Origin of the sequence: Nocardia rhamnosiphila NBRC 108938, assembly GCF_000720425.1 — a bacterium.
Lineage (GTDB): Bacteria > Actinomycetota > Actinomycetes > Mycobacteriales > Mycobacteriaceae > Nocardia > Nocardia rhamnosiphila.
Genome location: NZ_JOAJ01000008.1, coordinates 1 through 57,671, shown reverse-complemented (window position 1 = coordinate 57,671; position 57,671 = coordinate 1). Strand labels below are relative to the sequence as shown.

Here is a 57,671-nt window from a genome sequence, read left to right as displayed (position 1 = left end):
AACGTGCCGAGCAGGCACATCGGGATGACATCCTTGCCGCGGGCCTGGATGCGGTAGCTGCCGTCGCTGATGGACTGCCCGGACAGCAGGCCCATCCCGAGATCACAGAGGGCCATGTTCCCCGATACGCACGCCGGACAGCGGCCGCAGGCGGGGATGAACGACAGCACCACGTGATCGCCGACGGCCAGGTCGGACGGGGTGCCGGGACCCAGTTTGGTGATGACGCCCGCGCCTTCGTGGCCGCCCATGGCCGGGAACGACGGCATCGGGGTGGCACCGGTGACCATATGGTGGTCCGAATGGCACATTCCGGCGGTTTCCAGCTGGATCTGCACCTCACCGGCGCGGGGGTCACCGAGTTCGATTTCCTCGACCGACCACGGTTCGTCGATCCCCCACAGGATCGCGCCCTTCGTCTTCATTCGTGTCCGACCTCTCGCATGCGCGGGCTTTCATGTGACGGCCTCCACACTACGATACGAACTGGAACACGTTCTAGTGGTTTGGCGAAGATTTTCCCGGCAGAACTGGTCGACCGACCATTGCACGGCGGCCGGCGGTGGAAACCCACCGCCGGCCGCCGGCCGAGCAACTCCCGAATCGTCCGCTTCCACCACCGATACCCGCGGGGCGCCGCCTACGGACAGTCCCGCCGCGATACCGCCCGGCGCGGGCCGGGTCAAGCACCGGCGCACGCCGGACGCATCGAATTAATGAAACCTGTTCTCACTCCATGAGTCCGCGCGCCCGCGCGAAGAGTTCGAGCGTGTTCGCATGCAGGAACTCACCGACCTGCTTCGGCGCCTTACCCGCGAAGGACCGCGCGTACGTGCCCTCGAGCACGATGCCGAGTTTGAAGCAGGCCAGCACCGTGTACCAGGTGACCGCGCTCAGGTCCCGATCGGAGAACTTGCCGTAGTGCTCGACCATCTCCGCGCCCGTCGGCAGTGAACCGGCCTCGCCGAGCTTGCCGATCAGCGCCGCCCCGGAGGTGCCCGGTTCGGGCCGGGTCGCGATCTGCCAGCCGAGATCCAGCAGCGGATCGCCGATGGTCGACATCTCCCAGTCGACCAGGGCCGCGACCTCGGGCCGCTCGTAGGAGAACATGATATTCGCGAGATGGCAGTCACCGTGCAGGATGCCGGGGGTCCATTCGGCCGGACGGTGGCGTTCCAGCCAGTCCGCCACCGCGTCCAGACCCGGGATCTGCGGGCCGGGGTATCCCTCGTTCGCCGAGTACGACTCCAGTTCGTGGGTCCAGCGGCCGACCTGCCGCTCCAGGAACCCTTCGGGTTTGCCGTAATCGTCCAGGCCCAGCGCCCGGTAGTCCAGCGCGCCCAGCCGGGCGATGGCCTCCACCGCGGACAGGCCCATCTGCCGGCGGGCCTCCGGATCCTCGGCGAAGGGGGCGGGTAGCTCGGTCTGCGGGTTGAAACCCTCGATCGGCTCCATCAGATAGAACACCGCACCCAGCACCGATTCGTCGGGTTCGGCGGCGATCACCCGCGGGGCGCGGACATCGGTGTCGGCCAGCGCGCCCAGCAGTCGCGCCTCCCGCCGGATGACCTCGTTGCTCTTCGGGCGCAGATGCGCCGGGCCACGGCGCAGCACGTAATCGCGCCCGCCCCGGATGAAACGCAGCATGATGTTCTGCGTGCCGCCGCCGAGCGCCTTCACCTCCTGGAACTCACCGCCGGTGAGCCCCCGCTCGTCCATCCAGTTCCCGACCACGGTGAAGTCGACGTGCTTACGATCCACGCCTACCGGCTGCGCAACAGACATGCCTGACATTGTGCCCCACCCGGCCGAATGAACTGCAGGCAACCGACAACAGTTTGACACCCGCCCGCGGCGTAGGGTTCGGTCCACGATGTCTTTCTCCGTGACCCTCCAGCACCGCGTACTCGAGCGGGCCGTCGACACCGAGGCCGCCTTCCTGCGGTTGTACGGCGCCTCGCCCGCCGCCTTCTGGCTCGACAGCGAACACGTGGAACCGGGGATGGACCGCTTCTCGTTCCTCGGCGACGCCTCCGGCCCACTGGCCGAGGTGATCGGCTACCGGGTCGGCAGCGGTACGGTCACCGTCCGAACCGCCGACGGCGTCCGCGAGGTCCGGGGCACCATCCTGGATCATCTGGCCGAAGCATTGCGGACCAGGCCGGTCCCGCTACCGGAAGACTTCCCGTTCGATTTCGCGGGGGGCTACGTGGGGTACCTGGGTTACGAGGTCAAGGCCGATTGCGGCGGGTCCGCGGCGCACCGCGCCCCGGCGCCCGACGCCCAATGGATCTTCGCCGACCGGGTGGTGGTCGTCGACCATCTCGCCGGCCGCACATATCTGCTCGCACTGGCCGACGATTCCGGCCGCGCCGCGGCCCGGACCTGGCTGCGCACCACCGCGGCGATCCTGGAGACACTGCCGACCTGGTCGAACCCGCCCCCGATCACCACGGCGGGCGATACCGCCGGTCTGGAGGAACACCTGGTCCGCGGCCGGGCGCGCTACCTGCGCGATATCGCCGACTGCCGGGCCGCGCTGCGGGCCGGTGAATCGTACGAAATCACGCTGACCGACCAGCTCGTCTTTCCCGCCACGTCCGGCGGACTCGACGTCTACCGCACGCTGCGCCGGGCCAATCCCGCTCCCTACTCGGCCTACCTGCGGTTCGGCGAGCTGGAGATCGCCTGCTCGTCCCCCGAACGCTTTCTGAAGATCGCCCGTGATCGGACGGTCGAGACGAAACCGATCAAGGGCACCGCCCGCCGCGACCCCGATCCGATCGTGGACGAACGACTGCGCCGCGCGCTGACCGAGGACCCGAAGACCCGGGCCGAGAACGTGATGATCGTGGACCTGCTGCGCAACGATCTGGGCCGGGTCTGCGAGATCGGCAGTGTGCGGGTGCGCGAACTGCTGGTCACCGAAACCTATTCGACCCTGCACCAGCTGGTTTCGACCGTACGCGGCATCCTGCGCGCCGATACCGGGGTCGTCGACTGCCTGCGCGCCTGCTTCCCCGGGGGTTCCATGACGGGGGCGCCCAAGATCCGCACCATGCAGATCATCGACACCCTCGAAACCCGGGCGCGCGGGGTGTATTCGGGGACGATCGGTTTCCTGGGACTCGGGGGTACGGCCGACCTCAATATCGTCATCCGCACCGCGGTGCGCTACGGCGGAACCTGGCAGATCGGTGCCGGTGGAGCCATCGTGCTGGACTCGGTGGCCGACGCGGAATACGACGAGATGCTGCTCAAGGCCGCGGCGGTGTACCGGGCCCTGGCCACCGGGCCGGTCGGCGCCGCCGCACCGGCCACCGAGGTCACCACGGCCGGATGAGCGCCGCGGGCGGCCGAGAAGTATTGCGGGCCATCGGAAACGAGCGGCCCGATCCGGCGAACAGCGCGACAATGGAGCGATGGCACAGCTCTGGGTGAGAACACATGGTGGGGACTGGCTTCGGGCCGACCAGATCATCGAGATCGGCACGGAATCGGTGCGTGAACGCGGCCCACACGACGGTCCGGGCGGCGTCGACGTCGTGGCCCGGCTGGCGGTGGCGACCGGCAACGGGCAATGGGACTACGACCGGGGCAGCGGCACCGTCGGACCGAGTGTCCGGGTCCTGGGACGGTACCCCAGCGGGGAGGCCGCCGAACGGATCGCCGACCAACTGGTACTTATCCTGCTCAGTGCGAACAAGAACGCGCAGATCACCTTCGACGACGCCGAGGTGCAGGTACGGCCCGTCCACGATCGCACCGCCCACGACACCCCCTACAACGGCCGGGCGTTCGACTCGGCCTGAGCGCTCAGGGCCGGCGCCGGGACCGTTTCTTCGGTTCGGGTTCCGGTTCCGGAGGTTCGGCCGCGGTGAATCCGGCCATCCGGCCGAGCCGGCCGACACCGGGCAACCGGGCCAGCGCGCCGAACAGATCCTCCCCCAGTGCGATCATCGCCTCCAGCCGCGGCAGCAACCGATCGTAGGCGGCGAACGCGGGGTCGGCGAGGGCCAGGGTGCGGTCGAGCCGGTCGATCGTGGCATTGAGCCGGTCGATGGCACTGGACAGGTTCTCCAGCACATCGGGCAGTTGCGCGGCGAGCTGCGCGGACGCCGGGGGAAGCCGTACCGCGGCGTCGAAGGCCTGGCCGGCGGTCAGCTGGGCGGCCTCCAGGGCCTGGCCGGCCGCGGACTGCGCGGCGTCCACCGCGGTCTGCGCGGCGGCGAGCACATCGGCGGGTGTGGGGACTCGTCGCGCGCCCGGCCGCTTGTCCCCCGGCTGCCCCGGATCGGTCATGCGACAACTCTGCCGCATCGATGACGAAAACCGCTACGACCTGCACACCTGCGGGCGTGTCGGCGGCACATGGCATAGTTCGACGACGATGGAACTGAGCAAGGGCGCCAATACGCCGATACCGACATCGCTTCTGGCCGTGGTGATTTCCTGGCGGTCGGACCATACGGTGGACGCGCACGCCCTGCTGCTGGGCAGCGACGGGTCGGTGCGCGGCGACCGGGATCTGGTCTTCTACAACGCACCCCGCCATATCTCCCAGGCCGTCACCCTCGACCAGGACCCCGATCCGGGCACGGCGCGGTTGAGCGTTTCGCTGCCGCGCACGGAGGCCGAGGTGGACCGCATCGTGGTGTCGGGCTCGCTCGAGGAGGCGACCTTCACCGATCTCGGCGAGGTCACGCTCACGGTCTTCGCGGTGGACGGCCCGGTCGCGGTATTCACCCTCGACGATTCGGAATCGGTCTCGGCCATGATGTTCGGCGAGTTCTACCGCCGGGACGGCGGCTGGCGGTTCCGGGCCGTCGGCCAGGGCTGGGCCGCCGGAATGGCGGGCTTGATCACCGAGTTCGGCATTCAGGTCGACGAAGGTCCCGCGGCGCGACAGGCCACCCCGCCGGCGCGCCGCGACGAGAGCCCGGCCCGGCCGGCGGCCGAGGACGCCACGGAACTCCTGCGACCGGCCGCGTCCCCGGCCGGGGACCGGAATACCGCGGTCCTCGACCGCCCCGCCGAGCCCGGGCATCACCGCACCGGTGTCGCGGCCGACGACCCGGCCGGTGACCGGGCGGCCTCCCGTGGGCCCGGCCGGACCACCGGCGCCGGGAACGGCGCCCGCACCACATCCCCCGGAACACATCCGGGCAACGTCCACTACCGCCTCGACGAGAACCCGCCCGCCGCGGCTCCCGCCGCGCCCTGGGACCGTTTCGCCGAGCCGCAGCCCACCCGGCAGTTCCCCGGCACGGTCACGCTGCGCCGGCTCGCCACCACCGAGCCGGTACGCCTGCCCCCGCCTCCCGGCTCCGACCGCGCCGACTGGTACCGCGACCCCGAGGATCCGGCTCGTCTGCGCTGGTGGGACGGGGAACGCTGGACCGCCGACCGGCGTCCGGCCGCGCGACCGCACGCCCACGACTGCGACCGCTGCGGCGCGCGCCGGCGGCGCCGCGTCCTGGGCGGTCATCACCCGTGCTCGTCCTGCGCGGCGGAGACCGAGGAATTCCTCATCCACTGGCACACCCGGGCGGCCCGGTTGCTCACCTCGTCCGGGCCGCGCGGCCCGGAATGGGAGGCACTGTGGGCTTCCCTGCGCTACCAGCGCATCGACGCGGCCGCGGCCCGCGCCGCACTGCAACCCGCGGCGTTGCAGTACGTGGAGCGCCGGGTCGCCTTCGCGTTCGCCGACGGGCAGATCACCGCCGAGGAATTCGACGAGGTCGAATACGCCGTCACCGAACTCGGCCTGAGTGGCCCCCTGATCGATGAACTGCGGTCGCGGATGGCACGCGGACGCGCGCTCTCGCGGTTACGGGAGGGCGATCTGCCCGCGATCGCCACCCCCGGCCTGCACCTGGACGCCGAGGAGCTGGTCTACCTCGATATCGACGCGACCCATATCAGGGAGCTGGCCCGCGGACCCAAGCACACCGACGGCCGGTTGATCGTGAGCACCAAGAAGCTGCGTTTCGTGGGCGCGGGGGCGGGTGTCGAGCTGCCGTGGTCGCGGATCGTCTCGGTGGCCGCCGAATACGACGCCGTGGTGGTCGCGGCCACGTCGGCACGCGGTGGTGCCACCTTCGCCGTCACCGACCCGGAATACCTCGCGGCCGCACTGGAGGGCGCGCTGCGGATTGCGAAACGACTGGTCCTGGCCCCGGGCCAACGGGACTCCCGCAGTATCCCGCAGGAGGTGAAAGCGGAGGTGTGGCAGCGCGACGGCGGCCGCTGCGTGGAATGCGGGGACAGCCACTATCTGGAATTCGACCACGTGATCCCGCTCAGCCGCGGCGGCGCCACCAGCGCGGCCAATCTGCAGATCCTGTGCCGCGGCTGTAATCGCACCAAAGGGGCCAATATCTGATCGCGGCGGGGCCGGACGTCTAGGACACCAGCGGCGGCGGCGACCAGTTGCCGTCCAGCACCCGGGGTTCCGGCTCGTACAGCCGCATGATCAGGGAGAACTGGCCCTGCTCGGGAATCGGCAGCCAGTTGGATCGCGGAAAGCCGGGGCCGGGATCGGCGGCCTGCACCGCGAACTCCAGCGCACCGTCGGGCCCGAACCGCGGCGCCACCGGATGCCCGATGGTGTGCAGGTCCGCCGGGTTCGGCACCAGGTAGGCGTCGGCCCCGTAGGCGGTGATCGACCAGAACGCTTTCACCGGGGGCGCCTGGCCGGGTTCGAATCGCAGGGTGAACTCCCGCGGGTCACCGTTCTCGTCGGCCTCGTCGAACAGTGCGGGATAGAGCATGGCCTCGGCGATATTCGCGCCGACACCCCTTCTGGCGGTCGTGGCGCGCAGCAGATAATTGGTGCCGTACCGGCCGACGTTCAGCGCCACCAGCCACCCGTCGCGCATCCGGGACGCCGGATCGACGTAGGCGGCTATCTTCTTCTTCGCCGCGTCGACACCCGCGTCGAGTTCGCCGGTGCTCACGCCTTCCGGGGACCCGCCCGGGCGAATGCCGATGGTGGCGAAGCGCCACATCGCCGGTTCGTCCTCCGGGGCCGGCGGGTTGTCCTGCATCAGCTCGCACAGGCGGTCGAAGTATTCGCGCGACGACATCGCGGCGACCGAATCACGGCCCACCGGTTCCGACCAGTCCTGGTTACCCGGTATCGACTCGGATTCCGTGGCGGCTCGCGTGTTCCACGCGCTGAGTGGCGCCAGCCGGAGCTGGGCCTGCAACGCGCGCACGGCGGGAACGTCCGCGCTACCACGCACTTCGATCCGCCCGTAGAGCCAGGCATCCGCGGTCGGCACCGGGAGGTGCACGACACCGGCCGGGAGTTCCCCGGCCCAGCCCGGTCCCGTGACCGCGTAGGTATAGGGCGCTACCGCGCCGGGCTCGGCCTCCGGACGCACACTGCTCGGCGTGGACACCGTATTGGACCAGGCGTCGAGGACCTGCATCACCCAGTACCGGTCCGGGATCTCCGGTACCTCGAACAGCACCGGTTCCTTGCGCAGATCCAGCCAGGCCACCGAATACAGGTTGTCCAGGTCGATCCGGACCACTGTGCGCTGGCTCGCGGGCGGCAGGGAGGAGGTGTGCTGAAACCGATTCGTGGATACGTAGTCCAGTGCGCGTCGGCGGAACGTATCGATCAGGATCATCGGGTAGCCGAAGATATAGGCGTCGGCCGCCACCTCGCGCCGGGCGGCCGGGGTGCCCGACGGCGGAACCTCGGTACCGGAGTCCTCACCCCCGCAGGCTGCCAGACCGGTGACGGCGACGAGACCCAGCATCGACCGCCGGGTCATGCGGAACCGGTCTCCCACCGGCTGCGTCATGTCTCCGGCTGCCGCGGCGGGCACTTCGCGCATTCGCACTCTCCCTGCTCATCGCTGTCGACGGACTGCGAGCAGGATACGCGGAGATAGCTGGAACGTAGCGGATGCGGTCGGCGCGGCCGCTCTCAGATGGCGAGAACCGTATTCATGATGGTGCCCGCACTGGTGGCGACGACGCCGCCGATCATGGCTCCGGCCACCATCTTCGGCGACTCCATACCGCTACCCGACCACTTCTCCCAAGCGAACTTGGCCCCCGCGAAGATGATGCTGACCGTGCCCGACAGAATGGCCAGCCAGGTGCCGTACCGGACGAACTGATCGATCTTGTCCGCCAGCGGCGGCGGCTCCGGGGTAGGGTCGCTGACCTGTGCGTATACCGTTACTGCGTCCACAACCGACGCCGCGATGCTGCTCACCGTCTGCTCCCTCGCCGAGACCGTCCGGGGCGCACGGCCCCGCCTCCATCATCCAGACCGATACCGGTACGACGCAAGTTCTTGCCGCGCAGCGACTTTCACGCTATAACCGCTGGTGACCCGAACACCTGCCCGGACCTGGGATTACTGCACACCACCCGGCGAGCGGTTACGATGCGTTAGCGTTCCCGCCCACCCCGAAACCAGAGTGAGCTGCGAGATGATACTGGCCGCCGTGACCGATACGCTGGCGCAAATCGGTAACCCCACACCCGAAGCACCCCCCATCTCGGACAAATTCCTGCAGCTGGTCAGGTATCTCACCTGGTTCGTGCTGCTCGCCGGGATCTGCGCGATCATCTACGCCGGCGGCAAGTTCGCCTGGGAGAAATGGTCCGGCGGCGGTCTGGAGTCCCCGAAGATGGTGGCCGGAGCCATGATCGGTGGTGTCATCGCGACCAGTGCGGGCACGATCATGAACGCCGTGATCGGCTGACGTCAGCCCAGCAGGGCCTCGATCAGATCGGCGGCCCGCACCGTGCCGCCTTCGTTCCGCGCCTCGGCACGCAGTCGCGCCGACCGGTCGGCCACCCCGGCGTCCCCGACGAGGTCGATCAGCGCCGCGCGCAGGCTCTCGGGAGTGGCTTCGTCGGTGTCGATTCGGCGGGCCACGCCCAATTCCACCAGGCGGTCGGCATTGAGGAACTGTTCGGCGGCCTGCGGTACGGCGATCATCGGGACACCGGCCAGCAGCCCTTCGCCGCAACCACCCATACCGGCATGGGTGAGAAACGCGTCCGCCCGGTCCAGGATCACCCGCTGCGGGACCCAGGAGTGCACTTCGACATCGGCCGGGATCTCACCGAGTTCTCCGGGGTCGGTGTGCTTTCCGATCTGCAGCACGATATGCCAGCCGGGCAGGTCGCCGAAGGCACGCAGACAACGACGATAGAACTCGGGCCGGTAGGTGTAGGCCGAACCCAGCGAGATCAGCAGGACCTTGTCCGCCGCGGCCGGACGCACCCAGCCGCCGTCGGACCCGTCCGGGCCGAAACAGGGCCCGACGAAGGTCACCTTTCCGGTATCCACCCGGTCGGCATGCGGTTGCATTGCCCGGGGTATCAGCGCCAGGGCCCGGTCGGGCAGACCGGAGAAGGCGTCCACCTCGGTGGTCACCGCACCGCACTCGGCGAGCCACCGCGCGAATCGGGTCCGGTGGGCGTCGGCACCCGGCAGTTGCCGCAGGTGTGCCGCGACGTCCTGCTCGTACCCGTCCCAGCCCACGAATGTCGGGGACAACTGCAGGACGGGACGGCCCTGCGCTTCGGCGAGCGCGCGGGCGGCGTACGCGCCGATGTCGTACATGTACAGGTCGGCGGGCTCGTCCCCGTAGGCCGCCGACAACTGCGGAAGGGCCGCGACGGCATCGTCGAGGAAAAGGTCCATCGCGGCGATCGGGTCGTCGGGCCAGTTGTCGTCGGCGACCGGAAGCCCGGACGTGCACGGGACGAATTCGGCGCCGGTGGCGGTGATCAGATCGGCCACCACCGGGTCGTTGGCGTAGGTGACGCGATGACCCCGGGCCACCAGTTCACCGATGATCGCGAGGCTCGGTAGCACGTGACTGACGATCGGGATACCGACCATCGCGATATGGGCGGGACGAGAAGGCACAGTGGTTCCACTCATTTCGGTTCCGTGCCGGCGGCTTCGAGATCGGCGATACTGCCCGCCATGATCGCGCGCACATGCCGGGTGATGTGTTCGACGGGCCAGTCCCACCAGGCCACCTCCAGCAGCCGGGCGATATCGGGCGCCGCGTAGCGGGTGCGGATGAGGCGGGCCGGATTACCGCCGACGATGCCATAGTCGGGAACATCGCCGGTGACCACCGCGCCGGTGCCGACGATCGCGCCGTGGCCGATCCGCACACCGGGCAGGACCGTCACGCCGTTACCGATCCAGACGTCGTTGCCGAGGACGGTATCGCCCCGGTTCGGCAGCTCGCTCAGCAGATCGATATGGGTCGCCCATCCACCGCCCATGGTCGGAAACGGGAATGTCGACGGACCGTCCATGCGATGGTTGGCGCCGTTCATGATGAACCGCACGCCGGTGGCCAGCGCGCAGAACTTCCCGATGATCAGTTTCTCCGGCCCGTAGTGGTAGAGCACATTGCGGGTTTCGAACGCGGTCGGGTCGTCGGGGTCGTCGTAGTAGGAGAACTCCCCGGCCTCGATCAGCGGTGAGCTGATCAGCGGTTTCAGCAGGACCACACGCGGCTGCCCGGGCATGGGGTGCAGCACGGTGGGGTCGGCGGGAAGCGTTACGGGGTCGGCGGGCACAGCGGAACTCCTTCGATACGTGGGTGTGCCGGTGTCGGCGAGGGTCAGACGGGTACCGTCGCCCGCAATGTGAGCCGGTCACCGTGCCAATGCGCGCGCAGCCGGCGGTCGTGGCTGACGATCACCAGTGCGCCCCGGTAATCGGCCAGCGCGGTTTCCATTTCCTCCACCAGCCCGGGTGACAGGTGATTGGTGGGCTCGTCGAGCAGCAGCACGTCGAACGGTTCCACGACCAGCCGCGCCAGGGCCAAGCGCTGCCGTTGCCCGGTGGACAGCTCCGCGACGCGGGTCGTCAGCTGTGCGCGACCGAACAGGCCCAGGGCCATGAGTCGTTCGGTGTGCCCTTCGAGGTCACCGGCGCGGCCGCGGGCGAAGGCGGCCGTCAGCGTCTCCCCCGGCTCGGCGGGCGGCGGTTCCTGCGCGAGATAGCCGACCCGGCCGCGGCGGACGACGGTGCCGCCGTCCGGTACGAGGGCCCCGGCCAGCACCCGCAGCAGCGTGGACTTGCCCGCGCCGTTCGGGCCGGTGATCAGCAGGCGGTCTCCGGTGGCGAGGGTGAGGCTCGTCGGGTCCAGCCGGCCGGCGACCGTGATTCCGGTGGCGTCGAGCACGGTGCCGGGCGTACCGCCGGACCGCAGCACGGGGGTGAAGCGCAACGGTTGCGGGGGCGGCGGCACCGGGTCGGCCAGCAGGCGACGCAATCGTTCCTCGGCATTGCGGACCCGCCCGGCCAGCGACTGCTGTACCCGGCCGCCCGCCCGGTCGTAGGCCATCTTGTTGTTGTCCTTCATGGCCCGGCCCGGGGCGACCCGGCGGGCCGTGGTGGCGGCGGTTTCGCGCAGCCGCTCGATATCGGTCTGCCATTGTTCGTGGGCCTGGACCCACCGCTGCCGCGCCGCGGCCTTCTCGGCGCGGAAGCCCGCGTAGCCGTTGCCGTACCGGATCACACACCGCCGGTCCGCGTCGACCTCCAGCAGGGAGGTCGCGACCCGCTCGAGGAAGACCCGGTCGTGGGAGACCGTCACCGTGGTGCCGCGACGGGTACGCAGATGGTCCTCCAACCAGGTCAGGGCGTCGTCGTCGAGGTGATTGGTGGGCTCGTCGAGCAGCAGTACCTCCGACCCCGCCGCCAGTACCGCCGCCAGGCGCAGCCGGACCTGTTCGCCGCCGGAGAGCCCGCCGACCCTACGGTCGCGGGCGACCAGACCCAGGCCGAGGCCGTGCAGGGCACGCTCCACCCGGGCATCGGCGTCGTACCCGCCGCGCAGTTCGAACACTGTTGTCAATTCGCCGTATTCGGCGAATCCGGACTCGTCGCCGGCCGCCATGGCGGCCTCCAGGGCACGCATCCGGCCCTCGATCGCGCGCAGCTCGCTCAGGGCCCGGTCGATGACCTGCTGGACGGTCGTCTCCGGCGGCAGCTGCTCGTCCTGGGCGAGATAGCCGACGCCGCCGTCGGCCTGGACGACGATCTCGCCGGCGTCGGGCCGCTCCCGCCCGGCGAACAGGCGCAGCAGGGTGGACTTACCGGATCCGTTCTCACCGATGATGCCGGTGCGCTCGCCCGCGGCGAGCGAACACGTCACCTCATCGAGAACGCGCCGGCCGTGGAAGGACTTGATGACCGCGAGCGCGGTGATCTGCGTGGGCATGGACACTCTCCGAAGCATTCGAGTACGACGCGACCCCGGGGGACCGCAGGACGGGGTGAACGCTTCGAATGAGCATCGGCGACCTCACTATTGCGACGACTGTTGCATTAGCATGGTGCCACAGCCCGCCCCCCAGAGCAACCGGATGATCGAAATGACTTCTCCACCCCCCGCGGCCGAAGCCCCGCGCCCGGCGCCGCGACCGGGCGGCCGCACCGCGCGTATCCGCGCTCAGGTCCTGGAAGCCGTGCACGCGGAACTGACCGAGCACGGGTACGACGCACTCACCGTGGACACCGTCGCCGCCCGCGCGGGCGTCCACCGCACCACCGTCTACCGCCGCTGGCGCGACGTCGGCGGCCTGATCACCGACGTCTTCGCCGCGGCCGCCGATATCGATTGGCATCCACGCGATACCGGCTCCCTGCGGGGGGATCTGGCCGCGCTCAACCGGGAGGTCCAGGACTCGCTTCTCGAGGAACCGTCGATCGCGGCGGCGCTGATCGCGGTCTCGTTCCGTTCCGAGGAGGCCGCTCGCGCCCTCCGGCAGTTGTGGGAGAACCGATACGCCCAGTCCGAGATCGTGGTCGAACGAGCCGTGCGCCGTGGCGAACTGGCTCCCGGCGTCGACGCCCGCGCCGTACTGATCGCGGCCACCGCGCCGGTCTATCACCAGCTGACGCTGCTACGCACCCCACCCGACCCGCAACTCCCCGACCGGGCGGCGGCAGCCGCGGCACTGGCCGCACGCGGCGGCGCGTTCACCGGGCCACCGGCTGCGGACCACGACCGAACGGGCGATCGACCCACTCCGACCCGGGGCGGGTGAGCCGACGCGTCCGCCGGGCCGCCGGGTCCGGCGCAGACCCTGCCGCACCCGGAGACCTTCGCTCGCAGGGCGTCCTACGAAGCTCGCCACATCTATCGAAAATATGTTCGAACTCCGGTACGGTTACCCGCATGCCCGACCTCGCCCCCATCCCGTTCGCCCGGCTCAACCTCGAACAGGTACGCGAACGACTCCTCGCCGCGGCGGCTTTCGGCGAGTCCCTCACCCCGGATCAGCTCGAGGCCCTGGCCGGCAAGATCGGCACCGGCCTGAGCATCTACATCGAGGCGACCCAGAACAGCGCACCCCGCGCCCACCGCCCGGCGGTGCCCGGCCGCGCCTGCCTGGACTTCCGGGGGCACCTGCGCTGAACCCGGTCCGCGCGGCGGCGCGGACCGGGCCGGCGCTATCGGGTCACCGGTCGCCCTCCACCACCGGCTCCCCGTCCACGACCTCGATGGGCGAGGTGACGAGTTCGAACTCGCCCTCGTGCTTGGCCACGCCCTGCAGCACCGCGCCCTCCACCAGTTCGACGCCCAGATTCGCCCGCACGATGAGTGGATCGCTGCGGACATCGCGGTAGAGCGAGACGCACATCAGCACCATCACCACCATGAACGGCAGCGATACCACGGTGGTGAGTGCCTGCAAACCGGTCAACGCGCCACCGAGATCGCTCGAATCGGCGATCACCAGCATGATCGCGGCGACCGCACCGGTAGCGGTACCCCAGAAGATCACGGTGAGCCGGGACGGTTCGATACTGCCCCGCTCCGACAGGGTGCCCATGACGATCGAGGCGGCATCCGCGCCGGAGACGAAGAAGATACCCACCAGGATCATCACCAGCACGGTGGTGATCGAGGTCAGCGGATACTCCCCGAGCAGGTGGAAGAGTGCGAAGTCGGGGTTCACGCTGCCGTCGGTCTCGGTGAGGTCGTGGGTATCGGTCTGCTGACGGATGGCCGCGCCGCCGAAGATCGCGAACCAGACCAGGCTCACCATGCTGGGCACCAGCAGGACACCCGCCACGAACTGCCGGATGGTGCGGCCCCGGCTGATCCGCGCGATGAACATCCCGACGAAGGGGGTCCAGGAGATCCACCACGCCCAGTAGAAGATGGTCCAACTGGACAGCCACGTCTCCATTGCCTCGCCGCCGGCTATTCCGGTACGCGAGGCCATGGTCGGTAGCTCGGCGATGTAGTCACCGACCGCGGTGGGCAGGAAGTTCAGCATGAACAGGGTGGGCCCGGCAATGAAGACGAAAGCCGCCAGGATCACCGCGAGCACCATGTTGATATTCGACAACCACTGGATACCGCGGGCGACGCCGGAGACCGCGGACAGGATGAACGCGACGGTGAGTCCGGTGATCACCGCCACCAGGCCGATCTTGCCGACGGCGTCCACCCAGCCGTTGAACTCGAACCCGGCCCCGATCTGCAACGCGCCCAGGCCGAGCGAGGCCGCCGAACCGAAAAGGGTGGCGAAGATGGCCATCACATCGATCGCCTTACCGCCCAGGCCCTCGGCGTGCCGGCCGAGCAGGGGCCGGAACACCGACGAGAACAGCTGCGACCGGCCACGCCGGAACGTGCCGTAGGCGATGGCCAGACCGGCGACGGCGTAGATGGCCCACGGGTGCAGCGTCCAGTGGAACAGCGTGGTCGCCATCGCGACCTCGGCGGCCTGCGGGCTACCCGCCTCGGCGGTACCCGGCGGCGGGGCGGTGAAATGGGTCAGCGGCTCGGCGACACCCCAGAACATGAGGCCGATCCCCATACCGGCGCTGAACATCATGGCGATCCAGGAGACCGTCCGGAACTCCGGTTGTTCGTCGTCGGCGCCGAGCGGGATCTTGCCGTACCGGCTCAGCGCCAGCCAGATCACGTAGACCACGAAAGAGGTGGCCACGAGGACGAACAGCCAGCCGGTATTGGTGATCACCCAGGACTGGGCGTTCGACGCGAAGCCGGCCAAACTGTCCTGGTCGAAGATCCCCCAGAGTACGAAGACCACGGATCCGACCGAGGTGATGCCGAAGACCAGCCAGTCGAGGCCACGGCCCACCGGTCTGTGTCTGCTCGAGCCCGGCACGCCGCTGTTACGCGTCGCGGATTTCCCGCCGGTGTCGATCGCCATGGACGAGTCCTTTCAGATCGCACGTGCGTCCGGCACCGAGGTCGCGGGATCACGCGGACCAGCCGTTACCCGGCCCTTCCGCGCACCGCGACCACGCCGCCGAACCGGATGTTCCGGAAAAAACCGTACTCGCCCCCGATTCGAACGCTGCGTCGAACACGTGAACAGCGGGCACCGCGCCCTCCCCGGCGGCCGCCGGATACGGCCCGGATCAACGATTCGGACAACTGTCCGAACTCAAGTACAGACGTTCGACCGGTTTTCTGTACAGAAATTGCCCGGCCCTGCGACACTCGTACCCGGACCGACGAACCGATCAGGAGGCGCACCGGTATGGCGGACCCGGCGAAACTGGTGGTGGGAGCCTCGGGGTTTCTCGGCTCGCACCTGACCCGCCAACTGGCGGCGACAGGAGCGCCCGTGCGCGTCCTGGTACGCCGTACCAGCGATCTCCGTGCCATCGCGGACCTGCCGGTGGAGATCCACTACGGTGACCTGTTCGACGATCACGCGCTGCGCACCGCCATGCGCGACTGCGACGAGATCTATCACTGCGCGGTGGACACCCGGGCCTGGATACGCGATCCCGAACCCCTCTTCCGGACCAATATCGCCGGACTGCGCCATGTACTCGACGCCGCCTGCGCCACCGGACCGCGGCGGTTCGTCTTCACCAGTTCCGCCGCCACCATCGGACGCCGGCCGGGCGGCGTCGCCGACGAGACCGTCGCGTTCGACTGGCCCCGCCTCGGCGGCCCATACGTGCGCTCCCGGGTCGAGGCGGAAAATCTGGTACTGCGCTACGCGACCGAACGCGGACTGCCCGCGGTGGCGATGTGCGTCGCGAACACCTACGGCCCCGGCGACTGGCAACCGACACCGCACGGCTCCTTCGTGGCCGCCGCCGCGCTCGGCAGACTCCCGTTCCGCTTCGCCGGCACCGGATCGGAATCGGTGGGGATCGAGGACGCGGCCCGGGCCTTGATCCTGGCGGGCACGGCCGGACGGCCCGGCGAACGCTATATCGTCTCCGACCGCTTCCTCACCAATACCGAACTGCTCACCGCCGCCGCCCATGCGGCCGGCCGGGAGCCGCCCCGGGCGGCCGTCCCACTGCCCCTGCTGTACCCCGCCGCCGGTATCGCCTCGGCCGCGGCGCGGCTACGCGGCCGGGACAGCCGGTTCACGGTGACCTCGGTGAACCTGATGCACGTCATGTCCCGGCTCGACCACGGCAAGGCCGAACGGGAACTCGGCTGGAAACCCGAACCGGTGCTGGACTCGGTGGCCCGGGCCGCGCGGTTCTTCCTCGAACGCCGGTTCCGGCGGGCCGTGGCCGGCGACTGACGGCGGCCGGGGCACAGTCCACGGCAATTGCACTCTACATACAATGTGTAGGATGCAAGACACTCCCGGCCGCGTGGTATAACGACTGGCGGGACGCCCGCCGCGCCGCCACGGCATCCGAGTACGAGCAGGACACCCGCCATGGACAAACCCACGCATCTGATCGAATTCGAGACCATGCTCCTGGGCCGGCACAGCCTCAATGCCCATCTGCGCCGCCCGGACCACCTCGAGCGCAGTGCCTATCTGGTGCTGCGCCGGCTGCGGATCGAGGGACCCATGTCCATCGGCGAACTCAGCGAGGCCTTCGGCCTGGACACCTCGACCGTGCACCGGCAGACCGCGGCCATGCTGAAAGCCGGCCTGGTGGAGCGCATTCCCGATCCCGCGGGCGGCCTGGCCCGCAAGTTCCGGATCACCGACGAGGGCGAACGCCGGGTCCTGGCCGATCGCGACTACAACATCAACGCCCTCGACCGGCTCCTGCGCGGCTGGAGCAGCGAGGACGTACAGACCTTCGCCGCCTACCTGGAACGATTCAACACCGATCTCGAGGCCCGGGAAGCGCGACCCTGGCCGCGGCCCTCCCACACCGAGCCCCGGTCCTAGGCGCGGCGGGCCGCCACCGATATCAGTAACGCCGCATATCGACCTGGCGGCGCACATTGGAGAGCGCCGTCACCACGGCCGTCCCCAGCGGGCCGCTCCGGTCGTAGAGGGTGGTGGTGCCGACCGCGACACCCGCATAGGCGACCTGATCCTGCGCCAGCACCCCGATACCCGGGCCGGACGGCACCCGGGCAAGCGTCAGTGTGACGTCGGAGTTGATATAGCCGATCCCCTCGGTGCCCCAATTGCACATGAGGCTCGCGGCGTCCCCGGCCATCCCCGCCCGCTGCAACGGCGTCACCGGCTCCCCGGCGACCACCGGCAGCATGTTCTGCCAGATCGCCTTGCGCTCGGCGTTCTGCGTGGCCGCGAAATCGCGGGTCCAGGCGCCGTCACCACTCTTGAACAGCGGGTGCGCGCCCGCTTCCGAGGCATCGGGGGTCCCGGGCACCGGAAAGTCGTGCGACGGCTGCCACAGGTCACCGCCGGGCACCTCGCCGGTGCGCAGGTACACCACGGTCGCCCGCGACCGCACCTCCCCGCGCTGCACCAGTTCGGCGTCCGCGACGCAGATGCGTTTGCCCTCCCGGACCACCACGCTGCGCAGCGTGGCCGGCTCGTCGACGACCGGGCGGAACAGGTCCACGGTCACCCGGGCGGGGACGAACTCCTCGCCCGGCGATCGCGTCTCCAGCTCGCGCGTCAGCAGCCCGCAGATCGCCGGCCCGCCCACCTGGGTCGGGCTCCAGCTGGACATGGCTATACGGGTGGGCAGGTACTGCTCACCCTCCCTGGTGAAGAACGCGAACACGCCCATCGGCTCCTCTCACGCGGACCCCTGTCCCAGAATTACAACACGTTCTAGTTTTGCGATCGCGTGAAGGGCCCGACCCTGGGCGGTTCACACCCGCAGCTCCCGAGCGAGGACCCCGGCCGCTTCCCGGACGCCGGCCGGATCGCCGTCCCAGCCGAGCACTCGCAGCACCGCGGCGGCGATCGCCTGCCGCACCTCCTCGGGCACCCCGCCGGCGTCCGAGCGGATAGTGATCACCGTCTCCACCAACCGGAACGGGAGGGTCTGCGCTTCGGGCACCCCGTTCGTGTCCAGCCCCGCCACCACCCGCGCGGCCAGCCCTTCGTAGCTCGCGCGCAGAGTGTCGCGGCGGGACCGGAACCCGGCGAACCGATCCCCGCGCAACTCCGGCAGGAAGTACAGCGCACCGATATTCCAGCGCGCGTCGCACAGCTGGCCGATATCGAATCGGGCCAGCGCGTACAGCCGGACCGCGGCCGGCTCCGGTCGCCGCTCCAGGCGCATCGCGAGTTCGGCCGCGCCCGCGATGGTTTCACCGAGCAGCGCGTCGAGGATGTCGTCCTTGGCCGCGAAGTGGTGATACAGCGAAGCCTGGCGGATACCGACCGCCTCGGCGATGGCCCGGGTCGAGGTACTTCCGTACCCGTGGGTGGTGAACAGTTCGGCGGCGGCGTCGAGGATTTCGGCACGCGGAGTCTGCCCCTGGCGGCGGCGCGGCGCGAGACGCGGGCGGCCCGGACCGAGTTGGGTCATGGCTCCATTGTCGCCGACCAGCGGTTCGGCACCGCGGGGAGATTTCTGTCATTCGATAGAAATATGGGCAACGCAGACGTTACGCACGGCCGCGATACGGATACATCGCCGTCACCACCATGTCGCGGGATACGAGGAACCTTTCAACCGATAGATATTCGTGTCGGATGAAGGGCCCCGGCCATGATCATTCTCGGAATCGCGATCAGTGTGCTCGCGGTCATCGGCATCGGCCTACTGGTCGCCCGCAAGGTCGACGGTGACAGCGTCAACTTCCTGGTCGCCGGCCGATCGCTGGGTCTACCGCTGGTCGCGGCGGGCCTGATGGGCCAGGCGGTCGACTCCAACGCCACCCTCGGCAATACGGACCTGGCCGGTTCGGTCGGCTTCTGGGCCGGGGCGTCGCTACCGCTGGGTCTGGGCCTGTGCCTGCTGCTCACCGGGCTCTTCTTCGCCAAGCCGATGAACCGGATGGGCCTGCTGACCCTGCCGGACTTCTACCGGATCAAATACGGCCGCGGTGTGGAATTCAGCGCCTCGATCCTGATGATCTTCAGCTTCTGCATCCTGCTGGCGGGCAACCTCGTCGCCGGCGGCTTCCTCTTCGAACGCTTTCTCGGTATCCCCTACACCGCCGGGGTCCTGCTGATCGTGGCGATCGTGCTGACCTACACCGTCACCGGCGGCATGTTCAGCGACGCCTACACCGCACTCGCCCAGATGGTGATCACCGTGATCGGGTCGCTCGCCCTGCTCATCTGGGTGGGATCGACCTACGGCCTCGACATCCCCGAGGGTATGGGGCCGTTCGACGTCGGACAGCTCGGTAACAGTTCCGAAGGCGCCGTAGTGAACTGGGCGACGCTGATCGCCCTCGGCATCGGCGATATCGTCGCCATCGATTTCATGCAGCGCATCTTCTCGGCCCGCTCCCCCGAGATCGCCCGCCGGGCCTGCTTCGTGGGCGCGGCCGGAACCGCCGTGGTCGGTATCCCCTACGCACTGGTCGCCCTGGCCACCACCGATCTCGTCGGTGACGGATCAGGCCCGCGGTTGCTGACCCTGCTGGACGAACACGCCCCGGCGGGTCTGGCGATCCTGGTGTTGTCGGCGATCGTGGCGGCATCGTGCTCCACCGCCAACGGCGCCATCCTGGGCACCGCCTCGGTGGCGACCCGGAATATCGCCGGGCGCACCGACCGGACCGATGCCGCCGGGCGTGACACCCTGCTGCGGGATGTGCGGCTCACCATGATCCCGGTGGTCGCGGTGGCGATCTTCTTCGCGGTCGAAGTACCGCAAACCGGCATTCTGCTCACCCTGGCATTCGACCTGATGCTGGCCGCTCTGATCGTCCCGTTCGTCGCGGCCCACCTCAGCTCGCGGATCACCACCACCGCCGCGGTCGCGGCCATGGTGGCCGGGCTCGGTGTCCGGCTGGTCCTGTTCGTGCTCACGCCCACCATGTACGGGGTACCGAACACCGTTCTCCATATCGACAATTCACTGATCGGCCCGGGCTTCGACGGCTGGCCCACCTTCTTCGGCTTCCTCGCCTCCCTGCTGGCCTTCCTCGGCACCCTCGCCGTACAGCGGTTGCGTGAGCCGACCGGAAAGTCCGCGGTGCCGGGGGATATTCCGCCACTGCCGACGCCGGAACCCGTTGTCCAGCACGGCTGACCGGCCATCCGCCCCCGAACCGGCCCGGGTCCCGCTGCCCCACTTCCGAATCGGTCACCCGGCACGGCCGGCCCACCCGCCGGACCCGACGAGCAAGGAAAGATCATGACACCCACCACCGCTTCGACGACCGGAGCCCGCGCACACGCCCGCGCCCAGGCATCGGCAAGCGCGGCCACCCCCGTACTCCCCGACGGGGTCCCGCTCGACGCGACCACCTGGACCGTCCGGCTACCACCCGGCGGCTACACCGGCACCGTGCTCGGACGCGGCACCCGGCTGCGACTGGCCGACCCGCACGGGGCGGCCTGCGCGCACCTGTTCCTGCTGCGCGCGGACGCGCCATGGGAACGTCTCAATGTCGCCGACACCGTGAAAGTGCCCTGGCAGGCCTACCTCGGTGCCGGGCACCCACTGCTGTCCGATCAGGGCCGGCTGCTGGCCACCGTGGTCGCCGACACCTCCGGCCACCACGATGCGCTCTGCGGGCCCACTCCCGAAGGCCGGCTGCTCCTAAAACGCGCGGCCGCGAAACACGGGCTGACCCCGCGCGATATCGGCGCCACCCTCTCGTTCTTCCGCGGTGTGCGGGTGGCCGGCGACGGCGCCCTCACTGCCACCGGCTCGGCCGGTGCGGGCGCCTACATCGATCTGATCGTCCACATGCCGGTGATCGTCCTGATAGCTGCCGCCGCGCACCCCCTCGACGACGCCCCGGTCACCGACCTCGATCTGGTCGCCTGGCCGGGCGACCGCGCCGTCGCGGCCGCCGCGAACAGCGACCCGGAATACCTGCGCGCCGTCCGGAACACCGAAGCGGCGTGGTCGGCCGCCCGCACCCGACAGGAGTGGATATGAACATCGCTACCCCGGCAGCGACCGTCGTGCTCGACGACGTGGTCCCGGCCTGCGCACCGTGGTCGGCGGTGGTACGGGCAGGGCACCGTCTCGACATCATCGATCTGCACGGCAACCAGGCCGTCGACTGCCTGCTGTACGCCGCGGCCGACCACACCGACCGCTACAGCGCCCAGGCCACGGTCACCGCGCAGCGCAATATCTTCCTCACCACCGGCAGTGTGCTGCGCACCGACCGGGGCACCGCGCTCATGACCGTGCTCGCCGACGAGGTCGGCAACCACGACACCATCGCCGGAGCCTGTTCCCAGGAGTCCAATACGCTGCGCTACGGCCAGCACACCCGCCACCAGCACGCCTGCGTGGAGAATTTCCTGGCCGAGGCGGCGAAATGGGATATGGGCAAACGGGATCTGGTGTCCAATATCAACTGGTTCATGAACGTTCCGGTGGAGGCGGACGGCACGCTCGGTATCGTCGACGGCCGGTCCGCACCGGGCAAGGCGGTCTCGCTGCGCGCCGAGATCGACACCCTGGTGCTGGTGTCCAACTGTCCCCAGATCAACAACCCCTGCAACGGATTCGAGCCCACCCCCGTACGCATGGTGGTGACCCGGTGACCGCCCCGGTGACGCTCGCCCCGCCGCCCGCCGCGGTGACCACCACCCGGCACGCGGTGGTCGAACGCCCGGGTCTGCTCACCACCGTGCAGGACTGGCCGGGCCGGACCGGCTACTGGCATGTCGGCGTACCGCCGTCGGGTCCCATGGACGATCTGTCGTTCCGGCTCGGCAACCGCGCACTGGGCAATCCCGAGGGCGCGGCCGGGCTCGAATGCACCATGGCCGGTCCGGCATTACGATTCGCCGAGCCCACCTGGGTGTGCGTGACCGGCGCACCTGTCACGGTGACGGTGGGCGGGCAGCCGGTGCCGCTGTGGCGGCCGGTATTCGTCCCCGCCGGGCAGGTTCTCGATATCGGCACGATCCGCGGCCCCGGGATGCGCTGCTATGTGCTGGTTTCCGGCGGACTGGCACTCACCGAGTATCTCGGCAGCAGCGCCACATTCACCCTCGGGCGCTTCGGCGGTGTGGCCGGGCGCGCACTGGCCGCCGCGGATGTTCTCCCGGTCGGCCCCGCGCCGAGTCCGCCGGCCGGCGCGGTACCCGGCGGCGAGCAACCCGTGCTGACCCGCGACTGGGAACTCGCCGTCACCGAGGGTCCGCACGGAGCGCCCGAATTCTTCACCCGCGCGGATATCGAAACGTTGCTCGCCACTGTCTACGAGGTGCATTTCAACTCCGACCGCACCGGGGTCCGGCTCGTCGGCCCCAAACCCCGCTGGGCCCGCCCGGACGGTGGCGAGGCCGGACTGCATCCGTCGAATATCCACGACACCGCCTACAGCGTGGGCGCGCTCGACTTCACCGGCGACACCCCCATCCTGCTCGGACCCGACGGGCCGAGCCTCGGCGGCTTCGTCTGCCCGGTGACGGTGACCGCCGCCGACCTGTGGAAGCTCGGTCAGTTGTGCCCGGGTGACCGGGTACGTTTCGTCCCGGTGCGCGCGGAGCGGGCCGCGTCACCGGCCGAACTGGGCCCCGCGCGCCGGGCGGGCTGGCCGATCGTGCTGTCCACCGGCGGCGACGGCGACGACGGAATCCTGCGGCACGGGGAAACCGCAGACGGCACCCCGGTGACCTACCGTCGCGCGGGTGACGACGGAATCCTCGTCGAATACGGCGCCATGACCCTGGACCTCGAATTACGTGCCCGCGTCCACGCATTGCACGAGCACCTGCGCGACCGCGGTGAACGGGGCATCACCGAACTCACGCCGGGCGTCCGTTCGCTCCAGGTCCGGGTCGAACCGCGCACGCTGCGTATCGGTGCGGCCCTGGATCTGCTGGTCGAGGCGGAGGCCGCCCTACCGGCCGCCGAGGACCTGGTCGTCCCCAGCCGTACGGTGGATCTGCCGCTGTCCTGGGACGATCCGGCGACCCGGGAGGCGATCACCCGCTATATGCACGGTGTGCGCGCCGACGCACCGTGGTGCCCGTGGAATATCGAGTTCATCCGGCGGATGAACGGACTCGATACCGTCGGCGATGTCTTCGATACCGTGTTCGCCGCCGAGTACCTGGTACTGGGGTTGGGGGACGTCTACCTCGGTGCGCCGCTGGCCACCCCGATCGACCCCCGACACCGGCTGGTCACCACCAAATACAACCCGGCCCGGACCTGGACCCCGGAGAACGCGGTCGGTATCGGCGGCGCCTACCTGTGCATCTACGGAATGGAGGGCCCGGGCGGATACCAGTTCGTCGGCCGCACCACGCAGGTGTGGAGCCGGCGCACCGATATCGAAACCCCCTGGCTGCTGCGCTTCTTCGACCGAATCCGCTGGTATCCGGTGAGCGCGGCGGAACTCCTCGACCTCCGGGGCGATATCGCCGCCGGCCGTGGCGAATTGCGCACCGGCCCGGGTGAATTCCGGCTGGCGGAGCACCGGCGGTTCCTCGCCCGGGACGCGGAGTCCATCGAATCGTTCCGTATCCGGCAGTCGGCCGCTTTCGCGGTCGAACGCGAATCCTGGCGCCGGTCCGGAGAACTGGGCGGGACGCACTGAACGCCCGGCCGCCGCCCGGCCACACGGGCCGGGCGGCGCCGGACGCGCCGGCTCGGGTCAGGCCCCCGAAGCCACCACCGAGGGCTGCAACTGGTTCAGCATCTCGTCGGTACCGAGCACCATGCCGCAGCGGCGGGCGGTGTACTTGGAGGCGATCAGATGTTCTTCACGACTGAAATCGGCCACCGCGTCGTGCGCCAGGAACGCGGCGATATCGTTCATGAACGCCTCCGCCGCACTGAGCATGCAGCCCATATGGGCGTACACGCCGGTGACCACGAGCTGGTCCCGGTTACGGTAGCCGAGCAATTGCCGCAGATCCGTGCGCTGGAACGCCGAATAGCGCCATTTGGTGACCTGGATGTCCTGCTCGTGCGGCGTCAGTTCGGCGATGACCTCGGTATCCGGACCGTCCGACATTCCGGTGCCCCAGAAATCGGCGAGCAGGCCGCGCCGGTCGGGATGCTGATCACCCGGCTGCATACTGTAGATCACCGGTATGCCCAGCTCGTGGCACCGATCGCGGAGCCGGACGATATTGTCGATCATCGTCCGGGCGGGGTCGCGATCGAGCTGATAGGCAGTGAGGAAGTAGTTCTGCATGTCGTGGATCAGCAGGGCGGCACGATCGGGATCGAGTCTCCAGGCCACTCTGTTGGTGATCTCGTCGTCCAACGGCGGCATCGCATAGGGTGCGATCGGCTGCATGGCCATGTCCAGAACTCCTCATCTCTTGTGGCCCGCGACCTTCTGGAAGGCCGCGGGCCCGGGCGCAGTGGGGGAAGGTGATAGGTCAGGGCACCGCCGCCGGGCGGCCGGCCACGCCCAGCGGTCCGAGGACCCGCTGCAATTTCCCGGTGGTCTCGGCCAGTTCGTCCTCGGGATCGGATTCCGCGACGATGCCGCCACCGGCGTAGGCCACCAGGGTCCGGTTGTCGGCGGCGAGTTCGGCGCAGCGGATGCTGACCATCCATTCCCCGTTGCCCTCGGCGTCGCACCAGCCGACCGCGCCGGCATAGAAACCGCGCTCACCTTCGAGTTCGGCGATCAGCCGGGCGGCCGCCGCGGTGGGGGTACCGCAGATCGCCGGGGTCGGATGCAGCGCGGCGGCCAGTTCCAGCGCCGACGGTCCGGCCACCGGGACGGTCGCGTCGATGGTGGTGCCGAGATGCCACATGGCCGGTGTCTCGGTCAGATCGGGGCGGGCGGGCGTGCGCACATCGGTGCATCGGTCGCGCAGCACTCCGGCCACATGGTCCACCACGAAGCCGTGCTCATGCTGATCCTTCGCCGAACCGAGCAATGTCTCGGCGGCGATCCGATCGGCCAGCGAGTTTTCCGGCACCCGCCGGGCCGAACCCGCGAGCGGATGGCTGGTGACCTCGGTACCGATCCGCCGCACCAGAATCTCCGGACTGGAACCCACCAGGTGGCGGCCGGTGAACAGACCACCGGCCGCGGACAGGTCCACCAGGTAGCCGTTACCGGCGGGGTCGGTGGAGACCAGCAGATCCAGCAGGTGGGCGGCGCGCACGGTCCGATCGGCCCGGGCCCGCAGCGCCCGGGCGAGGACGACCTTGCGCAGCGGCTGGGCGGGATCGGCCAGCAGCCGCACCGCGGCGCCCACCCGGCGCAGATGTTCCTCCGGCTCCGGAAGGTGTTCGGTGACAGTGATATCGGGTGCGGTGACCGGCCGGGTGGTGCGGGGGCCGTCGGTCACCGAGATGGTGTCGGGTGCCCATAGCGCGGCCGGCGCACCGGGGGTGAACGGCAGCGCGCCGACGATATGGGAGACCCGGCGCGCACGCAGCTGCGCGACGGCCTCGGCGGGGCTGTGGAAGACACGCCCGCCGGCAGACGCGGTCACGGTGCGCTGCGGCCGGGACAGGACAAAGGCGGGATCCGCTGAATGCGCGGGGTTCTCGGCGTTGATGATGATCATCCTCTCGTGTCACATATCCAGCGTTGCGCCGCCGTCGACCCGCAGGTCGTGCATGGTGATGTGGCGCGCGGCATCGGAGACCAGGAAGCGGACGGCGGCGGCGATATCGGCGGGATCGGCGATCCGCCGCAACGGGATGCCCAGCCGGTAGTTCTCGGGATCGCCGTCGAGGAGGCTGCCCCGTCCGGCCTCGCCGAGACCGTTCTCGTCGGAGTCCGCGTACATTCCGCGCAGCATCGGGGTATCGGTGGAACCCGGGGAGACCAGGTTGACCCGCACCCCGTGCGGCGCCACCTGAAGCGCGAGCGAGCGGGTGAACGCCGTGGCCGCGGCCTTCGCGGCGCCGTAGGCGGCGAGGTTCACCCGGGGGACCGTGGCGGAGTTGGAGGAGACGACCACGATGGATCCGGTTCCGGCCGCGACCATTTCGCGGGCGGCGCGCTGGGCCACGTACACGGCGCCGCCCGCGTTGACGGCCACACAGCGCTGCCATTCCTCCGGGGAGGTGTCCAGGGCGGAGCCGCCGATCATCGCGCCGGCGGCGTGGACGACCACCCGGGGTGTGCCGCGTTCGGCGAGCTCTTTGTCGAAGGCTTCGGCGACCGCTGCCGCGTCACTGATATCGACTTCGGCGGAGGTCACGCCGGTGTCCTCGTGCCGGCGCCCGAGCCGGGCCGCGATCTCGTGTACCCGGGAATCCCGGTCCCACAGTGCGATATTCGCGGAATCGCCGGCGAGTTCGGCGGCGATTGCCGCACCGATCCCCCCTGCGGCTCCGGTGACGATGACCCCTTCGCCCCATTGCTTCGTGCCCATTAGGTTAGCCTAACCTGAAGTTACACCGTAAGGCTAGCATTCCGGTGTGACGTGTAACAAGATCGCTGATCGGAAAGAGGTGCTCCATGTCATCGCCCGCCCTCCCCGGTTTCACACCGTGGCCGTCTGACCGGATCGACCATTACCGAGCCGAAAAGCTCTGGACGGGTGAGACATTCGGATCGCTGCTGACAGCTCGTGCCACCGCGAGCCCCGAGGCGATCGCGGTGGTGGACGCGGCGAACCGCTGGACCTACGCGGAACTGGAGCACCGCTCCCGGTCGCTGGCCACCGGATTCGCCCGGCTGGGCATCCAGTCGCGGGACCGCGTTCTCGTCCAGCTGCCCAACCGCGCCGAATTCGTCGAAGTGATCTTCGCGCTGTTCCATCTGGGCGCACTGCCGGTGTTCTGTCTGCCCGCGCACCGGGAGGCCGAACTGATCCCCATCGCCACGGCGAGCGGGGCCGTCGCGATGGTCACCTGCGACCGGCATCAGCGATTCGACCATGCCGCACTGGCCGATACGGTCCGGCGCGAAGTCGCGACCCTGCGGCACATCCTGCTGGTCACCGACGACCCCGCGCACGAATTCGCCGAGAATGCCACGGACCTCGCCGACTACCGGGACGAGCCCGCCGAACTCACCGAGCCGGACGCCGGGGACGTCGCGTTCCTGCAGTTGTCCGGCGGTAGCACCGGAATCCCGAAGCTCATCCCGCGCACCCACGACGACTACCTGTACAGCGTGCGGCGCAGTGCCGAGATCACCGAGCTGGGTCCCGATACCGTCTATATGGCGACGCTGCCGATCGCGCACAATTTCCCGATGAGTTCCCCGGGCATCCTCGGCGCGCTCTACGCCGGCGGCACGGTGGCCATGACACCCGACCCGACCCCGTCGACGGCGTTCGCGGCGATCGAGCGATTCGGTGTCACCATCACCGGCCTGGTTCCGCCGCTGGCGCGGCTCTGGGTCGAACGGGCCGAGAAGGGCGGTGAACTCCCCGATCTGTCCAGCCTGAAGGTGGTCCAGGTGGGCGGCGCCCGCTGCCCGGACGAACTGGCCCGCCGGGTCGGTCCCGCGCTGGGTGTCACCCTGCAGCAGGTGTTCGGCATGGCGGAGGGCCTGGTCTGCTACACGCGGCTCGACGATCCGATCGACGTGGTGGTCGGCACCCAGGGCCGGCCGATGTCGGAGTACGACCGGATCAGGGTCGTCGACGACGCGGACGTGGACGTGGCGCCGGGCGCCGACGGGAATCTGCTGACCGAGGGTCCGTACACGATCCGCGGCTACTACGACAATCCCGAGGCCAACGCCCGCAGCTTCACCGCGGACGGCTGGTACCGCACCGGCGATATCGTCTCGCTGCGGCCGGACGGGAACCTCGTCGTGAAGGGCCGGGCGGGCGACTGGGTGAACCGCGGCGGCGAGAAGGTGTCGGCCGAAGAGCTCGAGGCCCATCTGCTGGAACATCCCGGAATCCGGGACGCGGTGATCGTCGGCACCCCCGATCCCGTACTCGGCCAGCGGATCTGCGCTTTCGTCCAGCCGCTGGACCCGCAGACACCACCGACGCTGACCACGGTGCGCACCTTCGTCCGGGAACGCGGTATCGCGGCCTGGAAGATGCCGGACGCGGTGGTCACCGTCGCCGAATTCCCCGAGACGGGAGTGGGCAAGACCAGCCGCCGTGATCTGCGCCGGCTGCTCGCCGAGGGGCACCGCACCGCGTGACCCCCGGTGCCGCGGACCGCGCCGGGCGCGCGGTCCGCGGTGCCCGGTCACGGGCACAGCACCTCCAGCCAGGACTCCAGAACGGGGTCACCGGCCAGCATCAACGGGTCGACGGTCTCGTGTCCCTCCGACCGCCACTTCTCCACCAGCTGCATGATGCGCACCGAATCCAGTCCGGCGTCGAGCAGATTGGTATCGGTGGACAGTTCCTCCGGCGCCACGCCCAGCAGATCGGCCACATCACGGATGAAATGGTCGCGGTCGGCCACCGCGGTCGGCTCGTTCGTCATCTCTGTCCTCATTCCTCGCGGTCGAAATCCGCGACTCCGTGCTTCCAATAGCCCGCGATCAGGCAGTCCTTCGCCGGCACACCGAGTTCGCCGCGCACCCACTTGCGGATCGGCCGCAGCCGGCCGGCTTCCCCGGCGACCCACGCGTAGACGTTCTGCCCCTCCGGCACGGTGACCGTGCGGATCGCCTTCTCCAGCAGGTCACCGGTCCCCCCGCGCGCGTCGCCGCGGTGCAGCCACCGGACCTCCACTCCGGCCGGGGCAGCCAGTTCGATCTCCTGGCTCTCGTCGACCACTTCGACGAACACCCACCCGGTCTTCTCGCGCGGTAGCCATTCCAGCCAGCGGGCGATGGCGGGCAGCGCGGTGATATCGCCGGCGAACAGGTAGTTGTCGTAACTGGTGGGCACCACCACGCCACCGGGCGGGCCCGCGATGTGAATGCGGGTGCCCGGCCGCACGGCCAGCGCCCACTCCGAGGCGAGACCGCCGGGGTGCAGGGCGAAATCGATTTCGAGTTCGCCGGCCGCCGCGTCGTAACGGCGCACCGTGTACTCCCTGGAGATCGGCCGCGGTGCGGGCCAATCCAGCGACAGGCCGTCGGGTATCGGCAGCCGCAGCGTGCCGTCGGTATCCGGGAACACCAGTCGCACGTGCTCGTCGGGCACATAGCTGTGGAACCCGTCGAGCTCGGGACCGCCGAAAGTGATCCGGATCAGCCCCGAACCCACCGGGGCGGTGCGGATCACCTCCAGTTCCCGCAACCCGATCGGATAACCGACCTTCGCGCCGTGCGTGCCGGCGAGCACCTCGGCGATCCGCTCACGGTAGGCTCCGCGATCCACCATCACACTCCGTCCTTCTTCTCCTCGGCCACGGCCCCGGCGGCCTTCTCTTCGACGATGGTGCCGCCCACCGGAACCTGCGCCGGCGGCGGCGGTTGCGGCGGCCCGCCCGCGGGCGCGGTGAGCCCGTACAGCGGCCACACCAGCACCAGCGCGAAGACGAACAGCACCAGCACCGCCGCCCCGTAGACGACCAGCGCGGTACCGGGTTCCACCAGATTGCCGATCGCCCCGGCCGCCATGGACCCGACCGCGGTACCGGCCACCGACTGCACCATGAGCAACCCCGACATCCGCCCGCGCATATCCTCCGGGGCGTTCTGCTGCAGGACCGCGTAGCGCAGGATGCCGTTGACCGCCCGGGCGACGCCGAACGCGGCCAGTCCGAGGAAACTCCACGCGGCCTGCGGCCAGATACCGGCCATGACCACGCCGAGCGGCATGAGCGCCAGCGAGCCCAGCAGCACCATCCCGTTGCGCCGCGTGCGGCCGAGCCAGCCACTGGTCAGCGATCCCAGGACGGCACCCGCTCCGGGCGCGGCGTAGAGCAGGCCCAGGGTGGCGGGGCCCGCGTCCAGGGCCCGGTCGGCGAATGCCGGGAGCAGGACCAGGGGTCCGCTGACCAGCATGGCGAGCAGGCCGCTCACCAGAACCGCGCGAATAACGTTGTGCCGCACGGCGAATGCGATACCGTGGCCCAATTCCACCAGGGGGTTGCGGATCTCGCGGGCCGGCGGCGGGGCGGAACCGATGGCCCGGATGAGCGATACCGTGCCCACGGTCGCCGCCGCGGCGGCGAAGAACGCGAAGGACACCCCGATCCGGGCGATGAGCACCCCGGCGATCGCCGGCGTGATCATGGTGCCCAGATCGGAGGTCAGCGTCGTCAGCGCGCCGGCGGCCGGGACCTTCTCCCGCGCCACCAGCATGGGCACCAGCGCCATCATGGCCGAACCGCTGATCCCGCCGGCCAGGCCGTCGGTCACCGCCGCGGCGTAGATCACCGCGAGGAACGGATCGGGCAGCAGCGCGTTGATACCCAGCGCGAGGAACGCCAGACCCGCCGCCGACCGGGACAGCGAGATCACGGTGCGCCGGTCGTACCGGTCGGCGATCACCCCGCCGCCGAGACTACCCACGAACAGCGCCACCGCCATGGCCGTGGACACCCCCGCGACGTGCAGACTCGACCCGGTGAGCTCGTAGACCTGCACCGGCAGGGCCACCATCAGCAGACCGATACCGAGCACAGAGACCAGTCGCGCACCGAAGGCAGCGCGGAACCGCCGGCTCTCCCGCAACGGAGAGATATCGATGAGGAGGCCGGCGGGGGCTTTCACCGAGTCTCCGTAGCGTAGAGGCCCCGTCCTTCAGGGCGGGGAGGAAACGCGTCGACTCCGCACTCGACGCGATCAGCGGTTGCCATGCCAACCTTCTTTCTTTATGTGTGTCGGTGCTCCGTGTTAAGAATTCCGCTGTGCGGATGGCGTACAAAGTCCGGGCCTACCCCGATACCGGACAGGCGACCCAGCTGGGTCGCACGTTCGGGTGTGTGCGGCTGGTCTGGAACAAGACCCTCGATGCCCGGCACCGCGCCTACCGTGCGCACGGGGCGAAAACCTCCTACAAGCAGACCGACGCCGCCCTGACGGCGTGGAAAAAGACCGAGGATCTGTCGTTCCTGTCCGAGGTTTCCTCGGTGCCGTTGCAACAAACCCTGCGCCACCAGCACACCGCCTACGCCAACTTCTTCGCCGGACGAGCCCGGTACCCACGGTTCAAGTCCCGCAACGGTCGTCAGTCCGCGCACTACACGCGGTCCGCGTTCCGCCTTCGTGACGGCAAGCTGACCTTGGCCAAGCACACGGCACCGCTGGATTTCGTGTGGTCCTGGGACCCGGAGATCTTGGCGACGCTGAATCCGACGATGGTGGTCGTGTCGCGGGAGCCGGACGGCCGGTGGTTCGTGACGTTCGCGGTGGACACCGACGATCCCGAGCCGCTGCCGGACACCGGCCGGGTGGTCGGGGTGGATCTCGGGGTGAAGGATTTCGCTGTTCTGTCGACCGGGGAGAAGATCGCCAACCCCCGCCGCCTGGACCGCAAGGCCCGCAACCTCGCCCGCTATCAGCGGCGCATGGCCCGCAAACAGCGCGGGTCGGCGAACCGCCGCAAGGCCAAGATCAAGGTCGCGCGGGCGCACCGCAAGATCCGCAATGCCCGTGCCGACTTCCTGCACCGCACCTCGACGCGTCTGGTTCGCGAAAACGATGTGATCGCGATCGAAGACCTCAATGTCGCGGGCATGAGCCGCAGCGCCAAGGGGACCGTGGCCAAGCCCGGCCGGAATGTGCGTGCCAAAGCCGGGCTCAACCGTGCGGTGCGGGACGCGGCACTGGGTGAGTTCCGGCGCCAACTGCAGTACAAGGCCGCACGCGCCGGCAAACGGGTCGTGGTCATCGACCGCTGGTATCCGTCCAGCAAGACCTGCTCGAACTGCGGGCATCTGTCGTCCGGCCTGACATTGTCGGTGCGCCACTGGGCGTGCCCCGACTGCGGCACCCGGCACGACCGGGATATCAATGCCGCGAAGAACATCCTTGCCGCAGGTCGTGCGGTAGCCGGGGAAACCCCCGGCGATGCCTGTGGAGCTGGTGTGAATCCGCAAGGGGCCTCCCCTCGGTCGTCGGCTACGAAGCAGGAACTATCCGGTGTGAGCCGGACGGGAATTCCGGTCCTTTAGGGCCGGGAGGAAGTCAATTGAACTGCTCCGCAATCAGATCGAGGGTGTCCATGACGCCGCGGTAGTCCGGCCGGTAGCTGGTGGCCGGCAGTTCGTAGACCTTCTTGTCCTTGAACGCCGGCAGCTGGGCGTACAGCGGATCCTTGGCGAGATCGGCCGCGCTCTTGGCGCCGCTGAGCGGCACGACGAACACCACGGGCGCGTCCACGACCTTGGTCAGCAGTTCGGGGCTGAAACCGAACCAGTCGGCCGAGGGGTTCAGCTCGGGGTTACCGGCTTTGGCGAGAACCTGGTCATCGGCCTGGAAACCCAGCTCGGCGAGCAGCGTCGGCAGCGCGGCGTTCGGCAGGATCATCTTCGGCTGGCCGTCGGCGGCCGACTGGAAGTAGCCGACCTGCTGCTCGGGGACCTTGATCGCCGCGGAAACCTGCTTCACCTTGTCGTCGTAGGCCGAGATCAGGTCGGCGACCTTGTCGGCGCGGTTCACCACATCGGCGATCTGCTTCAGCTGATCCTGCCAGCCGGTGACATTGCCGGGCAGCAGTACCGTCGGCGCGATGGCACTGAGCTGGTCGTAGGCGTCCACCGACTGTTTGGCCGGGAAACCCTGGCCGCCACCGATGATCAGGTCGGGCTGGAGGGAGGCGACGAACTCCACGTTCACGGCCTGTCCCACCGGCACCATCTGGGTGCCCTGCTCCTTCGCGGCATCGGCCCAGGTCTTAGGGAAATCGGCATTACGGCCGCTGACCCCGAGCACCCGCGGGTCCGCCGCGGCCACCGGAACGTCGAGGTCGTAGAGGTAGCCGGCCAGCGCGCCGTTGAGCACCACCACCCGCTGCGGGTCCGCGGGAACCTCGATGGCGCCCTTCTCGGTCTGGACCGGGCGGGTCCCGGAAGCGGCGGCGGGTTCGGCATCGGAGCTACAGCTCGCGACCGCGACCACCGCGACGAACAGACCGACCACGAGGCGTAGCCAGGCCGCGAAGCGGCTGTGGGATAACAGCGACATAGGTGTTCTACTTTCTTTCTCGAATCGCCGGGGTACCGGATGGTGCCGCGGCGAGGTCTCGGGGACCGGGACGCACGGTCAGGTCCGCAGGGCCGCTTCGGTATCCAGCAGCGCGGCCACCTCCGACCAGCCGTCCTCGGAAACGATCCCGAAATGGGAGTAGGGCAAGCGGCGCGGGGTGATCCGCGCACCGGCGGCGCGCCAGCCCGCCAGCTGGGCGGCGACCCGCGCGGCAGCGTCCTCGTCACCGGGATCGGCCGCGTACAGCGCCATCGGCCCGGCATAGCTCGGTGCCTCGGAGACGGTGACCATGCGCAGCAGTTCGCCGGCCGCGCCCCGGATGAGCGCCGCGAGATCCGGGGCGTCGTCGGGGAGTTCGGGCAGCAGGGCCGCCAGGCGCTCCGGATCCGCCAGTGCCGCGGTGGCCTGGTCCGCCAGATTCGCCAGCGGATGCGAATCGACCAGGCCCACGAACGCGACCTCTACGCCGCACTCGGCGAGGGCCGCGGCGATCGCGTGCACGATATTGCCGCCGAGTGAGTACCCGAGCAGGTGGTAGGGCCCCTCGGGCTGGATCTCCCGGATGGTCGCCAGATACCGCGCGGCGAGTTCGTCGATGGTCGTGGCGCCCGATTCCGCGCCCCGCAGCGCCGGCAACTGCAAGCCGATCAGCGGCCGGTCGGCGCGCAGCCGCCGGGCCAGCGGGGTGAACTGCCAGGCGGTGCCGCCCACCGGATGCACACAGAACAGTGGTTCGGCCGAGCCGCGAGGACGAAGTTCGAGCACATGGTCGAGGCGCCGGCCCAGCATGGCGATCTCCTCGGAGGGCGCGGCGAGATCCGCTTCCCGAGCCGGAACCACCTGCGGCGGCGCCACCGGAGCGGCACCGTCGATCCGGGCCGCCAGCGCCCGGGCGGTGGGCGCCTCGAAGATATCGTCGACCACCACCTCGTGACCCGCCCGGCGCAATCGGCCGACCAGCCGGACCGCGGTGAGCGAATGACCGCCCGCGGCGAAGAAATCGTCGTCCGGTCCGACGGCCGCCACACCGAGTACCGCGGCCATGGCCGCGAGTACCGGCCCGGCGGCGGCGGACAGCGTCGGGTCCGCGACCGCGGTGACGGCGACGACGGGCGCGTCCACGGGATAGTCGGGGACCGGGAGCGCCTTGCGGTCGAGTTTGTCGCTGCTCGTCATCGGGATCTCGTCGAGTTCCACGAAGGCCGCCGGAATCATGTACTCCGGCAGGGCGTCGCGCACCGTGGCGCGCACCGCGTCGACGTCCAGGGTGGCGCCGGTCCGCGTCCGCAGGTAGGCCACCAGGCGCTGATCGCCGGGGTTGTCCTCGCGCAGGATCACCGCCACCTGGACGATCTCGGGGCGGCGCAGGATCGCCGACTCGATATCGCCGAGTTCGATCCGCTGACCGCGCAGTTTGATCTGGCTGTCGGTGCGGCCCACGTACTCGAGTTCACCGTCGGCGCCCCAGCGGACCAGATCGCCGGTGCGGTACATCCGTTCGCCGGTCCCGGCGGGGTCGGCGACGAAGGTCCGCGCGGTCTGTTCCGGGCGGTGCAGGTATCCGCGGGCGAGCTGGACCCCGGTCAGATACAGCTCCCCGACCACCCCGGACGGCACCGGCCGCAACCTGTCGTCGAGCACCCGCACACCCGCGCCGCCGGGCGGACGGCCGATCGGGACGGTCACGGTGTCGGCGTCGTCGGTCGCGTGATAGGTGATGCAGACCGCGGCCTCGGTGGGGCCGTACAGGTTGTTCACCCGGGCCCCGGTCGCGGTCCGGAACCGCTGTGCCGTCGCGGGCGGCAGCGGTTCGCCGCCGGTGAACACACAGCGCAGCGCGCCGCACCCGGACAGATCGCTTTCCTCGGCCGTGGTGGTGAGCATGGATGAGGTCATCTGGATCGCGGTGACCCGTTCCTCGGCCATCAGCCGTGCCTGATAGTAGGGGTCGCGGTGACCGTTGGGGCGCGCCACCACGATCCGGGCGCCCACCAGCAGCGGCAGGAAGATCTCCAGCAGTGAGGCGTCGAAGGTCGCCGGGGTCCGGTACAGCACGGTGTCACCGATCCCGAACCCGTGCTGTTCCTGCAACCAGGCGAAGGTGTTCACGATGGCCGCGTGCGGGACCGTCACGCCCTTGGGCACCCCGGTGGAGCCGGAGGTGAACAGCAGGTAGGCCGCATTGTCCGGCCGCAACGGCGCGAGCCGGTCGGCGTCGGTGAGCGCGGTGGCCGCGAAACCCGCGGTGTCGAGCGTATCGACGGAAACCACGGGCGCCCGGCCGGTTTCGAAGGCGTCGGCGGCCGTGGTCAGCACCAGCGGCGTGGCGGCGGCCGCGAGGATGGTGTCCACGCGTTCGGCGGGCTGCCCCGGATCCACCGGCAGGTACACCCCGCCGGCCCGGCAGATGGCATGCGCCGCGATCACCTGATCGGCGCCGCGCCGCATGGCCACGGTCACCACGGTCTCGGGACCGATATCCCGGGCGACCAGCCAGCGGGCGAGCCGGTTGGCGCGCGCCTCGAATTCGCGGTAGGCGATCGTCGCGCCGTCGACCGTGATCGCGGGCGCCGCGGGATCGAGCGCGGTATGCGGACCCCAATCGGCCATGGTGCGGCCGCGGGTGTCCGGGTGCCGGGTGGCCGCCAGCACGGCGCCGGCGGTGGCGCCGGGCTCGTCGACCAGGGCAGTGAGTACCGCACCGAGCCGGGCCGCCATCCGTATGGCGGACGCGGCGTCCACCGCGCCGGGGTCGTGGTGCAGCATCAGGCGGAACCGGTCGCCGGGCAGGGCCGTCACCGTCACCGGGTAGTGGGTGAGGCTGTGCACCGTCACACCGGCCACCCCGAGCTCGTGCGAGTCATTTCCCTGCACACCGGTTTTCGGGAAGTTCTCGTACACCACGAGGGTGTCGAACAGCCGGCCGATTCCGGCCGCCCGTTCGACTGTGGCCAGGCCCAGGTAGCCCTGGTTCTGCAGGTCGAGTGTGGTCTGCTGGAATTCGGCGAACTGCACGGCCGCGGGCCGCGCGGGATCCAGGACCAGCCGGACCGGGACGGTGTTACTGAACAGCCCGACCATGCCCGCCACACCCGGCAGCTCGCTCGGCCGGCCCGACACCACCGCGCCGAAGACCACATCGTCGCGACCGAGTTGCTCGGCCAGTACCAACCCCCACGCACCCTGCAACAGGGTGTTCATGGTCAGTCCGTTGGCCCGGCCGAACGATTCGAGCGCGGCCGCGATCTCGACGGCCAGCGGTACATCCAGTCCCACCGCGACCGACCGCGGCCCGGGCGCGCCGACCAGGCTCGGCGCGGACAGTCCCCGCAGGTATTCGGCCCAGCGGCGGACGGCCGCGTCGCTGTCGCGGGCGGCGAGCCAGGCCAGATAGGTGCCGTAGTAACCGGGTTCGGGCAACCGCTCGCCGTGGTAGAGCGCGAGCATCTCGCGCAGCACGATCGGCACCGACCAGCCGTCGGCCAGCAGATGATGGGCGGTCAGCACCAGTCGGTGCGCGGTATCGGACAGCCGGATGAGCAGTGCCCGCAGCAGCGGTGGTTCGGCGATATCGAAGGTCCGCGCCCCGGCCAGCTCCTCCAGCTTCCGCGCGGCCGCCGCGGCGGCGGCCGGTGACCGGTCGCGCAGATCCTCGACCTGCCATGCCACCCGCGGTGTCCGCGGGATCACCTGCACCGGGCGGTCGAACTGCTCGTATCGGAAGGCCGCGGCCAGGTTCGGATGCCGTCCCAGCACCGTCGCGAATGCCGCGCCCAGCCGGTCCGGGTCCAGCGGTCCCGCCAGTTCGAAACGGGCGGTGAGCGTGTAGACATCGGCCGCGCCGTCGCGCAGGGCGTGGAAGAGCAGCCCCTCCTGCAACGGGGAGAGCGGCAGCACATCGGCGATCGGCCCGTACGCGGCGGTCAATTCGGCGGCGTCGTCCGGCGGGAGCGCTATCGCGACGGCGGCCGCGTCCGGCGGCCGCTGCGTCCCGGAAACCGCCGCGGGATCGACGTTTTCGGCCGCCGCGGCCAGATCGGCCAGACTGCGGCGGGTCAGCATGTCCTGCGGGGCCAGGACCAGTCCCCGTTCCCGGAGCCGGGTGCAGACCCCGATCGCGGTGATGCTGTCACCCCCGGCGCCGAAGAAGTCGTCGTCGATATCGACGGTCGCGCCGCCGAGCAGTTCGGCGACCACCTCGGCGACCGCGTGCTCGGCCACGGTGGCCGGCGCGCGCCCACCGGCCGGTTCGGCCGGATCGGGCAGCGCGGCACGGTCGACCTTGCCGTTCACCGTCCACGGCAGTTCTTCGAGCACCACGACGCGGGTCGGCACCATCGGATCGGGCAGCGATTCGGCCAACCGGTTGCGTATCCGGGCACCGAGATCGCCCGGTCCGCCGCTGGCGTCCGGCGCGTCCCGCGCCGGCACGACGTAACCGACGAGACTCGCCCGCCCCGCGATATCCCGGATATCGGCGGCCGCCGTCGCGACCTCCGGGAGCCCGCTCAGCGCGGCCTCCACCTCACCGATCTCGATCCGGTGCCCGCGAATCTTCACCTGGGCATCGGCGCGGCCGGAATAGAAATAGCCGCTCCCGGCCTCCCAGCGCGCCAGATCGCCGCTGCGGTACATCCGGGCACCCGGCGGGCCGAAAGGATCGGCTATGAAGCGCTGGGCCGTGATTCCGGGGGCGCCCAGATAGCCCTGCGCGATACCCGCGCCCGCCAGATACAGTTCGCCGGGTTGTCCGTCGGCCACCGCCTGGAGTCCGTTGTCGAGGAGATAGGCCCGCACCCCGGGAAGCGGGACACCGATATGCGGGTCCGCGCCGCGCACGGGCGCGCCGATGGCGTCGACGGTGGCCTCGGTCGGCCCGTACAGATTGACCGCGGTGATCCCGGCGCGCTGCACCTGCTGCCACAGATCGGGCGGGCAGGCTTCCCCGCCCAGGACGAGCAGCCGCGGCGCGAGCTCGGCCAGCCCGTGCCCGAAGAGCGCGGCGGCCAGCGTCGGGGTTCCGTCCACCACCTCGATTCCGTCGGTTCGCATCGCCGCGACCAGCGCCGCGGGATCGCGCCGGATATCGCTGTCGTACAGATGGATCCGATGACCGTCGAGCAGCCACAGCAGTGGATCGAGCGCCGCGTCGAAGGCGAAGGAGGTCGTATGCGCGACCGCGAGCCGCCGGCCCCCGGCCCGTGCGACGGTCTCGGCGTAGATCCCGGACCGGTGCCCGGCCACCAGCTGCGCCAGCGCGGTGTGGTCGATCACCACCCCTTTCGGCGTACCGGTGGAGCCGGAGGTGTAGAGCACATAGGCGGGGTGATCACCCCGGACGGTCCCGGTCTCGCCCGCGGTCGGCGGTGTGCCCGGATAACCGCGCAACGCCTCGCGCACCGGGTCGCTGTCGAGTACCACTGCCGGCCCGTCGAGGGCACCGGCCAGGGCGCTGTCGGTGAGCACCAGGACCGGGGCGGCGTCGTCGATCATGGTCTGGAGCCGGGGGACCGGATGTTCCGGGTCCAGCGGCAGATACGTGCCGCCCGCCCGCCATACGGCCAGCAGCGCGACCACCAGATCCGCGGTCCGCGGTAGCGCGACACCGACGAGCCCGCCCGGTGTCACGCCCCGGTCCCGCAGATACCGGGCCAGCCGGTACACCTGCGCACCGAGTTCACCGGCCGTGTAGCGCTGTGCACCGCTGACCAGGACCGTGTCGCCGGCATACGCGGCGACCATCCGGTCCAGCGCGGCGGGCACCGGTTCGGCGGTGCCGGCGGCAGCCGGCGGCCCGCAGCGCGCGGCCAGCAGGCGGTCGCGGTCCGCGCGGTCGATCAGTTCCAGGGTCCCGACGGCCACCTTGTCCAGTTCGGTGAACGCCTCGATCACCCGCACCAGACCCACCACCCGGCGGTAGGCGGTCTCCGGATCGTTGGTGCGGGCATCGCATTCGAAGCCGAGCAGCACCGATTTGTCGGGGAGCGGGGTCACCACCAGTCCGAGATCCTCCGGCGGACCGCCGGCCACGTTCCGCAGCACGCCCTCGGCGCCGTCGAAGTCGAGGGCGAAGTCGAAAACCTTGAGGTTCATACCGATTCCGTGCAGCAGTTCACCCGCCCCGAAACCGCTGAGGTCGCGGGCCAGGTCGGCACCGCTGTAGCGCTGATGCCTGCGCATCTCCCGCAGCGTCTCGGCGACCCGCACGCCGAGTTCGCCGACGGTGTCGTGGGCGTGCACGGTCAGCCGCAGCGGCAGCACGTTGACCGCCATCGCCGGGGTGCTCAGCGCGACCCGGCCGACCCGGCCCATCATCAACATCGAGAGCACGACATCGGAATTGCCCAGCAGCCGCTGCACATAGGCGGCATAGCAGGCGATCAGGCCGTCGGCCCAGGTGATCCGGTAGCGCTCGGTACAAGCGCGCAGCCGTTCCAGCGTTTCCACCGGCAGGATCGCCTCGGCGCGCAGGGTGCGTTCCACCGCGCCCCCGAGGGCGGTCCCGCGGCCGTCGAGCGAGGGCGCGGGGCTGAGCTGTTCACGCCAGTAGCGCTGGTCGGCGGTGAATTGCTCGCTGTCGCGGTAGTTCTGCTCGTCGGCGACCAGCTCGGCGATAGTGCCGAAGGACGCCCGGGGCGGTTCCGTCTGCCGGCGCAGCGCGGTGTAGTGCGCGGCGACCCGGCGCGACAGCAGGGCCGCGCTGTAGCCGTCGACGATCAGGTGGTGATAAAGCTGCACACACCAGACCTCGGAGTCGGTGAGCCGGATCAGCGTGTAGTTGTACAATCGCCGGTCCACCATGCCGCGGCACCGCTGCGCCGCGTGATGACGTTCCAGTGCCACCGCCTCGTGGGCGAGCGAATACGGTTCGGCCGCACCGCGCAGGTCGATCATCGGCTGCAGTACGGCGGGTTCCGCACAGACGTACTGCCGTGGACCGGCCGCGGTATCGCGGAACCGCAACCGCATGTTCTCCGCTTCGGCCACCGTGCGGCGGATCGCCTCGGCCAATGCCCCGACATCGATCGGGGTATCGCCGGAGATCTCGAGGACCTCACCGACCAGATACCGCCCGGAGTCCGGGTCGAACAGCTGCGCATTCCATATTCCCAGCTGAGGGCCGGTGAGCGGTAACCCGGGATCGCTGGCCTTCGAGGCATCCTGCTCTGCCGCCGGCACGGCAACTCCCTTCGCTGTGAACCACTTTCGGTGCGGTGCCGATACCGGTCCCTCTATCGACCGGCACGACACACAACCACAGTTGAGGTTAGCCTAACCTTTACTAAAGTAAAACATCTATCCGGTAAGAGTTCCCGTCCGGTTTGTCGCGTTCAGCCCGCGCGCACCGCGTTCCGGGCCAGCGGAACCACCAGCGGGGCGCCGGTTTCGGGATCGTCGATCACCCGGCAGCCCAGGTCGAACACCTTCTGCACCAGTTCGGCGGTGACGATCTCGCGCGGCGCTCCGGCCGCGATCACCGCCCCGTCCCGCATGGCGATCAGATGATCGGCGTACCGGAAGGCGTGATTCAGATCGTGCAGGACCGCGACCACCGTCCGCCCGGTCTCCCGGTTCAACTCGCGGCACAGATCCAGCAGCTGGATCTGGTGGGCGATATCGAGGAAGGTCGTCGGTTCGTCGAGCAGCACGATCGGCGTCTCCTGCGCGAGCACCATCGCGATCCACACCCGCTGCCGCTGACCACCGGACAGTTCGTCCACCAGCCGCCCGGACAGTTCGGCCACCCCGGTGGCGGCCATGGCCGCGGCGACGGCCTCCTCGTCGCGCCGCGACCACTGCCGGATCAACGACTGATGCGGATACCGGCCGCGCGCCACGAGATCGGCGACCCGGATCCCCTCCGGCGCGGTCGAGGTCTGCGGCAGCAGCCCGATCCGCCGGGCGACCTCTTTGGCCGGATAGCTGCCGATCTGTTTCCCGTCGAGCAGCACCGCACCGGATTCGGGCGCCAGCAGCCGCGACAGTGCCCGCAGCAGCGTGGATTTCCCGCAGGCATTCGGGCCGATGATGACGGTGAAGGTGCCGTCGGGGATATCGACGGTCAGTTCGTCGCTGATGACCCGGCTGCGGTAGCCCAGGCGCAACCGGTCGGCGCGCAACCTGGCCGGCGCGGCGGCCCCGTCGGCGGCACTGTGCCCGAGTTTTTCGTCCACCATGATTCCCTCAGTTCCGTCGAGCCTCGGCCACCAGCAGATAGGCCAGATATGCGCCACCGATCGACGCGGTCACCACCCCGACCGGCAGGGCGGTCGGCGCGAACGCCCGGCGCGAGATCCAGTCGCAGACCACCAGCAGCAGCGCACCCATCGCCGCGGCCGGCAGGATCGCGGTGGTCGGGGTGCGCGCCAGACGGCGGCCCAGCTGCGGCGCCGCCAGCGCGACGAACGCGATCGGGCCGGCCACCGCGGTGCCGACCGCGGTGAACGCGACACTGAGCACGGTCAGCACCAGGCGCGCCCGCCCCACCCGGATCCCGAGCGTCTGCGCCGCGTCGTCCCCCAGCTCCAGCACCTGCAACCGGTAGGCGGCGGGAACGACCACGACGGCCAGAATCGCCAGCACTACGAGGGCCGGCACGATTTCGTCCCAGGTGAGCCCGTCCAGCGTCCCGACACCCCACGCGGCGGCCGACATCGCCTCGTCGAGGTCGGCGCGCAGGATGAGCCAGGTGTTGATCGCGGCCAGCATCGCGCCGACCCCGATACCGACGATGATCAGCCGGAATCCCTTGACGTTCTGCCGGAAGGCCAGCACGAAGATCGCGAGCGCGGTGAGCAGTCCGCCGCCCAGCGCACCGGCCGCGGTGGCGTAGTAGCCGCCACCGGACAGCAGCACCAGCAGCGCGCCGGTGTAGGCGCCGGAGTTGAAGCCGACGATATCCGGGCTGCCCAGCGGGTTCCGGGTGACCGATTGCAGGATCGCGCCGCTGATCCCGAGTGCCGCGCCGAGCACCAGCGCCATGAGCACCCGGGGCATCCGCCATTCCCGCACGACCAGTTCGTCGCCACCCACCCCATTGCCGAGCAGCGCCCGCACCACCCGGTCCGGCGGGATCGCGAAATCGCCGGTGCCCAGCGCCAGCAGCGCCACCACGCAGGCGGCGGCCAGCAGCACGACCGTCACCACGAGGCCGCGCATCCCGAAACGGGTGGTGGTACCGCCCAGCCGCAGCACCCGGACCGACCGGCCGAAATCGATGGTCGAGGCGGCGCCGAGGCGCGGTGGCTTGCGCACGGTGGTCACGACTGCCTCATCTCCGAGCGGCGGGCCAGCCAGATCAGCACCGGCGCGCCCAGGAACGCGGTCACCACACCGGCGGACAGTTCGTCGGGCGGGATGGCGATCCGGCCCACCACATCCGCGAAGAGCACCAGCGCGGGCGCCAGGACCAAGGAATAGGCGACGATCCACCGGTGGTCGGGGCCGACGATCCAGCGTGCGATATGTGGTACCGCCAGGCCCACGAAGGTGATCGGGCCGACCGCCGCGGTGGCGGTGCCACAGAGCAGGATCAACGCGAGCGCGGTACAGGCCCGGGTGCGGGTCACGTGTACGCCCAGCGCGCGGGCCAGATCGTCGCCCAGCGCCACGGCATTGAGCGAGCGGGCGGCGACGAAGGCCAGGATCAGCCCGGCCACGACGAAGGGCGTGGCGCCGGCGAGAACGTCGTAGCCGCGACCGGTCAGCGCACCGGCATCCCACTGCCGCATCTTGTCGAAGGCGGTCGAGTTCAGCAGGATCAGCCCCTTGGTGACACCGGTGAGCACGGCGGTCACCGCGACACCCGCCAGGGTGAGCCGGATCGGATCGGTCCCACCGCGCCCGACGGTCCCCAGCCGATACACCGCCACCGACACTACCGCGGCGCCCGCGAAGCCGAACCAGACATAGGAGGCGATCCCGTCGGCGCCCAGATAGGCGACGGCGACCGCGATGGCGAACGCGGCGCCCGCGTTGACGCCGAGCAGGCCCGGATCGGCGAGCGGGTTGCGGGTCAGGCCCTGCATCAGGCAGCCCGCGACCCCCAGCGCGCTACCGGCGAGCAATCCGAGCAGCGTACGGGGTAGGCGGTATTCGCTGATGACCAGGTCGTTGGGCGAGCCATCGGGCTTCCACAGTGCACTAATGATTTCCGTGATCGGAATATGCGCCACCCCGACCCCGAGACTCAGTAAGCAGGCGATTACCAAGAATATTGCCCCCAGCAACCATCCAGACCACCTGCGGACACCCACATGTGTGTGGTATTCATAGGACGAACCGGCAGTCATGAGGCGGTGCCAGACCTTCTGTGCATCGAATCGTCCCTTCCGGTCCGTATGACGTAGGTCACTGTCATTACTCACAAAAGTCGTTACCAAGGCTTTATAGTGAGGAAAGGCTAACCTAACCGAAGACGGGCTGGCAACAGACTGCGCCGACACCGCACCCACGGTGTCCGCGAGCGGATCTCTCCCCGAGCGGGGCGAGTATCCGTCCGGCGCAACGACGCACGAGCGAGAGGTGTGAGGGATGTGGACTCCGACGCTGCTGACGCCCGTGCGCCTGCTCTCCCCCTCGCCGCAGAGTTTCCGGTCGAATCCGACCGGGTTGCAAGAAGATCGACAGGATGAGGGATAGATGATGCAGCCATTCGTCACCTGATCGCCCAGGAAGACGATCCGACACCACCGGTGGGTTTTTCGTAACCCCCGGATTTCACCTGCGATTGCGCAGTAATACCCCCCGAACCGCGGCCTACGCGCGTGCGTGTACAGGCCCGGGGATCACTGCTGCCCTTTTCGCCGGACGGCACCGTCCGGCCGAAATAAGGCGACAATTCGCAAAACCATGAGGGAACCACGATGAATATCAAGTCGATTGCTGCCACCGCGGCGATGACGGCGGCGGTACTGGGCGTCGCCGGAGGCATGGCGAATGCCGACACCTTTGTGCCGCTGCCCGGCGGCGAAAAGCTCGGACCCGGCGTGAAACTGAGCCGTGTCGACGAGAGCGCGCTCATCTCGCCGTCGCTGTCGGCCAACGGCGCCGGCCGGGTCGCCTGGCTGAGCGGACGCATCTTCGCGGACGTCAGCCAGACCCCGGAGGGCACCCCGGGCCCCTGGAAGGGCCCCACCAACGCCCCCGGCACCAACAACTCGTCCACCCACGGCGCCTCCCGGGTCAGCGCCGGGTACATCGTCGGCTGCCAGGTCAGCATTGCCGACAACGCCATCTCCGCCGGCGTGGGTGCCAGCCTGAGCACCTCCAGCCTGGGTGCCAGTGGTTCGATCGGCCTGAAACTCGGCCCGGGTGAGGTCAAGTTCGTCAATGTCGAGGGTGTCGATATCCCGAAGCCCGGCGTGTACTGGGTCGACTACAAAGACGTCGAAATGAATATCGAGGGCTGCGGCGGTTACGCGCAGGCCCGTTCCTACGCCGTCGTCGAAATCATCGGCGACCATTATTCGAAGACCACCCTGTACGGAGCTCCGTTCAGCATCGGCTGACGCACGTCGTATCTGGTCGATCCAATCCGTCGCTGAACGGAATTCTTTTCCGAGAGGGAAACTGTCATGTCTGTCATCAAGAAAAGCGTCGTACGGGCCGCGAGCCTGGCGGCCGCGTCCGTGGCCGCGGTCGGCCTGTTCTCGACCGGCGCGGCCAATGCCGACACCTTCATCCCGCTGCCCGGTGCGGAACTGAACCACACCCTGCCCAACGGGCTGAGCATCACCGCCCGGATCGCGAACGAGTCGGCGCTGATCAACCCGTCCATGGGTTCGACCCCGCTGCACCGCAACGCCTGGGTCTCCGGTAGCGCACAGGTCGAGGTGCACGGCCCGCACAAGGGCACCAAGATCACCCCCGGCTATGTCGTGGGCTGCCAGGTCGATATCAGCGGTGGCGCCGCCAACGCCGGAGCCGACGTGACCCAGTCCGGTGACAACGCGACCGGGAAACTCAGCTCCGGTGCCAACCTGACCCTCGGCCCGGGCCAGGCCACCTCGTTCCTGCTGCTCGATATCGAGAAGCCGGATGTCTACGGTGACGAGGGCCACACCTTCGCCATCAAGTTCACCGGCGCCAACGGCTCGGTGACCTGGTCGGATTCCACCATCGGTCTCAACGGCTGCGCCGGTTACGCCCAGGCCCGTGCCTTCGTGCGGGTCGAGACCACCACCGAGCAGGGCATCTCCGAGTTCCGCGTGTGGGGTCAGCCCTTCAGCCTCGGCTGAGCAAGGTCCAGCGGTTCCGCTCGACGGTAGTAGCCCCGGCCCGGTGGCCGGGGCTACTACCGCGATCGCCCGCACGATAGAACCTCTCCGGCCATCCGGTTCGGCACAGCCACGGACGCGGCGCCGCCGCGGCACGAGACGTTCGAGTTCCGGCGTATTTGTGACACTGCACAAGAACACTCGGATCGAGCGGGGCATTCCCGGCGCGTGCGCCCGCATCTGGAGCTCCGTGCGGCCGTGCGTACCTCCGCCTCCGTTCCGCCGTGCGCGGAACGGGCCCGGGACTTCGCCCGGCCCCGTTCGTTAGGCTGACCGTCCTATGGCTACCGGCGCGACTCTGCACACCGTCACCCTGCACCTGTCCGATATCGATCGGGGCGTCTACCAGGAGCTGGAGTTGCGGATGGCCCGGCACCCCTCGGAGACCACGGAATTCCTGATCACCCGGCTGCTGGCCTACTGCCTCGAATACACCGACGGCATCGCCTTCAGCGACGGCGGCGTCTCCTCCACCGCCGAACCGGCGGTTCTGGTCCGCGACCTCACCGGCCGGATCACCGCGTGGATAGAGGTCGGCGCCCCTGATTCCGACCGCGTGCATCGCGGTAGCAAACTCGCCGAGCGGGTCGCGGTGTACACCCATCGCGATCCCGTCAAGGTGCTGGCGCAGCTGTCCGGCAAACGGATCCATCACGCCGCGAACATCCCGCTCATCTCCTTCGACCGGCCTTTCGTCGAGGCCGCGGCGGCGGTTCTCGAACGCCGTAATACGGCCACCGTGTCGGTGACCGAACGCCTGCTATATCTCGAACTCAACGGCACTTCGCTCAGTACTCCGATCGCCGAGCAGCGACTCGCGTGAGCCCCGCATCCCGGAGACCGGAACACGGGGCTTGACCTCAACATATGTTGAGGCTCGAGAGTGTCGGTATGCAAGCGGAAGACGATCGGAGTATCAGAGCCACCCTGGCCGCCCACACCGAGCTGTGGGTGCGGCACGACATGCGGCAGTGGGGTACGTATTTCACCGAGGATTCGGATTTCATCACCCACCGCGGGATCTGGTGGCGGACCCGCGAGGCGAATATCCGGGGCCACCTGGACGTACCGGAGTCGGTGATCAGGCAGAAGCGCGGTTACACCCAGGAGATCGTGGCGATCGACGAACTGGCACCGGGCGTCGCGCTCGTCCACACCCGCTGGAGCTGGCCGGGCCACGTGCTACCCGGCACGGAGACCGCCGAGGACCGGCAGGGATTCATCACCCTCGTCCTGGTCCGGCACGACGGTGAGTGGCGTATCCGGGCCGCGCACAACACCCGGACGAACGGATTGGATGATTTCTCCCCGGAACGAACCGGCGCCGAGGCGCGATGAGTCCGCGGGGTCGTCAGACCGCGCTCGCGGACCGGTAGCGCACCGGCGGGAACACCCGGTCGACGCCGAGCCGGACCGCCGCGTCGCGCCGGGTCGATACGGCCGCGCCGCGCATCAGGTTCTCCGCGATCTCGACCACCCCCGGCGTGCCGATATCCGGGCCCGCCCAGTGGTTGAAGGCACCCATCGCCGGGCCGCACCACAGCTGGAAGTCGCCGCGGCGCTCGGTTTCGCCCTCGGTGGCCCAGCGGGTGGACATCCCGAGATACCAGCGGAAGCACAGGGCCATCCGGTGTTTACGGTCCCGTTCGGCGCGGGTGAGCTGTTTCGGATCACGGTCCTGCCAGAAATCCCGGGTCCGCGTCCAGATTTCGTCGACGGTGGCGCCGAAGATCTCGGTCTCGAGCTTCTTCGTATCGGCGGGGCTCAGTTCGTCCAGACCGGAATGAGCGGTGTAGCGGTCGTAGAGCCACTGGGCACGGGTCCAGAAGCGGCTCCCCTTCTTGAGCACCTGCACCCGGGCACCGATCTCGAACATATCGGCGGCGGGCGCCGTGGTGAAGTCGGCGATATCGGCGGCCGCGAGCAGGGTTTTCGCCGACTCGGACAGATCCGCTTCCGAGGCGAGCTGATTGATCGATCCGGTCAGCACGTAGTCCGCGCCCAATGCGAAGGCGGCGGCGACGGCCTCAGGGGTGCCCAGACCGCCTGCGGCCCCGAGCCGGACCCGCCGGTCGTACCCGTACTGCCGGGAGACCTCGTCGCGCAGGGCGATCATCCGCGGTAGCAGCGCCGGCAGCGGGCGGCCGTCGGTATGACCGCCGCTGTCGCCCTCCACCGTGATGTCCTCGGCCACCGGCACCAGGGCCGCCAGCTCGGCCTCGGCGGCGGTCAGTTGCCCGGCCGCCACCAGCTTGCGCAGGATCTTCTCCGGGGCGGGCGCGAGGAACAGCCGCGCGACCTCGGGCCGGGACACCTTGGCCATGATCTTGGTGGCCCGCTGGACGCGGCCGTCCGGCCCGCGGTGCAATCCGGCCGCCGCGCAGCGCACCACAGCCGGGGTGAGCCCCATGAAGGCGGACGCCGAAACAGCCGGCACCCGGTGTTCGAGCAGCAGCGCGGCGGTGGCCTCCTCCACTTCGGGTTCGCCGGGGTTGTGTAGCAGATTCGCCCCCCACGGGAGACCGTCCAGCCGCCCGGCCAGCTCGGCCACCGTCCGCTCCACCCGGGCGAGACTCAGCCCGCCGGTGCCGAAGAAGGACAGGATTCCGGCACGCGCGGCGGCGGTGACCATTTCGGCGGAGGCGATCCCGCGGGCCATCTCGCCGACCACGTAGGACAGCCGTACCCCGTGTGCGCGCCGGAACGCCGCCGAACCGAGCGCTTCCGTTCCGCAGGGCGCCACCATCCCGAGCACCGGGAGGTCACCGGCGACCGCGTCGGCCGCGGGCACCAGTGTTCCGCCCGCCGCCGGTACCGGTTCGGCGTCCGCCACGACGACCAGCCGCCGGCCGATATCGTCCAGCAGTTCCGCGGCGTCGCCGCCCACCACCTCCGGGTCGCGCAGGTAGAGATCATGGGCGTCGCGCGATCCGGGCAGGGTCGGGGTGGCGTACGGGGAAGACATCGGCGAATCCTTCGGTCGGAGAGTGGGTGCGGGCCATCGGCGGGCGAGTACGGCCATGCCGCCCTCGCCCGCCGGGTTCATTCCGCGGTGAGCTGCCGGTCGATCAGTGCGAAAAGCTCTTCGGCACTGGCCTGTTCGACCGCGGACTGGTCGACACCGGTCTCGGTGTCCGGTTCGGGCAGGGTCTCGGCCAGCAGTGCGCGCAGGCCCTCGGCCAGCCGTGACCTGTCCCGCTCGGAGGGCAGGGTCCCGAGCAGGGTCCGTAGTGCGGCGAGCTGATCGTCCACCGCCGACCCGTTCGATGTCTCCGGGGTGGCGGCAGCCATCCCCGCCTCCTCCACCAGCGACCGCAGCATGCCCGCCACCGCGACCGCGGTCGGATAGTTGAAGACCAGCGCGTAGGGCAGGGTGACACCCGCCGCCTCGGCCAGGCGGTTGCGCAGTTCCACCGCGGCGAGCGAATCGAACCCCAGTTCCTGGAAAGGCGTTTCGGGATCCAGTGCCGTGGCGTCCGGATAACCCAGCACCGCCGCGGCGTGCTCACGCACCACCTCCAGCACCACCCGGTCACGCTGTTCCTCCGGCACCGCGGTCAGCCGGGCGGCCAGCGCGGTGCCCTCGCCGCCGGCCCCCGCGACCGCGGGCCCGGCCTCCCGCCGGACCCGCGGTGCCGGGACCAGCGCACCGAGCACGGCGGGCAGGCGACCGGCCCGAGCGCCCGCGGCCAGGGTCGGCCGGTCGAAATCGACGCAGACGGCCAGCGCCGAATCCGTGGCCGCCGCCGCGTCCAGGTAGGCGGTCCCGGCGGCATCGCGCAACGGTGTGATGCCCATCCGGCGCAGCCGGGCCACCGCGGCCCGGTCCAGCGCACCCGTCATACCCACTTCCTGACTCCAGGCGCCCCAGGCCACCGACAGCGCGGGCAGTCCCGCGGTACGGCGGTTGTGGGCCAGGGCGTCGAGGAAGGAGTTCGCGGCCACGTAGTTCCCCTGGCCGGGGGCGCCTAGGACACCGGCCACCGACGAGTACACGACGAACGCCGCCAGCTCGTGCCCGCGGGTGAGCTCGTCGAGAATCAACGCGCCGTCGACCTTGGGGGTGAGCACCCGATCGACCTGTTCGGCGGTGAGGGTGTCGATGGTGGCATCGTCGACGACACCGGCGGAATGGATCACCGCGGTCAGCGGATGGTCGGTGTCGACCGAATCCAGTACCGCCGCCACACTCGCCCGATCGGTGACATCACAGGCGGCGACCCGGGCGCGCGCACCGAGTTCCGCCAGTTCGGCCACCAGTTCCGCGACCCCTGCGGCCGTTTCGCCCCGGCGCGACACCAGCAGCAGACGCCGGACACCGTGCGCCGCCACCAGATGCCGGGCGGTCACCGCGCCGAGGCCGCTGGTGCCCCCGGTGATCAGTACCGTCCCCGTCCCGAAGGCGCCACCCGGCCGGGCCGGTACGTCCGTGGCGGGCGGCGCGGCCGGGGTCAGGCGCGGTACGAACATCCGCGAAGCACGAACGGCCACCGACGGCTCCCCGGCATCCAGGACACCGCGCACCACCGCCGCGTCCAGTCCGCCGTCGTGGTCCAGCAGCAGGATCCGGCCGGGATGTTCCGACTGCGCGCTGCGCACCAGGCCCGCTACCGCGGCCGCGACCGGGTCCACCGGCGTATCCGGCAGACCCGCCGCACCGCGGGTCGCGACCACGAGCCGGATATCGGCGGTCCGTTCCGCCGACAGCCAGGACCGCAGCACGGCCAGCGTGGCGTGTACCGCCCGCCGCACTTCGACGGCGCGATCGTCGCCCGGTGCCGTGCCGTCCTCGGACAACGACCACACCACGACATCGGGAAGGGGTTCGGCCACGGCGAGTTCGGTGATTTCGGCGAAATGCCGGTCGATACCGGGGATCCGCGGCGCGCCCAGTGTGGCGAGGGTTGCGGCGGCGCGCGGCGTGGGTGGTTCGGTCGCGATCCAGTTCAGTACCAGCGGCGCCGGCCCGGCCTGCGCGCCGGCGGCGGCGAGCGCCTCCGGCGTCACCCCACGCGCGGTGACCGCCGCGACCGACGCCACGAAAGTCCCAGTGCTGTCGGCGATATCGATCCCGATCCGCCCGTCACCGTGCGTGACGACACGGGCCCGCGCGGTCGCCGTGCTCCGGCGGCCCAGTCGCACCCCGGCGAACGAGAAGGGCAGCGGCACCCGACCTTCCGCGAACTCGCCGGTCAACCCGTCCAGCGCGGCGTGCAGGCAGGAGTCCAGCAGTGCCGGGTGCACACCGAATCCGGTGACCGGACCGCTCGCGGTCTCGTCGAGGGAGACCTCGGCGAAGGTCTCGGAGCCGCGCTTCCACAGCGCGGTGACACCCCGGAAGGCCGGGCCGTAGTCGAAGCCGCGCGCCGCGAGACGGTCGTAGAACGCGCGATCGTCCACGCGCTCGGCGCCCGGCGGCGGCCACGCCTGCTCCTGCCATACCGCGCCGGGTTCGTCACCGCCGGCCAGCACACCGTTCGCGTGCAGCACCCACGGGGTCGCGGCGGGCGTATCACCGGTCGAGGCCGGGCGGGAATGGATCTCGAAGGTGCGCCGGCCGGTACCGTCGGGCACTGCCAGGCCCACCTGGATATCCATTTCCGCGTCCGCGGCGAACACCAGCGGCGCGGCCAGAACGAGTTCCTCGACCGTTTCCAGGCCCAGCCGACTACCGGCGGCCGCGACCATCTCCACGAAAGCGGTACCGGGCAGCAGCACCGAGCCGAGCACCGCGTGGTCGGCGAGCCACGGATGGGTGCGCAGTGACAGAAGTCCGGTGAACAGCCATTCGTCCTGGGCCGCGCGCGGCACGGCGGCGGTGAGCAGCGGATGCCCGAACGAGCCGGCCGCCGGTTCGGGGGCCGGTTGCGGCCAGTACCGCCGGCGCCGGAACGCGTAGGTGGGCAGGTCCACCCGGGACGCGGGACGCCCGGCGAACAGGGTCGCCCACTGCACGGCGCCGCCCGACACCGATACCTGTGCGAGAACGGAAACCAGTCCGCGGACCTCGTCGACCGTTCGCCGCACCGAGGCGGCGACCACCGACCCGGCCTCGGCCTCGGGGTGTTCGGCCAGGCACTCCCGGGTCATCGCGGTCAGCACCGCATCGGGGCCCACCTCGACGAAGGTCCGTGCCCCGGCCTCGACCAGCGCCTCCACCGCGGGCGCGAAGCGCACGCATTCGCGGACCTGGTCCACCCAGTGCTCGGGGTCGGTGAGTTCCGCCGCCGCGAGCCCACCGGACAGGCCGGATACCACCGGCAGCAGCGGTTCCCGATAGATCAGGCCCCGGGCGACCTCCCGGAATTCGTCGAGCATCGGTTCCATGAGTTCGGAATGGAAGGCGTGGCTCACCCGCAGCCGCGACGTGCGTACTCCCTCGTCGGTGAACCGCTGCGCGATCTCCTCGATCGCATCCTCCTCGCCGGAGAACACGACCGAGGACGGTCCGTTGAGCGCCGCGATCGACACTCGGCCGAGGTAGCCGAACGCCACCTCGGTCGCCTCGGTCTCGGTCACCGCGACGGCCACCATGGCGCCACCCGGGGGCAGCGCGCCCATCAGCCGGCCCCGCGCCGCCACCAGCGCACAGGCGTCCGGCAGCGACCACACCCCCGCCACGTACGCCGCCGCCAGCTCACCGATCGAATGCCCGGTGACCAGGTCCGGCACCACACCGAAGGACTCCAGCAGCCGGAAGAGCGCGACCTCGAAGGCGAACAGGGCCGGCTGGGTGAACTCCGTCCGATCGATCACCCCCTCCGGATCGGTGAACATCACCTCCCGCAACGACCGGCCCAGCAGCGGATCGAACTCCGCACACACCTCCTCCAACACCGCCGCGAACACCGGGAACACCGCGGCCAGCTCCCGGCCCATCCCGGCCCGCTGCGCACCCTGACCGGTGAACAGGAACGCCGCCTGCCCCGGCACCGGCCCACCGGCCACCACACCCGGCCCGCCGGTGCCGGTGGCCAGCGCGGCCAGGCCCGCCAGCAGTTCGGCGCGGTCACCGCCGAGAACCACCGCACGCCGGTTCAGCACGGCCCGCGAGTCCAGCAGCGACCGTGCCACCGCCCACGGATCCGCATCCGGCGAATCCACCAGCCAGTCCCGCAACCGCTGCGCTTGCGCCCGCAGCGCCTCATCGGACTTCGCGGAGATCCGCAGCGGCACCACAGGAATATCGAGTGCCCCCGCGCCCGCGGCAACCGGGCCGGCGCCCGCCCGCGTGCCCGGCGCGGCGGGGGCCTCCTCGATGATCACGTGCGCGTTGGTACCGCTGATCCCGAAGGAGGACACCCCGGCCCGGCGTACCCGGCCGGCCGTCGCGGGCCAGTCCCGGGCCTGGGTGAGCACCTCCACCGACCCCGCCCGCCAATCCACATGGGGCGACAGTTCGTCGACGTGCAGGGTCCGCGGCAGTTCTTCGTGCCGCAGGGCCTGCACCATCTTGATGATGCCGCCCACGCCCGCCGCGGCCTGGGTATGCCCGATATTCGATTTCAGCGACCCGATCCACAGCGGCTCGGACCGCCGGCGGCCGTACGCGGTGAGCAGCGCCCGCGCCTCGATCGGATCACCGAGCGCGGTGCCCGTACCGTGGGCCTCCACGACGTCCACGTCCACCGGCGCCAGTCCGGCGTCGGCGAGCGCGGCCGCGATGACCCGTTCCTGCGAGGGCCCGTTCGGTGCGGTCAGCCCGTTACTGGCGCCGTCCTGGTTCACCGCCGACCCGCGCACCACCGCGAGAATCCGGTGGCCCGCGCGCTGGGCGTCGGACAGCCGTTCCAGCACCAGGACACCCGCGCCCTCGGCCCACGCCACCCCGTCGGCGGCGGCCGCGAACGATTTGCAGCGGCCGTCGGCGGCCAGGCCGCGCTGCCGGGAGAAGTCCACGAACACCGAGGGTGTCGACATGACCGTCGCCCCGCCCACCAGCGCCAGCGTGCTCTCCCCGGCGCGCAACGCGCGGCAGGCGGTGTGCAGCGCCACCAGCGAGGAGGAACAGGCGGTGTCCATGGTCACCGCCGGTCCCTCCAGGCCCAGGGCGTAGGACACCCGGCCCGACACCACACTGCCCGCCGCGCCCGTCGCGATGTAGCCCTCCATCTCGGGCCCCGCCCGGCGGGTCAGGGCGTCGTAGTCCTGGTACATCACACCGGTGTAGACGCCGGTATCGCTGCCGCGCAGCGAGGCCGGATCGATTCCCGCGTGTTCGATCGCCTCCCAGGACACTTCGAGCAGCAATCGTTGCTGCGGGTCCATCGCGACCGCCTCGCGCGGGCCTATACCGAAGAAGCCCGCATCGAAATCGGCCGCGTCCAGCAGGAATCCGCCCTCGCGCACATAGGACGTGCCCGGGTGCGCCGGATCCGGGTCGAAGAGCCGCTCCAGATCCCAGCCGCGGTCGGCGGGGAACCCGGTGATCGCGTCCCGTCCGGACGCCACGAGATCCCAGAGCTGATCCGGGGTTTCGACACCGCCGGGATACCGGCAGGCCATGCCCACGATGGCGATGGGTTCGTCGGCGCGGTCCCGCCGCCGGGCCGGCCGGTCGGACGGTGTGGCGCCGGCGAGTTCGGCGCGCACGAAGCCGGCGATCGCCGCGGCGGTCGGATAGTCGAAAGCCAGGGTCGAGGGCAGGCGTAGTCCGGTCGCCCTGCCGAGCCGGTTGCGGAACTCGACCGCGCCGAGCGAATCGAAACCGAGTTCGCTGAAGGGCTTGTCGACCTCGATGAGCGCCCCCGCGGCGTAACCCAATACGGCCGCGACCTGGTCGCGCACAAACTCCAGGACGAGCGCGTCGTGTTTGTCGGCGGGGGCGGCGGCCAGCCGCCGCGGCAGGTCACCGCCACCGCTGTCGGCCCGGCGCGAGCGCGGTACCAGTGATCGCACCAGGGCGGGCAGCAGTCCGGCCCGCACCTGAAGCGACAGGGCCGCCGTATCGAAATCGACCGCGCCGACGAAGGGCGTCCCGGCCGCGACCGCCAGGTCGAAGTACGCGAGCCCGTCGGCGTGACCGAGCGAGCGCAGGCCCATCCGCGCCATCCGTTCGGTCGCGCCCCGGCCCAGTGTGGCGGTCATACCGCCGCTCTGCTCCCAGGGCCCCCAGGCCACCGAGACCGCGGCGAGTCCGGCATGGGTCCGCCGCTGCGCCAGCGCGTCCAGTACGGAGTTGGCCGCCGCGTAGTTGCCCTGGCCCGGCGAGCCCAGTACGGCCGCGATCGAGGAGAACAGCACGAAGGCCGACAGATCGAGCTCGACGGTGAGTTCGTGCAGATGCAGGGCCGCGTCGACTTTCGGCGCGAGCACCGTATCGATCTGCTCCGGGGTGAGCGTGTCCAGGGTCGCGTCGGCCAGCACACCGGCCGCGTGCACCACGGCCGTCAGGGCCGGACCGGTGGCCGCGATCTCGTCGAGGACCGCCGCCACCGCGGATCGGTCGCTCACATCGCAGGCCCGTACCCGGACCCGCGCACCGTGCCCGGTCAACTCGGCGACGAGTTCGGCCGCACCGTCGGCCGCTTCCCCACGCCGGGACACCAGGACCAGATCGCCGGCCCCGTGCTGGACGACGAGATGGCGCGCCACCAGCGCACCCAGTCCGCCGGTCCCGCCGGTGATCAGCACCGTCCCCGATCCGATATCGGTCTCCGGCCCCGGCACGTCGCGCCGGACCAGCCGGGGAACCAGCAGTGCGCCCGCCCGGGCCGCGAGCTGTTCTTCGTCGGTGGCCAGCGCCGCGCCGACCAGTTCCGGTGTGATCTCGGTAGCGCGCTCGACGTCGAGCAGCACGATCCGCCCGGGATTCTCGGATTGGGCGCTGCGCAGCAGGCCCCGGATCGCCGCGGCCGGGAGCTCCGGGTTCTCCTCCGGCAGACCGGCTCCACCCCGGGTGACGACGACCAGCCGGGTCCCGTCCGCGGGCAGCCGCAGCCAGGTCCGGACCGCGGCGGCCACCTCGTGCACCCGGGCGCGCACCGCGGCCCCCGGGTCCACCCGGTCCGCCGGACCGTCCCCGGCCCACCACACCACCGCATCGGGCCGGAGTCGGTCTCCCGCCTCGGGGGAATTCCCGGATCCGGCCTCGATCAGAGCGGACATATCCGGGTACGCCACAGTGAAACCGGTGGCCGCGGGCAGTCCGACCGCGACCACAACCGGGGTCTCACCCGCGCCCCGCGCCGGCGAATCCGGCGCGCTCCAGCGCACCTCGTACAGCGGGCGCCCACCCGCCCGGACCCGGCCGAGCACGCGGCTGTTCACCGGGCGGGCCCGGAGCGCCTCGATGGTCAGCACCGGTGCGCCGTCGGTGTCGAATGCCTCCACCCGCAGTGTTTCCGCGCCGGTACGCCGGATCCGCACCCGGACTGCGCTCGCTCCGGTACGGAACAACCGCACACCGGTGAAGGAGAACGGCAGCGGCAACTCGTCCTGCGGCAGTTCGGCGATCCAGGCGTGCACACCGGCGTGCAGGGCGGCGTCGAGCAGCGCGGGATGGATACCGAATCGCGCGGCCTCGGTGTCGAGTTCGGCGGGCAAGGCCACCTCGGCGAGGATGTCCTCGCCCGCCTGCCACAGCCGGCGCACACCCTGGAACGCGGGCCCGTAACCGAACCCACGGACGGTCAGCTCGTCGTAGAGCGCGTCGCCCGGTGTCGACCCGTCCGCGGGTCCGATCTCCGCACCGTCGGGGAGCCCGGCATCGACCCGCACAGCCGGTGCCAGGACACCACGGGCGTGGGTGGTGCCGGACCCGCCGGTGGACCGATCCCCCGCGTTCCGCGAGGCCACCACGAAGCGCCGCCGCCCGTCGGCATCCGGTGCCTCGACCCCGAGCTGGATATCGACCTCGGCGCCGTCGTCCAACCGCAGCGGTGCCTCCAGCACCAGTTCGTCGATGAGTTCGGTACCCAGCCGCGCCCCCGCCGCCAGTGCCAGTTCCACGAAACCGGTGCCGGGCAGCAGCACCGTGTCGAAGACCTGATGGTCGACCACCCACGGCTGTACCCCGGCCGAGAGCCGGCCGGTGAACACCCATTCGTCTTTCCCGGGCAGCGCCGTCACCGCGCCGAGCAGCGGGTGATCGGCGGACCGCAGGCCGAGCCGGCTCACATCGCCGGTCTCGGCACCGGCCGGCAACCAGTAGCGGGACCGTTGGAAAGCGTAGCCGGGCAGCGGGACCCGGCGCGGCGACCATCCGGCGTACAGCGGCGCCCAGCGCACCGCCGCCCCGGCCGTGAAGACGGTGCCCAGGAACGTGGTGAACCACGCGACCTCGTCCGTTCCGCGGCGGGCGGCGGCGGCCACCACGGCCCGCGACTCGAGTTCGGGGTCGGCGGCCAGGCACTGCCGGGTCATCGCCGCCAGTGCGGCATCCGGGCCGAGCTCGACGAATCGCCGGGTCCCGGTGGCCATCAGGGTTTCGACTCCGGGGGCGAACCGGACGGCTTCCCGGACCTGCCGGACCCAGTACTCCGGTGTGGTGAGTTCCGCCTCCGCCACCGCACCGCTCACCTCGGAGACGATCGGGACGGACGGGGTGTGATAGGTCATCCGGGCGGCGACCGCGCGGAAGTCGTCGAGCATCGGGTTCATCCGCGCCGAATGGAACGCGTGACTCACCCGCAGCCGGTTGGTCTTGCGGCCGCGCCCGGCGAACAGCCGCTCGGCCTCCTCGACCGCGTCCTCCGCACCCGAGAGCACTACCGCATTCGGGCCGTTCACGGCGGCAATCGACAGGCGCTCGCCGTACCCGGCGAGGACCGCGGTGGCCTCGTCCTCGGACACCGCCACAGCAACCATGGCGCCACCCGCGGGCAGCGCGCCCATCAGCCGGCCCCGCGCCGCCACCAGCGCACAGGCGTCCGGCAGCGACCACACCCCCGCCACGTACGCCGCCACCAGCTCACCGATCGAATGTCCCAGCAGGACATCCGGAGTCGGCCCGAACGAGGTCACGAGCCGATACAGCGCGACCTCGAACGCGAACAGCGCGGGCTGCGTGAATTCCGTCCGATCCAGCACTCCGTCCGGATCGGTGAACATCACCTCCCGCAACGACCGGCCCAGCAGCGGATCGAAC

Annotated in this window: 42 protein-coding genes (1 of these 42 running past the window's edge); 18 read left to right on the top strand and 24 right to left on the bottom strand. The window is 70.1% G+C overall.

Features of this window, described 5'->3' with window-relative positions:
• Together IG75_RS0124620 and IG75_RS0124615 are read right to left on the bottom strand one after the other, a co-directional pair.
• A protein-coding gene (locus tag IG75_RS0124620; protein ID WP_030524058.1) for an NDMA-dependent alcohol dehydrogenase crosses the window boundary here: on the bottom strand, positions 1-425 show its beginning. It extends 706 nt beyond the left edge of the window; 425 of the gene's 1,131 nt are visible here — the first part of the coding sequence; its start codon is at positions 423-425; its stop codon lies off the left edge, out of view.
• Positions 426-729: 304 nt separating this feature from the next.
• Positions 730-1,794 carry a phosphotransferase family protein gene (locus tag IG75_RS0124615; RefSeq protein ID WP_030524059.1) on the bottom strand — a complete coding sequence of 355 codons (1,065 nt, stop codon included), beginning with the start codon at positions 1,792-1,794 and terminating at the stop codon, positions 730-732.
• A gap of 79 nt (positions 1,795-1,873) precedes the next feature.
• Here IG75_RS0124615 and pabB point away from each other — a divergent pair, with 79 nt between their 5' ends.
• Together pabB and IG75_RS0124605 are read left to right on the top strand one after the other, a co-directional pair.
• Positions 1,874-3,343, top strand: a complete 1,470-nt coding sequence (gene pabB / locus IG75_RS0124610; RefSeq protein ID WP_081877141.1) for an aminodeoxychorismate synthase component I — start codon at positions 1,874-1,876, stop codon at positions 3,341-3,343.
• A gap of 79 nt (positions 3,344-3,422) precedes the next feature.
• Complete coding sequence (locus IG75_RS0124605) at positions 3,423-3,812, top strand: hypothetical protein (protein WP_030524061.1); 390 nt, start codon at positions 3,423-3,425, stop codon at positions 3,810-3,812.
• Between the two features lie 4 nt (positions 3,813-3,816).
• Here IG75_RS0124605 and IG75_RS0124600 read toward each other — a convergent pair whose 3' ends face one another.
• A complete protein-coding gene (locus IG75_RS0124600) occupies positions 3,817-4,302 on the bottom strand; it encodes a hypothetical protein (protein ID WP_051714895.1) in 486 nt (161 codons plus the stop codon).
• On the opposite strand from IG75_RS0124600, the gene IG75_RS0124595 reads away from it, so the two are divergent.
• A complete protein-coding gene (locus tag IG75_RS0124595; RefSeq protein ID WP_245713220.1) occupies positions 4,301-6,385 on the top strand; it encodes a TerD family protein in 2,085 nt (694 codons plus the stop codon). The two genes, IG75_RS0124600 and IG75_RS0124595, sit on opposite strands and share 2 nt — an antisense overlap.
• A 19-nt stretch (positions 6,386-6,404) precedes the next feature.
• Here IG75_RS0124595 and IG75_RS0124590 read toward each other — a convergent pair whose 3' ends face one another.
• Both IG75_RS0124590 and IG75_RS0124585 read right to left on the bottom strand, forming a co-directional pair.
• A complete protein-coding gene (locus tag IG75_RS0124590) occupies positions 6,405-7,850 on the bottom strand; it encodes a DUF1254 domain-containing protein (RefSeq protein ID WP_245713221.1) in 1,446 nt (481 codons plus the stop codon).
• 92 nt (positions 7,851-7,942) lie between these two features.
• A complete protein-coding gene (locus IG75_RS0124585; RefSeq protein WP_030524065.1) occupies positions 7,943-8,236 on the bottom strand; it encodes a hypothetical protein in 294 nt (97 codons plus the stop codon).
• A 220-nt stretch (positions 8,237-8,456) separates the two neighbouring features.
• Here IG75_RS0124585 and IG75_RS0124580 point away from each other — a divergent pair, with 220 nt between their 5' ends.
• Positions 8,457-8,732: a hypothetical protein gene (locus IG75_RS0124580; RefSeq protein WP_030524066.1), complete on the top strand. Its 276-nt coding sequence runs from the start codon at positions 8,457-8,459 to the stop codon at positions 8,730-8,732.
• A gap of 2 nt (positions 8,733-8,734) precedes the next feature.
• Here IG75_RS0124580 and IG75_RS0124575 read toward each other — a convergent pair whose 3' ends face one another.
• From IG75_RS0124575 to abc-f, 3 genes are all read right to left on the bottom strand, one after another.
• On the bottom strand, positions 8,735-9,925 hold the full coding sequence (locus IG75_RS0124575; RefSeq protein WP_063834192.1) for a macrolide family glycosyltransferase: 1,191 nt from the start codon (positions 9,923-9,925) through the stop codon (positions 8,735-8,737).
• Positions 9,922-10,530 (bottom strand): CatB-related O-acetyltransferase, encoded by a 609-nt coding sequence (locus IG75_RS0124570; RefSeq protein WP_051714935.1) that lies wholly within the window; start codon positions 10,528-10,530, stop codon positions 9,922-9,924. Before IG75_RS0124570 ends, IG75_RS0124575 begins: the two co-directional genes overlap by 4 nt.
• A gap of 95 nt (positions 10,531-10,625) precedes the next feature.
• Entirely contained in the window at positions 10,626-12,233 is a 1,608-nt protein-coding gene (gene abc-f / locus IG75_RS0124565; protein ID WP_030524069.1) for a ribosomal protection-like ABC-F family protein, read from the bottom strand.
• Positions 12,234-12,387: 154 nt separating this feature from the next.
• Between abc-f and IG75_RS0124560 the strand changes: the two genes are divergently transcribed.
• Positions 12,388-13,062 carry a TetR/AcrR family transcriptional regulator gene (locus IG75_RS0124560; protein WP_210436849.1) on the top strand — a complete coding sequence of 225 codons (675 nt, stop codon included), beginning with the start codon at positions 12,388-12,390 and terminating at the stop codon, positions 13,060-13,062.
• Between the two features lie 131 nt (positions 13,063-13,193).
• On the top strand, positions 13,194-13,433 hold the full coding sequence (locus IG75_RS0124555; protein WP_030524071.1) for a DUF6374 family protein: 240 nt from the start codon (positions 13,194-13,196) through the stop codon (positions 13,431-13,433).
• A 43-nt stretch (positions 13,434-13,476) separates the two neighbouring features.
• On the opposite strand, the gene IG75_RS0124550 is transcribed toward IG75_RS0124555, so the two are convergent.
• Positions 13,477-15,207, bottom strand: a complete 1,731-nt coding sequence (locus IG75_RS0124550) for a BCCT family transporter (protein WP_051714894.1) — start codon at positions 15,205-15,207, stop codon at positions 13,477-13,479.
• A 333-nt stretch (positions 15,208-15,540) separates the two neighbouring features.
• On the opposite strand from IG75_RS0124550, the gene IG75_RS0124545 reads away from it, so the two are divergent.
• Complete coding sequence (locus IG75_RS0124545; RefSeq protein ID WP_030524073.1) at positions 15,541-16,554, top strand: NAD-dependent epimerase/dehydratase family protein; 1,014 nt, start codon at positions 15,541-15,543, stop codon at positions 16,552-16,554.
• A gap of 141 nt (positions 16,555-16,695) precedes the next feature.
• Complete coding sequence (locus IG75_RS0124540) at positions 16,696-17,163, top strand: MarR family winged helix-turn-helix transcriptional regulator (protein WP_030524074.1); 468 nt, start codon at positions 16,696-16,698, stop codon at positions 17,161-17,163.
• A gap of 22 nt (positions 17,164-17,185) precedes the next feature.
• Here IG75_RS0124540 and IG75_RS0124535 read toward each other — a convergent pair whose 3' ends face one another.
• Entirely contained in the window at positions 17,186-17,980 is a 795-nt protein-coding gene (locus IG75_RS0124535; protein WP_030524075.1) for an acyl-CoA thioesterase domain-containing protein, read from the bottom strand.
• A gap of 84 nt (positions 17,981-18,064) precedes the next feature.
• Positions 18,065-18,730 (bottom strand): TetR/AcrR family transcriptional regulator, encoded by a 666-nt coding sequence (locus tag IG75_RS0124530; RefSeq protein WP_030524076.1) that lies wholly within the window; start codon positions 18,728-18,730, stop codon positions 18,065-18,067.
• A 183-nt stretch (positions 18,731-18,913) separates the two neighbouring features.
• Between IG75_RS0124530 and IG75_RS0124525 the strand changes: the two genes are divergently transcribed.
• The 4 genes from IG75_RS0124525 (at position 18,914) to IG75_RS0124510 (ending at position 23,897) form a co-directional block, all read left to right on the top strand.
• Positions 18,914-20,410: a high affinity choline transporter 1 gene (locus IG75_RS0124525; protein WP_051714892.1), complete on the top strand. Its 1,497-nt coding sequence runs from the start codon at positions 18,914-18,916 to the stop codon at positions 20,408-20,410.
• A 105-nt stretch (positions 20,411-20,515) separates the two neighbouring features.
• On the top strand, positions 20,516-21,268 hold the full coding sequence (locus IG75_RS0124520; RefSeq protein ID WP_030524078.1) for a DUF1989 domain-containing protein: 753 nt from the start codon (positions 20,516-20,518) through the stop codon (positions 21,266-21,268).
• Positions 21,265-21,888 (top strand): urea amidolyase associated protein UAAP2, encoded by a 624-nt coding sequence (locus IG75_RS40405; protein WP_030524079.1) that lies wholly within the window; start codon positions 21,265-21,267, stop codon positions 21,886-21,888. Before IG75_RS0124520 ends, IG75_RS40405 begins: the two co-directional genes overlap by 4 nt.
• Positions 21,889-21,923: 35 nt before the next feature.
• Positions 21,924-23,897, top strand: a complete 1,974-nt coding sequence (locus IG75_RS0124510; RefSeq protein ID WP_245713230.1) for a 5-oxoprolinase/urea amidolyase family protein — start codon at positions 21,924-21,926, stop codon at positions 23,895-23,897.
• 57 nt (positions 23,898-23,954) lie between these two features.
• Here the strand turns inward: IG75_RS0124510 and IG75_RS0124505 are convergent, their stop codons facing one another.
• The 3 genes from IG75_RS0124505 to IG75_RS0124495 all read right to left on the bottom strand — a co-directional run bounded on the left by IG75_RS0124505 (position 23,955) and on the right by IG75_RS0124495 (position 26,655).
• The gene (locus IG75_RS0124505) at positions 23,955-24,611 is read right to left on the bottom strand and encodes an isochorismatase family protein (protein WP_030524081.1); all 657 of its coding nucleotides are present in this window, start codon (positions 24,609-24,611) and stop codon (positions 23,955-23,957) included.
• 79 nt (positions 24,612-24,690) lie between these two features.
• Positions 24,691-25,839, bottom strand: a complete 1,149-nt coding sequence (locus IG75_RS0124500) for an isochorismate synthase (protein ID WP_030524082.1) — start codon at positions 25,837-25,839, stop codon at positions 24,691-24,693.
• A 9-nt stretch (positions 25,840-25,848) separates the two neighbouring features.
• A complete protein-coding gene (locus IG75_RS0124495; RefSeq protein WP_030524083.1) occupies positions 25,849-26,655 on the bottom strand; it encodes a 2,3-dihydro-2,3-dihydroxybenzoate dehydrogenase in 807 nt (268 codons plus the stop codon).
• Between the two features lie 86 nt (positions 26,656-26,741).
• Between IG75_RS0124495 and IG75_RS0124490 the strand changes: the two genes are divergently transcribed.
• The gene (locus IG75_RS0124490; RefSeq protein WP_030524084.1) at positions 26,742-28,394 is read left to right on the top strand and encodes a (2,3-dihydroxybenzoyl)adenylate synthase; all 1,653 of its coding nucleotides are present in this window, start codon (positions 26,742-26,744) and stop codon (positions 28,392-28,394) included.
• A 47-nt stretch (positions 28,395-28,441) separates the two neighbouring features.
• On the opposite strand, the gene IG75_RS0124485 is transcribed toward IG75_RS0124490, so the two are convergent.
• Genes IG75_RS0124485 through entS form a run of 3 tightly spaced genes read right to left on the bottom strand, consistent with a single transcriptional unit; the run spans position 28,442 to position 30,869 of the window.
• Positions 28,442-28,684, bottom strand: coding sequence for a phosphopantetheine-binding protein (locus IG75_RS0124485; RefSeq protein ID WP_030524085.1), 243 nt, complete (start codon positions 28,682-28,684; stop codon positions 28,442-28,444).
• 8 nt (positions 28,685-28,692) lie between these two features.
• A complete protein-coding gene (locus IG75_RS0124480) occupies positions 28,693-29,532 on the bottom strand; it encodes a siderophore-interacting protein (RefSeq protein ID WP_156059172.1) in 840 nt (279 codons plus the stop codon).
• Complete coding sequence (gene entS / locus IG75_RS0124475; protein ID WP_081877144.1) at positions 29,532-30,869, bottom strand: enterobactin transporter EntS; 1,338 nt, start codon at positions 30,867-30,869, stop codon at positions 29,532-29,534. Before entS ends, IG75_RS0124480 begins: the two co-directional genes overlap by 1 nt.
• Positions 30,870-31,012: 143 nt before the next feature.
• Here entS and IG75_RS0124470 point away from each other — a divergent pair, with 143 nt between their 5' ends.
• The gene (locus tag IG75_RS0124470) at positions 31,013-32,272 is read left to right on the top strand and encodes an RNA-guided endonuclease InsQ/TnpB family protein (RefSeq protein WP_245713222.1); all 1,260 of its coding nucleotides are present in this window, start codon (positions 31,013-31,015) and stop codon (positions 32,270-32,272) included.
• Positions 32,273-32,285: 13 nt separating this feature from the next.
• Here IG75_RS0124470 and IG75_RS0124465 read toward each other — a convergent pair whose 3' ends face one another.
• From IG75_RS0124465 to IG75_RS0124445, 5 genes are all read right to left on the bottom strand, one after another.
• Positions 32,286-33,284, bottom strand: coding sequence for an ABC transporter substrate-binding protein (locus IG75_RS0124465; RefSeq protein WP_030524089.1), 999 nt, complete (start codon positions 33,282-33,284; stop codon positions 32,286-32,288).
• Positions 33,285-33,362: 78 nt separating this feature from the next.
• Positions 33,363-40,484, bottom strand: coding sequence for an amino acid adenylation domain-containing protein (locus tag IG75_RS0124460; RefSeq protein ID WP_030524090.1), 7,122 nt, complete (start codon positions 40,482-40,484; stop codon positions 33,363-33,365).
• A gap of 152 nt (positions 40,485-40,636) precedes the next feature.
• Positions 40,637-41,482 (bottom strand): ABC transporter ATP-binding protein, encoded by an 846-nt coding sequence (locus IG75_RS0124455; RefSeq protein WP_030524091.1) that lies wholly within the window; start codon positions 41,480-41,482, stop codon positions 40,637-40,639.
• A 7-nt stretch (positions 41,483-41,489) separates the two neighbouring features.
• The gene (locus tag IG75_RS0124450) at positions 41,490-42,569 is read right to left on the bottom strand and encodes a FecCD family ABC transporter permease (protein WP_051714891.1); all 1,080 of its coding nucleotides are present in this window, start codon (positions 42,567-42,569) and stop codon (positions 41,490-41,492) included.
• Positions 42,566-43,597, bottom strand: coding sequence for a FecCD family ABC transporter permease (locus tag IG75_RS0124445; protein WP_030525973.1), 1,032 nt, complete (start codon positions 43,595-43,597; stop codon positions 42,566-42,568). The genes IG75_RS0124450 and IG75_RS0124445 overlap by 4 nt, the downstream gene beginning before the upstream one ends.
• Before the next feature lie 573 nt (positions 43,598-44,170).
• Between IG75_RS0124445 and IG75_RS0124440 the strand changes: the two genes are divergently transcribed.
• The 4 genes from IG75_RS0124440 (at position 44,171) to IG75_RS0124425 (ending at position 46,921) form a co-directional block, all read left to right on the top strand.
• Complete coding sequence (locus tag IG75_RS0124440; protein WP_030524094.1) at positions 44,171-44,815, top strand: MspA family porin; 645 nt, start codon at positions 44,171-44,173, stop codon at positions 44,813-44,815.
• A 66-nt stretch (positions 44,816-44,881) separates the two neighbouring features.
• Positions 44,882-45,544, top strand: a complete 663-nt coding sequence (locus IG75_RS0124435; protein WP_030524095.1) for an MspA family porin — start codon at positions 44,882-44,884, stop codon at positions 45,542-45,544.
• Positions 45,545-45,863: 319 nt separating this feature from the next.
• Positions 45,864-46,406 carry a YaeQ family protein gene (locus IG75_RS0124430; protein WP_030524096.1) on the top strand — a complete coding sequence of 181 codons (543 nt, stop codon included), beginning with the start codon at positions 45,864-45,866 and terminating at the stop codon, positions 46,404-46,406.
• Positions 46,407-46,474: 68 nt separating this feature from the next.
• Positions 46,475-46,921, top strand: coding sequence for an SgcJ/EcaC family oxidoreductase (locus IG75_RS0124425; protein WP_030525972.1), 447 nt, complete (start codon positions 46,475-46,477; stop codon positions 46,919-46,921).
• Between the two features lie 13 nt (positions 46,922-46,934).
• Here the strand turns inward: IG75_RS0124425 and IG75_RS0124420 are convergent, their stop codons facing one another.
• Together IG75_RS0124420 and IG75_RS0124415 are read right to left on the bottom strand one after the other, a co-directional pair.
• The gene (locus IG75_RS0124420; protein ID WP_030524098.1) at positions 46,935-48,548 is read right to left on the bottom strand and encodes a PfaD family polyunsaturated fatty acid/polyketide biosynthesis protein; all 1,614 of its coding nucleotides are present in this window, start codon (positions 48,546-48,548) and stop codon (positions 46,935-46,937) included.
• A gap of 77 nt (positions 48,549-48,625) precedes the next feature.
• On the bottom strand, positions 48,626-57,671 hold a 9,046-nt coding region (locus IG75_RS0124415), incomplete at its 5' end, for a type I polyketide synthase (protein WP_030524099.1).

Coding starts and splice junctions, on each gene's coding strand:
- IG75_RS0124615 (WP_030524059.1), bottom strand. CDS start 1,794: ATGTCAGGCATGTCTGTTGCGCAGCCGGTAGGCGTGGATCGTAAGCAC.
- pabB (WP_081877141.1), top strand. CDS start 1,874: ATGTCTTTCTCCGTGACCCTCCAGCACCGCGTACTCGAGCGGGCCGTC.
- IG75_RS0124605 (WP_030524061.1), top strand. CDS start 3,423: ATGGCACAGCTCTGGGTGAGAACACATGGTGGGGACTGGCTTCGGGCC.
- IG75_RS0124595 (WP_245713220.1), top strand. CDS start 4,301: ATGCGACAACTCTGCCGCATCGATGACGAAAACCGCTACGACCTGCAC.
- IG75_RS0124600 (WP_051714895.1), bottom strand. CDS start 4,302: ATGACCGATCCGGGGCAGCCGGGGGACAAGCGGCCGGGCGCGCGACGA.
- IG75_RS0124590 (WP_245713221.1), bottom strand. CDS start 7,850: ATGCGCGAAGTGCCCGCCGCGGCAGCCGGAGACATGACGCAGCCGGTG.
- IG75_RS0124580 (WP_030524066.1), top strand. CDS start 8,457: ATGATACTGGCCGCCGTGACCGATACGCTGGCGCAAATCGGTAACCCC.
- IG75_RS0124575 (WP_063834192.1), bottom strand. CDS start 9,925: ATGAGTGGAACCACTGTGCCTTCTCGTCCCGCCCATATCGCGATGGTC.
- IG75_RS0124570 (WP_051714935.1), bottom strand. CDS start 10,530: ATGCCCGGGCAGCCGCGTGTGGTCCTGCTGAAACCGCTGATCAGCTCA.
- abc-f (WP_030524069.1), bottom strand. CDS start 12,233: ATGCCCACGCAGATCACCGCGCTCGCGGTCATCAAGTCCTTCCACGGC.
- IG75_RS0124560 (WP_210436849.1), top strand. CDS start 12,388: ATGACTTCTCCACCCCCCGCGGCCGAAGCCCCGCGCCCGGCGCCGCGA.
- IG75_RS0124555 (WP_030524071.1), top strand. CDS start 13,194: ATGCCCGACCTCGCCCCCATCCCGTTCGCCCGGCTCAACCTCGAACAG.
- IG75_RS0124550 (WP_051714894.1), bottom strand. CDS start 15,207: ATGGCGATCGACACCGGCGGGAAATCCGCGACGCGTAACAGCGGCGTG.
- IG75_RS0124545 (WP_030524073.1), top strand. CDS start 15,541: ATGGCGGACCCGGCGAAACTGGTGGTGGGAGCCTCGGGGTTTCTCGGC.
- IG75_RS0124540 (WP_030524074.1), top strand. CDS start 16,696: ATGGACAAACCCACGCATCTGATCGAATTCGAGACCATGCTCCTGGGC.
- IG75_RS0124535 (WP_030524075.1), bottom strand. CDS start 17,980: ATGGGCGTGTTCGCGTTCTTCACCAGGGAGGGTGAGCAGTACCTGCCC.
- IG75_RS0124530 (WP_030524076.1), bottom strand. CDS start 18,730: ATGACCCAACTCGGTCCGGGCCGCCCGCGTCTCGCGCCGCGCCGCCGC.
- IG75_RS0124525 (WP_051714892.1), top strand. CDS start 18,914: ATGATCATTCTCGGAATCGCGATCAGTGTGCTCGCGGTCATCGGCATC.
- IG75_RS0124520 (WP_030524078.1), top strand. CDS start 20,516: ATGACACCCACCACCGCTTCGACGACCGGAGCCCGCGCACACGCCCGC.
- IG75_RS40405 (WP_030524079.1), top strand. CDS start 21,265: ATGAACATCGCTACCCCGGCAGCGACCGTCGTGCTCGACGACGTGGTC.
- IG75_RS0124505 (WP_030524081.1), bottom strand. CDS start 24,611: ATGGCCATGCAGCCGATCGCACCCTATGCGATGCCGCCGTTGGACGAC.
- IG75_RS0124500 (WP_030524082.1), bottom strand. CDS start 25,839: ATGATCATCATCAACGCCGAGAACCCCGCGCATTCAGCGGATCCCGCC.
- IG75_RS0124495 (WP_030524083.1), bottom strand. CDS start 26,655: ATGGGCACGAAGCAATGGGGCGAAGGGGTCATCGTCACCGGAGCCGCA.
- IG75_RS0124490 (WP_030524084.1), top strand. CDS start 26,742: ATGTCATCGCCCGCCCTCCCCGGTTTCACACCGTGGCCGTCTGACCGG.
- IG75_RS0124485 (WP_030524085.1), bottom strand. CDS start 28,684: ATGACGAACGAGCCGACCGCGGTGGCCGACCGCGACCATTTCATCCGT.
- IG75_RS0124480 (WP_156059172.1), bottom strand. CDS start 29,532: ATGGTGGATCGCGGAGCCTACCGTGAGCGGATCGCCGAGGTGCTCGCC.
- IG75_RS0124470 (WP_245713222.1), top strand. CDS start 31,013: ATGGCGTACAAAGTCCGGGCCTACCCCGATACCGGACAGGCGACCCAG.
- IG75_RS0124465 (WP_030524089.1), bottom strand. CDS start 33,284: ATGTCGCTGTTATCCCACAGCCGCTTCGCGGCCTGGCTACGCCTCGTG.
- IG75_RS0124455 (WP_030524091.1), bottom strand. CDS start 41,482: ATGGTGGACGAAAAACTCGGGCACAGTGCCGCCGACGGGGCCGCCGCG.
- IG75_RS0124445 (WP_030525973.1), bottom strand. CDS start 43,597: ATGACTGCCGGTTCGTCCTATGAATACCACACACATGTGGGTGTCCGC.
- IG75_RS0124440 (WP_030524094.1), top strand. CDS start 44,171: ATGAATATCAAGTCGATTGCTGCCACCGCGGCGATGACGGCGGCGGTA.
- IG75_RS0124435 (WP_030524095.1), top strand. CDS start 44,882: ATGTCTGTCATCAAGAAAAGCGTCGTACGGGCCGCGAGCCTGGCGGCC.
- IG75_RS0124430 (WP_030524096.1), top strand. CDS start 45,864: ATGGCTACCGGCGCGACTCTGCACACCGTCACCCTGCACCTGTCCGAT.
- IG75_RS0124425 (WP_030525972.1), top strand. CDS start 46,475: ATGCAAGCGGAAGACGATCGGAGTATCAGAGCCACCCTGGCCGCCCAC.
- IG75_RS0124420 (WP_030524098.1), bottom strand. CDS start 48,548: ATGTCTTCCCCGTACGCCACCCCGACCCTGCCCGGATCGCGCGACGCC.